This window comes from Diaphorobacter sp. LR2014-1 (assembly GCF_002916785.1).
In the GTDB taxonomy this organism is placed as follows: domain Bacteria; phylum Pseudomonadota; class Gammaproteobacteria; order Burkholderiales; family Burkholderiaceae_C; genus Diaphorobacter; species Diaphorobacter nitroreducens.
The window spans coordinates 111,086-155,799 of record NZ_MTBE01000007.1 but is presented as its reverse complement, the minus strand read 5'-3'; the positions used below and the strand labels follow the sequence as shown (position 1 = coordinate 155,799).

The 44,714-nt window shown below is 65.9% G+C and carries 41 protein-coding genes and 2 pseudogenes (1 of these 43 cut by a window edge); 34 read left to right on the top strand and 9 right to left on the bottom strand.

Annotated features, from left to right (window positions below):
• The 16 genes and pseudogenes from BV908_RS22625 to BV908_RS08410 all read left to right on the top strand — a co-directional run.
• On the top strand, positions 1 to 306 hold a 306-nt coding region (locus BV908_RS22625), incomplete at its 5' end, for a hypothetical protein (protein WP_210434001.1).
• A 2-nt stretch (positions 307 to 308) separates the two neighbouring features.
• A pseudogene (gene pilM, locus BV908_RS08485) lies at positions 309 to 815 on the top strand (type IV pilus assembly protein PilM); the annotation flags it as partial.
• Complete coding sequence (locus tag BV908_RS08480) at positions 812 to 1,423, top strand: PilN domain-containing protein (protein WP_103737822.1); 612 nt, start codon at positions 812 to 814, stop codon at positions 1,421 to 1,423. The pseudogene pilM and the gene BV908_RS08480, both read left to right, overlap by 4 nt.
• 1 nt (position 1,424) lies before the next feature.
• Entirely contained in the window at positions 1,425 to 2,099 is a 675-nt protein-coding gene (locus BV908_RS08475) for a type 4a pilus biogenesis protein PilO (protein ID WP_011804183.1), read from the top strand.
• The gene (locus tag BV908_RS08470) at positions 2,096 to 2,647 is read left to right on the top strand and encodes a pilus assembly protein PilP (RefSeq protein ID WP_011804184.1); all 552 of its coding nucleotides are present in this window, start codon (positions 2,096 to 2,098) and stop codon (positions 2,645 to 2,647) included. Before BV908_RS08475 ends, BV908_RS08470 begins: the two co-directional genes overlap by 4 nt.
• 35 nt (positions 2,648 to 2,682) lie before the next feature.
• Entirely contained in the window at positions 2,683 to 4,734 is a 2,052-nt protein-coding gene (locus BV908_RS08465) for a type IV pilus secretin PilQ (protein ID WP_246867476.1), read from the top strand.
• A gap of 72 nt (positions 4,735 to 4,806) precedes the next feature.
• Positions 4,807 to 5,910, top strand: coding sequence for a 3-dehydroquinate synthase (gene aroB / locus BV908_RS08460; protein ID WP_011804186.1), 1,104 nt, complete (start codon positions 4,807 to 4,809; stop codon positions 5,908 to 5,910).
• 60 nt (positions 5,911 to 5,970) lie between these two features.
• A complete protein-coding gene (locus BV908_RS08455) occupies positions 5,971 to 7,140 on the top strand; it encodes a deoxyguanosinetriphosphate triphosphohydrolase (RefSeq protein WP_088888600.1) in 1,170 nt (389 codons plus the stop codon).
• An 88-nt stretch (positions 7,141 to 7,228) separates the two neighbouring features.
• A complete protein-coding gene (locus tag BV908_RS08450; RefSeq protein WP_196996094.1) occupies positions 7,229 to 7,846 on the top strand; it encodes a DUF1415 domain-containing protein in 618 nt (205 codons plus the stop codon).
• Complete coding sequence (locus BV908_RS08445) at positions 7,843 to 8,772, top strand: SAM-dependent methyltransferase (protein ID WP_012655703.1); 930 nt, start codon at positions 7,843 to 7,845, stop codon at positions 8,770 to 8,772. The genes BV908_RS08450 and BV908_RS08445 overlap by 4 nt, the downstream gene beginning before the upstream one ends.
• An 82-nt stretch (positions 8,773 to 8,854) precedes the next feature.
• A complete protein-coding gene (locus tag BV908_RS08440; protein WP_012655704.1) occupies positions 8,855 to 9,556 on the top strand; it encodes a transposase in 702 nt (233 codons plus the stop codon).
• A gap of 180 nt (positions 9,557 to 9,736) precedes the next feature.
• Positions 9,737 to 14,470 carry a glutamate synthase-related protein gene (locus BV908_RS08435; RefSeq protein ID WP_103737819.1) on the top strand — a complete coding sequence of 1,578 codons (4,734 nt, stop codon included), beginning with the start codon at positions 9,737 to 9,739 and terminating at the stop codon, positions 14,468 to 14,470.
• A gap of 63 nt (positions 14,471 to 14,533) precedes the next feature.
• Entirely contained in the window at positions 14,534 to 16,012 is a 1,479-nt protein-coding gene (locus BV908_RS08430) for a glutamate synthase subunit beta (RefSeq protein ID WP_103737818.1), read from the top strand.
• A gap of 317 nt (positions 16,013 to 16,329) precedes the next feature.
• Positions 16,330 to 17,130: an amino acid ABC transporter substrate-binding protein gene (locus BV908_RS08425; protein ID WP_041835888.1), complete on the top strand. Its 801-nt coding sequence runs from the start codon at positions 16,330 to 16,332 to the stop codon at positions 17,128 to 17,130.
• Between the two features lie 177 nt (positions 17,131 to 17,307).
• Positions 17,308 to 17,961, top strand: a complete 654-nt coding sequence (locus tag BV908_RS08415; RefSeq protein WP_103737816.1) for an amino acid ABC transporter permease — start codon at positions 17,308 to 17,310, stop codon at positions 17,959 to 17,961.
• Positions 17,942 to 18,724: an amino acid ABC transporter ATP-binding protein gene (locus tag BV908_RS08410; RefSeq protein WP_103737815.1), complete on the top strand. Its 783-nt coding sequence runs from the start codon at positions 17,942 to 17,944 to the stop codon at positions 18,722 to 18,724. Before BV908_RS08415 ends, BV908_RS08410 begins: the two co-directional genes overlap by 20 nt.
• Positions 18,725 to 18,915: 191 nt before the next feature.
• Here the strand turns inward: BV908_RS08410 and speE are convergent, their stop codons facing one another.
• Entirely contained in the window at positions 18,916 to 19,878 is a 963-nt protein-coding gene (gene speE, locus BV908_RS08405; protein WP_103737814.1) for a polyamine aminopropyltransferase, read from the bottom strand.
• The gene (speD, locus tag BV908_RS08400) at positions 19,878 to 20,288 is read right to left on the bottom strand and encodes an adenosylmethionine decarboxylase (RefSeq protein WP_103737813.1); all 411 of its coding nucleotides are present in this window, start codon (positions 20,286 to 20,288) and stop codon (positions 19,878 to 19,880) included. Before speD ends, speE begins: the two co-directional genes overlap by 1 nt.
• A 363-nt stretch (positions 20,289 to 20,651) precedes the next feature.
• On the opposite strand from speD, the gene BV908_RS08395 reads away from it, so the two are divergent.
• From BV908_RS08395 to hisA, 18 genes and pseudogenes are all read left to right on the top strand, one after another.
• Entirely contained in the window at positions 20,652 to 21,512 is an 861-nt protein-coding gene (locus BV908_RS08395; RefSeq protein ID WP_011804198.1) for an ABC transporter ATP-binding protein, read from the top strand.
• The gene (mlaE, locus tag BV908_RS08390; protein WP_011804199.1) at positions 21,509 to 22,291 is read left to right on the top strand and encodes a lipid asymmetry maintenance ABC transporter permease subunit MlaE; all 783 of its coding nucleotides are present in this window, start codon (positions 21,509 to 21,511) and stop codon (positions 22,289 to 22,291) included. The genes BV908_RS08395 and mlaE overlap by 4 nt, the downstream gene beginning before the upstream one ends.
• Positions 22,292 to 22,325: 34 nt before the next feature.
• Positions 22,326 to 22,811 (top strand): outer membrane lipid asymmetry maintenance protein MlaD, encoded by a 486-nt coding sequence (mlaD, locus tag BV908_RS08385; protein WP_011804200.1) that lies wholly within the window; start codon positions 22,326 to 22,328, stop codon positions 22,809 to 22,811.
• Positions 22,808 to 23,560: a VacJ family lipoprotein gene (locus tag BV908_RS08380; RefSeq protein ID WP_011804201.1), complete on the top strand. Its 753-nt coding sequence runs from the start codon at positions 22,808 to 22,810 to the stop codon at positions 23,558 to 23,560. The genes mlaD and BV908_RS08380 overlap by 4 nt, the downstream gene beginning before the upstream one ends.
• 178 nt (positions 23,561 to 23,738) lie before the next feature.
• Positions 23,739 to 24,386: an ABC transporter substrate-binding protein gene (locus BV908_RS08375; RefSeq protein ID WP_011804202.1), complete on the top strand. Its 648-nt coding sequence runs from the start codon at positions 23,739 to 23,741 to the stop codon at positions 24,384 to 24,386.
• Positions 24,387 to 24,404: 18 nt separating this feature from the next.
• Positions 24,405 to 24,686 (top strand): annotated as a pseudogene (locus tag BV908_RS08370) (STAS domain-containing protein); the annotation flags it as partial.
• A gap of 97 nt (positions 24,687 to 24,783) precedes the next feature.
• Positions 24,784 to 25,701, top strand: a complete 918-nt coding sequence (locus tag BV908_RS08365; RefSeq protein ID WP_103737812.1) for an ABC transporter ATP-binding protein — start codon at positions 24,784 to 24,786, stop codon at positions 25,699 to 25,701.
• Entirely contained in the window at positions 25,698 to 26,453 is a 756-nt protein-coding gene (locus BV908_RS08360; RefSeq protein WP_011804205.1) for an ABC transporter permease, read from the top strand. Before BV908_RS08365 ends, BV908_RS08360 begins: the two co-directional genes overlap by 4 nt.
• 1 nt (position 26,454) lies before the next feature.
• Positions 26,455 to 26,703, top strand: coding sequence for a BolA family protein (locus BV908_RS08355; protein ID WP_103737811.1), 249 nt, complete (start codon positions 26,455 to 26,457; stop codon positions 26,701 to 26,703).
• A gap of 221 nt (positions 26,704 to 26,924) precedes the next feature.
• Positions 26,925 to 28,247: a UDP-N-acetylglucosamine 1-carboxyvinyltransferase gene (gene murA, locus BV908_RS08350; protein ID WP_103737810.1), complete on the top strand. Its 1,323-nt coding sequence runs from the start codon at positions 26,925 to 26,927 to the stop codon at positions 28,245 to 28,247.
• Positions 28,244 to 28,894 (top strand): ATP phosphoribosyltransferase, encoded by a 651-nt coding sequence (hisG, locus tag BV908_RS08345; protein ID WP_103737809.1) that lies wholly within the window; start codon positions 28,244 to 28,246, stop codon positions 28,892 to 28,894. Before murA ends, hisG begins: the two co-directional genes overlap by 4 nt.
• A gap of 4 nt (positions 28,895 to 28,898) precedes the next feature.
• The gene (gene hisD, locus BV908_RS08340; RefSeq protein ID WP_013517767.1) at positions 28,899 to 30,215 is read left to right on the top strand and encodes a histidinol dehydrogenase; all 1,317 of its coding nucleotides are present in this window, start codon (positions 28,899 to 28,901) and stop codon (positions 30,213 to 30,215) included.
• A 119-nt stretch (positions 30,216 to 30,334) separates the two neighbouring features.
• Complete coding sequence (locus tag BV908_RS08335; RefSeq protein ID WP_013517768.1) at positions 30,335 to 30,613, top strand: DUF6364 family protein; 279 nt, start codon at positions 30,335 to 30,337, stop codon at positions 30,611 to 30,613.
• On the top strand, positions 30,610 to 31,062 hold the full coding sequence (locus BV908_RS08330; RefSeq protein ID WP_013517769.1) for a PIN domain-containing protein: 453 nt from the start codon (positions 30,610 to 30,612) through the stop codon (positions 31,060 to 31,062). The genes BV908_RS08335 and BV908_RS08330 overlap by 4 nt, the downstream gene beginning before the upstream one ends.
• Positions 31,063 to 31,079: 17 nt before the next feature.
• Entirely contained in the window at positions 31,080 to 32,198 is a 1,119-nt protein-coding gene (locus BV908_RS08325; protein WP_013721469.1) for an aminotransferase class I/II-fold pyridoxal phosphate-dependent enzyme, read from the top strand.
• Positions 32,195 to 32,827 carry an imidazoleglycerol-phosphate dehydratase HisB gene (gene hisB / locus BV908_RS08320; protein ID WP_013517771.1) on the top strand — a complete coding sequence of 211 codons (633 nt, stop codon included), beginning with the start codon at positions 32,195 to 32,197 and terminating at the stop codon, positions 32,825 to 32,827. Before BV908_RS08325 ends, hisB begins: the two co-directional genes overlap by 4 nt.
• 50 nt (positions 32,828 to 32,877) lie before the next feature.
• Entirely contained in the window at positions 32,878 to 33,546 is a 669-nt protein-coding gene (hisH, locus tag BV908_RS08315) for an imidazole glycerol phosphate synthase subunit HisH (RefSeq protein WP_013517772.1), read from the top strand.
• Positions 33,547 to 33,598: 52 nt separating this feature from the next.
• A complete protein-coding gene (hisA, locus tag BV908_RS08310) occupies positions 33,599 to 34,342 on the top strand; it encodes a 1-(5-phosphoribosyl)-5-[(5-phosphoribosylamino)methylideneamino]imidazole-4-carboxamide isomerase (protein ID WP_103737808.1) in 744 nt (247 codons plus the stop codon).
• Between the two features lie 6 nt (positions 34,343 to 34,348).
• On the opposite strand, the gene BV908_RS08305 is transcribed toward hisA, so the two are convergent.
• The 7 genes from BV908_RS08305 to BV908_RS08275 all read right to left on the bottom strand — a co-directional run.
• Positions 34,349 to 35,260, bottom strand: a complete 912-nt coding sequence (locus tag BV908_RS08305; protein ID WP_246867475.1) for a spherulation-specific family 4 protein — start codon at positions 35,258 to 35,260, stop codon at positions 34,349 to 34,351.
• A gap of 353 nt (positions 35,261 to 35,613) precedes the next feature.
• Positions 35,614 to 36,987 carry an exopolysaccharide Pel transporter PelG gene (gene pelG, locus BV908_RS08300; RefSeq protein WP_013517775.1) on the bottom strand — a complete coding sequence of 458 codons (1,374 nt, stop codon included), beginning with the start codon at positions 36,985 to 36,987 and terminating at the stop codon, positions 35,614 to 35,616.
• Positions 36,987 to 38,519, bottom strand: a complete 1,533-nt coding sequence (gene pelF, locus BV908_RS08295; protein WP_011804217.1) for a GT4 family glycosyltransferase PelF — start codon at positions 38,517 to 38,519, stop codon at positions 36,987 to 36,989. The genes pelG and pelF overlap by 1 nt, the downstream gene beginning before the upstream one ends.
• On the bottom strand, positions 38,516 to 39,517 hold the full coding sequence (locus BV908_RS08290) for a membrane protein (RefSeq protein ID WP_011804218.1): 1,002 nt from the start codon (positions 39,515 to 39,517) through the stop codon (positions 38,516 to 38,518). Before BV908_RS08290 ends, pelF begins: the two co-directional genes overlap by 4 nt.
• Positions 39,510 to 40,904 carry a PelD GGDEF domain-containing protein gene (locus BV908_RS08285; RefSeq protein WP_011804219.1) on the bottom strand — a complete coding sequence of 465 codons (1,395 nt, stop codon included), beginning with the start codon at positions 40,902 to 40,904 and terminating at the stop codon, positions 39,510 to 39,512. Before BV908_RS08285 ends, BV908_RS08290 begins: the two co-directional genes overlap by 8 nt.
• Positions 40,905 to 40,911: 7 nt before the next feature.
• On the bottom strand, positions 40,912 to 41,466 hold the full coding sequence (locus BV908_RS08280; protein WP_011804220.1) for a hypothetical protein: 555 nt from the start codon (positions 41,464 to 41,466) through the stop codon (positions 40,912 to 40,914).
• 21 nt (positions 41,467 to 41,487) lie between these two features.
• On the bottom strand, positions 41,488 to 44,714 hold the 3' portion of the coding sequence (locus BV908_RS08275; RefSeq protein ID WP_246867474.1) for a tetratricopeptide repeat protein. It continues 664 nt past the right edge of the window; 3,227 of the gene's 3,891 nt are visible here — the last part of the coding sequence; its start codon lies beyond the right edge, outside the window; its stop codon occupies positions 41,488 to 41,490.

The window sequence follows — 44,714 nt, the reverse complement described above, 5'->3', positions numbered from 1 at the left end:
CTGGTAGAAATCTTTCGAACCTACTTCAATTATTGCGAGGTCGGCGAAGACGGGAAGACTCCCGCCATGCGGCTCGGATTGGCGAAGGGACCAATTACGGCGGAGGACATCATCTATTACCAACCGCCTTTGCCACCGCGCCGGAGGGCACCGCCCAAACCTGCAGAGCCCAAGCCGCTGCCGCCAGGCGTCTGGCCGGCTGAACTGTTCGACGTCCGAAAAGAAGAACCCCTCCTCACCTTGCGGCGGGAGGGGTCTGAAACGAACCGAGCTGCTGGCTTAGCAACTCCTAGCGAGAACGGCTAGCCAATCGGGGCGTCGATGCGGTCGTTGCCCTCTTTGAGGTGGGGGCAATGACGACGAGCATGCAGGTCATTCGGAATGACGATGTCTTGTATGAACGCGACCAAGCCTTTGGTGGTGCGCAGTTGACCCAGTTGATCGTGCGTCAGTATGGGTTTTCACAAGAAGAAGCAGAGGGCAAGAAGCGCAATGGCGACTTGCCTGAAGACTATCAATCTGCTGTCCTGCGCCCCTTCGTGGACAGTCTCTCTCAGGAAATCAGCCGCGCGCTGCAGTTCTTCTTTACGAGCACCCCATACAACCGCGTGGATCACATCATGCTCGCAGGCGGATCTGCCCCTCTGCCTGGCTTGACGGAATCCGTCATTCAGAACACTGGGTTTGCGTGCAGCGTCATCAACCCCTTTGATGGCATGGAAGTGGGTGGGGGTGTCCGCCTCAAAAAGATGGTGCGCGAGGCGCCGTCCTACTTGACCTCCTGTGGGCTGGCAATGCGGAGGTTCCTGCAGTGATTCTTATCAACCTACTCCCGCATCGGGAGGCTGCTCGTAAACGCAGGCGGGAGGCGTTTCAAGCCGTCATGCTCGCTTCTGCATTGGTGGGGCTTGCCATTGCCGCGGCTATTTATTGGTGGTTTCAGATGATGATCACTGACCAGCAAGATCGCAATAATTTTCTACGAAGCGAAATCGGAGTCCTTGAGGGACAAATCAAGGAAATTGCGACTATTGAAGAAGAAATTGCAGCTCTACAAGCGCGGCAGAAAGCAGTAGAGGACTTGCAATCTGATCGAAATTTGCCTGTGCACCTCCTCAATGAATTGGTAGTGCAATTACCTGATGGTGTCTATATCACCAGTTTGAAGCAAATAGATCAAACTGTAACTATGCAGGGTATGGCTCAGTCTAATGAGCGCGTCTCTGAAATGCTGCGCAATCTTGCCAACAATACCCCATGGTTTTCGAAGCCTGAATTGGTGGAAATCGTCGCAGCAAATGTTGCCTTAACTCCAAAGGACCAGCGTCGGGTTGCCTCTTTTAATCTGCGTTTCCGGCTGGTGCGAAGCGCCGAAGCGCAGAAGGCGATGGAGGCCGCCAGTGCCGTGGCTGCGAGGAAGTAACATGGCAAAAAAGAATAAGCCAAAACTTGATTTCGCAAAGCTGCAGGGTGATCTGCAACGGCAGTTTCACAACTTAGATCCTAAAGATCCTTCTTTATGGCCAGTGTTGCCCCGTGCATTGCTTTGTGCACTCATCGCTGCGGGCGTCGCCACCTTTCTTTGGTTCTTTAAGTTGACTGAGTATGAGCAAGAACTGACGGCCGAGCGGAATACTGAGCAGACGCTTCGGGAGGATTACCAGAAAAAACTGGTTAAGGCGGTCAGTCTGGAAGCGTTAAAAAAACAACGAGAACAGATTCAGCAGTATGTGATTCAATTGGAAAAGCAACTGCCTAGCAAGGCGGAAATGTCTGCTCTGCTCTCTGATATCAACCAGGCGGGGCTTGGGCGGAGTCTGCAATTTGAATTGTTTAGGCCCGGGCAAATAGTGGTCAAGGACTATTACGCTGAGCTGCCTATTGCTATTCGCGTGGCAGGGAAGTACCACGACATGGGTGCTTTTGCCTCAGATGTGGCCAACTTATCCCGCATTGTTACTTTGAACAATTTGGCAATTACTCCTATTTCAAAGGATGCAGCCGGCAATTTGACGCTTGAGGCGACAGCAAGAACGTTCCGTTATCTGGATCCTGAGGAAATACAGGCGCAGAAGGCGGCTAAGGGGGGTAAGAAATGAAGCGGATTACTGCCCTGATTGCCTTGAGTGCTGTCTTTGCGCTGGCGGGATGCGGACCCAGCGGGGAAGAAGAGCTTCGTCAGTGGATGTCGGAATTGCGCGCAACAACCAAGCCGCGTATTACCCCGCTGAAAGAGCCTAAGCAATTCTTTCCTCAAGATTATGTTTCGGATAGTGGTATTGATCCGTTCAATTCAATGAAACTGACATTGGCTTTGCGGCGGGACTCGGCGGAATCAGCGGCTAATGCTTCCCTGATTGCCCCGGAGATGGCAAGGCGGAAGGAGCCGTTGGAGGCATATCCGCTCGATGCAATCCGGATGGTGGGGAGCATGAATAAGGCAGGTATACCTACCGCATTGATCAGTGTCGATAAGTTGCTGTATCAAGTCCGGGCGGGTAACTATCTAGGACAAAACTACGGGAAAATCGTCGGTATTACCGAGACCAATATGCGCCTGCGAGAGATTGTCCAAGATCCGACGGGCGATTGGGTAGAGCGTATGACAACACTGGATCTGCAAGAGGGGAATGAGGTGAAGAAATGATTCAAGAGAAGCTTCGTTTACACGCGTACTGGCGGATGTTGGGAGCCGCAGTTGTGGCTGCGCTGACGGTGTCTGTGGCGCAAGCTCGCGGATCTATTGATTCCATCTCTGTTTTTTTGCAAGGTGGTGCCGAAGTTCTGCGGATTGAATTTTCTGAGCCGCAAGCAGAATTGCCCACTGGGTTTTCTATCCAAAACCCTGCGCGCATTGCACTGGACTTTCCTGGAGTGAGCAATGGGACCGGGCGCTCATCAATAGATATCAATCAGGGGAATATCAAGTCTGCCAACATTGTGCAAGCAGGAGCGCGGGCACGTGTAGTTTTGAATCTCAAGCAGCCCACTTCTTACCGCGCAGAGTTGCAAGGCAAGACAGTCCTGGTGCTGTTGGATGCTGCGTCCTCGGCTGTAAAGATGCCTCCTCCTCAGGTGACGACATTCGCAGAAAGTCAAAATATTGACAATTTGCCGCTGAAGGATCTTGATTTTCGACGTGGAGCAGATGGGGCCGGTCGTATTGTTGTTGGGTTGCCTAACAATCAGGTGGGCGTCGATTTGCAGCAGCAGGGTAAGGGGCTGATTGTTGATTTCCTGCGTTCATCATTGCCCGAAGGCCTGCGCCGCAAATTGGACGTTTCTGACTTCGGTACACCCGTGCAAACCATTACTGCATCACAACAGGGTGAGCGTGTGCGTCTGACAATTGACCCTGTTGGTGAATGGGAGCATAGCGCTTATCAAAGTGATAATCAGTTTGTAGTCGAGGTGCGGCCGAAGAAGGTTGATTTGACTAAATTGACACAAGGTCCTGCATATTCTGGAGAGAAACTCTCTCTGAATTTTCAAAATATTGAAGTTCGTTCGTTGCTGCAAGTGATTGCGGATTTTACTAATTTCAATATTGTCACATCGGACACTGTTACTGGTGCTTTGACCTTGCGGCTGAAGGATGTTCCCTGGGATCAGGCTCTCCAGATCATCATGGACGCAAAGGGGCTTGGTATGCGCAAGTCTGGCACGGTACTGTGGATCGCGCCCAAAGACGAAATAGACGAGCGCACGAAGAAGGATTACGAAGCCGCTTTGGCGATTCAGAAACTGGAGCCTTTGCGAACCCAGGCTTTCCAATTGAATTATGCAAAAGCCGCCGACATGGTCACCCAACTGACCATGAGCAGTCAGGGTGGATCGTCCACGAGCGGTTACTCCAATCGATTCCTGTCGGATCGCGGGAGTGCAATCTCGGAGCCGCGCACCAATCAGCTATTTGTTACGGATACTTCGGCCAAACTTGAAGAAGTTCGCCAGTTGTTGGCGACGCTTGATGTACCGGTGCGGCAGGTGATGATCGAGGCGCGTATCGTGGAAGCGCGGGATACGTTTGGTCGTTCCTTGGGGGTGCGACTGGGAGGAGGGTCGCGCACGGGCGGAAGTGCAGTTGGCGGTACCTACGATAATGTGGCCGGCCCCACCGGGGGGAGTGGCATGTCACCGTTCGTTAGCCTGCCTGCATCTTTATCAGGGGTCTCCACTGTTGGATCATTCGCATTGTCGATCTTCAATTCCAACGCCAGTCGCTTCCTCTCTCTGGAGTTATCTGCGATGGAAGCGGATGGACAGGGCAAGATCGTTTCCAGTCCGCGTTTAATTACGGCTGATCAGACCAAGGCGCTTATCGAACAGGGGACGGAATATCCTTATTCGGTTACCGCTCCGAACGGTGCGACAACCATCGCCTTCAAGAAAGCCGTATTGAAACTGGAAGTGACGCCTCAGATCACCCCTGAGGGCAACATCATTCTTGATCTGGACGTCAACAAGGACAGTCGAGGAGAGACCACCACGCAGGGGGTGGCCATCGATACTAAGCACATCAAGACCCAAGTGTTGATCGAGAACGGCGGCACCGTCGTGATCGGGGGTATTTTTGAGATGGAAGAGACCAACCAAGAGAACAAAATACCTGTCTTGGGTGACGTTCCCGTGGTCGGGAATCTATTCAAAAATAGAACGAAGGAGTCCACCAAGCGGGAGATGCTGGTGTTTATTACTCCGAAGGTCATCACAGATCGCGGGCCGGTACGCTGAGGCACGTGTTCAGTTGGTTCGACAGGGGGTGGTTCACCCCCCTGTTTTTATTGGGTAGATGGAGTGGCATGTATGGCAAAGATGGCTACGGTACAGATCGAACTAGGGGATCGGGGCTACGCCATCTATATCGGCAACGGTCTGCTGGAGAATGCAGGCACCTACAAGGGCTTGCCCGCAGCGTACGCCGCGCTCATTGTCAGCAATACCTCGGTTGCACCGTTGTATGCGCAGAGATTGCGGAATGCCCTGCGGATGCAATATGCGCAGCTGCACGAAGTTGTCTTGCCAGATGGCGAATCACACAAGGATTGGCATACGCTGAATCTGATCTTTGACGGTCTGCTGAAGCACGGCTGCGACCGTAGGACGGTTTTATTCGCGCTGGGCGGCGGCGTCATCGGTGACATGACCGGTTTCGCTGCGGCGTGCTATATGCGCGGCGTGCCCTTCGTGCAAGTGCCCACCACATTGCTGGCGCAAGTGGATTCGTCGGTGGGCGGCAAGACTGCCATCAACCATCCGCTGGGTAAGAACATGATCGGCGCGTTCTATCAGCCTCAGTTGGTGGTATGTGATCTGGACACGTTGGACACTTTGCCAGCGCGCGAGTTGGCGGCGGGCCTGGCCGAGGTGATCAAGTACGGGCCAATCGCAGACATGGAGTTGTTTGCCTGGCTCGAGGCCCACATGGACGCGCTCGTCGCGCGGGAGCGCGGCGCGCTGGCCCATGTGGTCAAGCGCAGCTGCGAGATCAAGGCGGCGGTGGTAGGCGCGGATGAACGCGAAGCCGGGCTGCGTGCCATTTTGAATTTCGGCCATACCTTTGGCCATGCCATCGAGGCGGGCATGGGCTACGGCGTGTGGCTGCATGGCGAAGGGGTTGCCGCAGGCATGGTGATGGCCGCGCATCTATCGCAGCGGCTGGGTTTGGTGGACGGCTCTTTCGTTGAACGCCTGACGCGCCTGATCGAGCGCGCCGGTCTGCCCACACGGGGGCCGGTGCTTGACGCGCAGGACAATGCGGGGCGCTATCTGGAACTCATGCGCGTGGACAAGAAGGCAGAAGGCGGTGAGATCCGCTTCGTGCTGATCGACGGACCCGGCAAAGCCATCATGCGCGCCGCGCCGGATGCGCTGGTGCGCGAAGTCATCGACCAGTGCTGCGCATCCTAATGTTTACTATAAAAATAGTAGCTGATTGCGCTTTTCTGGTGGGCGTTATGGGGCTGTTTGGTGCTTGAGACGCATTTGGCGTCGTATGCCTGTCATTCGGCGTGCACTCAAGGCAGGCGCCATCCCGAGGCGCCGGCGCCTACGCGTACGGAATACCAGCGGGACCGCGACCGCATCGTGCATTCCACCGCGTTCCGGCGGCTGGTCTACAAGACCCAGGTATTCCTCAACCATGAGGGCGATCTGTTCCGTACGCGGCTCACGCATTCACTGGAGGTTGCGCAGTTGGGGCGCTCCATCGCGCGGTCGCTGAGGCTGAACGAGGACCTTGTCGAGGCCATTTGCCTGGCGCACGACCTGGGACATACGCCCTTCGGCCATGCAGGGCAGGATGCGCTCAACGAGTGCATGGCGGACCATGGAGGCTTCGAGCACAACCTGCAGAGCCTGCGTGTGGTGGACACGCTGGAAGACCGCTACCCCGCCTACGATGGCATCAACCTGACCTACGAGACGCGCGAGGGCATCCTCAAGCACTGCTCGCGGCGCAACGCCGAGCAATTGGAGGCGCGCGAACCCGGCGGTGTGGGGCGGCGTTTCCTCCTCGGCCAGCAGCCGAGCCTGGAGGCGCAGCTGTGCAACCTGGCCGATGAGATTGCCTACAACGCCCATGACATCGATGATGGTGTGCGCTCGGGCCTGATTACGCTGGAGCAGTTGCGCGACGTACCGCTGTTCGACCGCTACCGCGCGCAAGCGCAGAACGACTACCCGCATCTCGCGCAGTCCGAAGGGCGGCGCCGATTGCTGAGCGAGGCCATCCGTCGCATGCTCAGCGAGCAGGTGTACGACGTGATCGATGCCACGCGCGCAGCGCTGGCAGAACATGCGCCCGCTGACGTGGAAGCGGTGCGCCGGCTGCCGGCCCTGGTCGGCTTCTCGCAGGCCATGCGCGCGCAGTCGCAGGTGCTCAAGCGGTTCCTGTTCCAGTCGCTGTACCGCCATCCCCAGGTCATGCAGACCACGGACCGTGCCCGTCAGGTGGTGCGCGACCTGTTCGCCATCTACCAGGCGGACCCGCGGCAAATGCCACCGGCGCAGGCCGGCTGGGCGTTGGATGGCGACGATGCACGCCGTGCGCGCACGGTGGCGGATTTCATCGCAGGCATGACCGACCGGTTCGCCGCCCGAGAGCACGAACGCTTGACCGGTCAGCGCTTGCTGGCCTGACGCGCCAGCCCCGGTCCGCCTGTGCGGCAGGGCAGAGACATACAATGCGAGCCCTCTTCAGACCACGCCCGCCATGACCACCAGCCCTATGCCCGACCAGCCCCGCGAGGATGCAGCCGCCTGCGATGACAACGTGGTGGTGGCGGACATGGTGCGCTGGCTCGAGCGTGCCGTCATCGGACTCAACCTGTGCCCGTTCGCCAAAAGCGTGCATGTGAAGGACCAGATCCACTACGTGGTGAGCCATGCCACGGATGCGCGTGAACTGTTGCAAGACCTGGCTGCCGAGTTGGAGGCGCTGGCCGAAGCCTCTCCCGAAAAGCGGGACACCACGCTGCTCATCGCGCCGCTGGCCATGCCGGACTTTCTGGATTTCAACGACTTCCTGGAGTTGGCCGACGAGCTCGTCGAATCCATGGACCTGGCGGGCATCCTGCAGGTTGCGTCGTTCCACCCGCACTTCCAGTTCGAGGGCACCCTCGCTGACGATGTGACCAACTGCACCAACCGCGCGCCTTATCCCACGCTGCATTTGCTGCGCGAGGAAAGCATCGACCGCGCGGTGGAAGTGTTTCCCGAGGCGCAAGAGATCTTCGAGCGCAACATTGAACTGCTGGAGCGCCTGGGCGCGGCCGGATGGGCCGATCTGGACGTGGGGCCCCACTGGCCAGAGGGCGCGGCTGCGAAGGGTGCTCCGCAAGTATGAGCCGCTCCACCACCACCGGGCAACCGCACCGCAGTGCGCGTGCCAAGTCGGGCACGCAGCAGACGGGCGCCGCCGACGCTGCGGTGCTGGCCGAACTGCGGCCAGGCCAATCCGTGGAGTTGCTCAAGGAACTGCACATCCTCACGCGCGAGGGACGGCTCAACCAGGACTCGCGCCGCAAGCTCAAGCAGGTCTATCACCTCTACCAGTTCATCGAGCCACTGCTCGCCGAGCTGTCCGCCGATGGCCACGCGCCACTGCTGGCCGACCATGGCGCGGGCAAGTCCTACCTGGGTTTCATTCTCTACGACCTGTTCTTCAAGCAGCTCGGACGTGGCGAGATTTACGGTATCGAGTGGCGCGCGGAATTGGTGCAGCGTTCACGTGAATTGGCGCAGCGCTTGGGGTTCGCACGCATGCACTTCCTGGACATGGCGGTGGCGGATGCCGCGGGCGCGGCAGAGCTGCCCGAGCGCTTTGACATCGTGACTGCGCTGCATGCCTGCGACACGGCGACTGATGATGCGATTGCCTTCGGCCTGCGCAAGCAGGCGCGTGCCATGGTGCTGGTGCCTTGTTGCCAAGCCGAGGTGGCGGCCTGCCTGCGCGGCACCAAGGCGCTGAGCCTGTCGCGCACGCCGCTGGCCGAGTTGTGGCGCCACCCGATCCACACGCGCGAGATGGGCAGCCAGATCACCAATGTGTTGCGGTGCCTGCATCTGGAAGCCAGCGGCTACCAGGTCACGGTGACGGAGTTGGTGGGCTGGGAGCACAGCATGAAGAACGAGCTGATCCTGGCGCGCTACACCGGCCAAAAGAAGCGCAGCGCGCGTGAGCGGCTGGCGGCCATACTCGAAGAGTTCGGGTTGGCGCAAGCCCTGGGGTCGCGCTTCGGTCTGGATGACGCCGGGTCGGTGGCGGTATGAGCAATTTAAGCCTCTAGCGCCCGCCAATAAAGCGCTAGAAGCTATAGATTTAAGAGCAATTGAACGGTCCCAAGACGGTTTCATGGCCCGCCTTCCCCGCCTCGCCCTCGCTGGCTACCCGCACCACATCATCCAGCGCGGCAACAACCGCCAGCCGATTTTCCTGGATGCCGCGGACCGGGAGCTCATGTGGTCGTTGCTGGTCGAGCATGCGCGGCAGCAGCAGGTGGCGGTGCACGCCTATGTGCTCATGGACAACCATTTCCACCTGCTGGCCACGCCGCAGGAGGGCAAATCGCTGCCTCTGATGATGCAAGCCGTGGGGCGCAGCTATGTGCGGCGCTTCAACCAGCGCCATGGGCGTTCGGGCACGCTATGGGAAGGGCGCTACCGCAGCGCCGTATTGCAGGCCGAGCGCTATCTGCTGCCCTGCATGGCATATCTGGATCTCAACCCCGTGCGCGCGGGCCTGTGCGCCGCGGCGGCGGACTTCCGGTGGTCCAGCCACGGCCACTACATTGGCCTGCGCAGTGATCGTCTCATCACGCCGCATGCCCTCTACTGGGCCTTGGGCAACACCCCCTTTGCCCGCGACGCGGCCTATGCCGCACTCGTGCAGGCGGGGATTTCCGCCAGCGAACAGGCGGCACTGACGCAGTCGGGCCTGAACGGCTGGGCCCTGGGGGATGACGGGTTTGTGCAGGCTCTGCAACAGCTGACCCCGCGTCGGCTCACCCGAGCACGCGCGGGGCGCCCCGCTTCCGTGGTTCCACCCAAACCGTAATTGGCCTGCACTTTCGTTGTAATAGATGGATTTTCTGCTACTAAATTAATGTGTCCCTAATAAAAATGCACCAATAACGTGCACCAACTTTTCGGTATCTGACCCCAATTAAAGTGCTTGCGCCGCCATGTTGCGTTGCACTACGCTTGCGTTCCCTGCGAATCTTTGAGGAAGCGCGCCATGACCAAGGCTGCCGAAATCCAGCATCTGCAACAGCACGGCCTGTATGCATCCAGCAATGAACACGACGCCTGTGGCCTGGGCTTCGTGGCCCATATCAAGGGCGTGAAGCGGCACGACATCGTGACCGGCGCGCTCAAAATTCTGGAGAACCTGGACCACCGCGGCGCCGTGGGGGCCGACAAGCTCATGGGCGACGGCGCGGGCATCCTGATCCAGATTCCCGACCAGCTCTACCGCGAGGAAATGGCGCGTCAGGGCGTGGAGTTGCCCCCCGCCGGTGAATACGGCGTGGGCATGGTCTTCCTGCCCAAGGAACACGCCTCGCGCCTGGCGTGCGAGCAGGAGATGGAGCGCGCCATCAAGGCCGAGGGCCAGGTGCTGCTGGGCTGGCGCGATGTGCCGGTGAACCGCGACATGCCGATGTCGCCCACCGTGCGCGAGAAGGAGCCCATCCTGCGCCAGGTGTTCATCGGCCGGGGCACCGACGTGATCGTGCAGGACGCGCTGGAGCGCAAGCTGTACGTCATCCGCAAGACCGCCAGCGCCGCCATCCAGGCCCTGGGGCTCAAGCACAGCAAAGAGTACTACGTGCCCAGCATGAGCAGCCGCACCGTGGTCTACAAGGGCCTGCTGCTGGCCGATCAGGTGGGCGTGTACTACAAGGACCTGGCCGACGAGCGCTGCGTCTCCGCCATCGGCCTGGTGCACCAGCGCTTTTCCACCAACACCTTCCCCGAGTGGCCGCTGGCCCACCCCTATCGCTATGTGGCGCACAACGGCGAGATCAACACCGTGCGCGGCAACTACAACTGGATGCTGGCGCGCGAAGGCGTGATGGCCTCGCCCGTGCTGGGCGAAGACCTGAAGAAGCTGTACCCCATCAGCTTTGCCGGCCAGTCCGACACCGCCACCTTCGACAACTGCCTGGAACTGCTGACCATGGCCGGCTATCCCATCAGCCAGGCCGTGATGATGATGATCCCCGAGCCCTGGGAGCAGCACGAGTCCATGGACGAGCGCCGCCGCGCCTTCTACGAGTACCACGCCGCGATGATGGAGCCCTGGGACGGCCCGGCCTCCATCGTCTTCACCGACGGCCGCCAGATCGGCGCCACGCTGGACCGCAACGGCCTGCGCCCCTCGCGCTACGTGGTGACCGACGACGATCTGGTGATCCTGGCCTCCGAAGCCGGCGTGCTGCCCGTGCCGGACGGCAAGATCGTGCGCAAATGGCGCCTGCAGCCGGGCAAGATGTTGCTGATCGACCTGGAGCAGGGCCGCCTGATCGAGGACGACGAGCTCAAGGCCAACATCGTCAACACCAAGCCCTACAAGCAGTGGATCGAGAATCTGCGCATCAAGCTCGATGACGTGAAGGTGGGCGAATCGGCCGTGCATCCGGCCGCGTCCGCGCTGCCGCTGCTGGACCGCCAGCAGGCGTTTGGTTTCACGCAGGAGGACATCAAGTTCCTGCTGGCGCCCATGGCCAAGAACGGCGAGGAGGGCGTGGGCTCCATGGGCAACGACAGTCCGCTCGCCGTGCTGTCGGACAAGAACAAGCCGCTGTACAACTACTTCCGCCAGATGTTCGCGCAGGTGACCAACCCGCCGATCGACCCGATCCGCGAGGCCATCGTTATGTCGCTGGTCAGCTTCGTGGGTCCCAAGCCCAACCTGCTGGACATCAACCAGGTCAATCCCCCGATGCGTCTGGAACTGCAGCAGCCGATCCTCGACTTCGAGGGCATGGCCAAGCTGCGCCAGATCGAGCAGCACACGCACGGCAAGTTCAAGAGCGCCACCATCGACATCACCTACCCGCTGGCCTGGGGCAAGCAGGGCGTGGAGGCCAAGCTGGCCTCGCTGTGCGCGCAGGCCGTCGATGAGATCAAGGGCGGCGCCAACATCCTCATCATCAGCGACCGCAACCTGAGCGCTACACAGGTGGCGATCCCTGCGCTGCTGGCGCTGTCGGCCATCCACCAGCACCTGGTGCGCGAGGGCCTGCGCACCACGGCCGGCCTGGTGGTCGAAACGGGCACCGCGCGTGAAGTGCACCACTTCGCCGTGCTCGCGGGCTATGGCGCCGAGGCCGTGCATCCCTACTTGGCGCTGGAAACGCTGCAGGACATGCACAAGGACCTGTCGGGCGACCTGTCTGCCGATAAGGCCATCTACAACTACATCAAGGCGGTGGGCAAGGGCCTGTCCAAGATCATGTCCAAGATGGGCGTGTCCACCTACATGAGCTACTGCGGCGCGCAGCTGTTTGAAGCCGTGGGCCTGAACAGCGACACGGTGCAGAAGTACTTCACGGGCACGGCCAGCCGCGTGGAAGGCATCGGCGTGTTCGAGATCGCCGAGGAAGCCATCCGCACCCACCTGGCCGCGTTCAGCGACGACCCGGTGCTGGAGACCATGCTGGATGCCGGCGGCGAATACGCCTGGCGTGCCCGTGGCGAGGAGCACATGTGGACGCCCGACGCCATCGCCAAGCTGCAGCATTCCACGCGTTCGGGCAGCTTCAACACATACAAGGAATACGCGCAGATCGTCAACGACCAGAGCAAGCGCCACATGACGCTGCGCGGCCTGTTCGAGTTCAAGTTCGATCCTGCCAAGGCCATTCCCGTGGAAGAGGTCGAACCCGCGTCCGAAATCGTCAAGCGCTTCGCCACCGGTGCCATGTCGCTGGGCTCCATCTCCACCGAGGCGCATGCCACGCTGGCCGTTGCCATGAACCGCATTGGCGGCAAGAGCAACACTGGCGAGGGCGGCGAGGACCCCAAGCGCTACCGCAACGAGCTCAAGGGCATTCCGATCCAGCAGGGCGAGACGCTGTCGTCCATCATCGGCAGCGACAAGGTGCAGGCCGACATCCCTCTGCTGGATGGCGACTCGCTGCGCTCCAAGATCAAGCAGGTGGCATCGGGCCGCTTCGGCGTGACGGCGGAGTACCTGGCCTCGTCCGACCAGATCCAGATCAAGATGGCCCAGGGCGCCAAGCCTGGCGAGGGCGGTCAGCTGCCCGGCGGCAAGGTATCTGACTACATCGGCCAACTGCGCCACAGCGTGCCGGGCGTGGGCCTCATCAGCCCGCCGCCGCACCACGACATCTACTCCATCGAAGACCTGGCGCAGCTCATCCACGACCTGAAGAACGTGGCGCCGCATGCCGACATCTCGGTCAAGCTGGTGTCCGAAGTCGGCGTGGGCACCATCGCGGCCGGCGTGGCCAAGTGCAAGAGCGACCACGTGGTGATCGCCGGGCACGACGGCGGCACGGGCGCCTCGCCCTGGTCGTCCATCAAGCATGCCGGCTCGCCCTGGGAAATCGGCCTGGCCGAGACCCAGCAGACCCTGGTGCTCAACCGCCTGCGCGGCCGCATCCGCGTGCAGGCCGACGGCCAGATGAAGACGGGCCGCGATGTCGTCATCGGCGCGCTGCTGGGTGCCGACGAGTTCGGCTTTGCGACCGCTCCGCTGGTGGTCGAAGGCTGCATCATGATGCGCAAGTGCCACCTCAACACCTGCCCCGTGGGCGTGGCCACGCAGGACCCGGTGCTGCGCAAGAAGTTCACCGGCAAGCCCGAGCACGTGGTGAACTACTTCTTCTTCGTCGCCGAGGAAGTGCGCCAGATCATGGCCCAGCTGGGCATCCGCAAGTTCGACGAGCTGATCGGCCGCACGGACCTGCTCGACACCCGTAAGGGCATCGCGCACTGGAAGGCTCAGGGTCTCGACTTCTCGCGCCTGTTCGCCCAGCCGCAAGTGCCTGCCGATGTGCCGCGCTACCACGTGGAAACGCAGGACCACAAGCTGGACAAGGCGCTGGATGTGAAGCTCATCGAGCGCTGCCGCCCCGCCATCGAGCGCGGCGAGAGCGTGCGCATCATGGAGGTGGCCAAGAACGTCAACCGCTCGGTGGGCGCCATGCTGTCGGGCGCGGTGACCAAGGTGCATCCCGAAGGGCTGCCGGACGACACCGTGCGCATCCACTTCGAGGGCACGGGTGGGCAGTCGTTCGGCGCGTTCCTGTGCAAGGGCATCACGCTGAACCTGACCGGCGAGGCCAACGACTACACGGGCAAGGGCCTGTCGGGCGGCCGCGTGATCGTGCGCCCGAGCCATGAGTTCCGCGGTGAGGCCGTGGGCAACACCATCGTCGGCAACACCGTGATGTTCGGCGCCACCAGCGGCGAGGCGTTCTTCGCCGGCGTGGCGGGCGAGCGCTTCGCGGTGCGCCTGTCGGGCGCCACTGCGGTGGTCGAGGGCGTGGGCGACCACGGCTGCGAGTACATGACGGGCGGCACGGTGGTCGTGCTCGGCAAGACGGGCCGCAATTTCGCCGCTGGCATGAGCGGCGGCGTGGCCTACGTGTATGACGAGGACGGACGCTTCGACTCGCGTTGCAACCTGTCGATGGTGACGCTCGAGCGCATCCTGCCCTCGGGCGAGCAGGCGGCCACGGTCAGTCCAGCGACTTGGCACAACGGCCAGACCGATGAGGCCCAGCTCAAGAAGCTGCTGGAGGACCACAGCCGTTGGACCGGCAGCCAGCGTGCGCGGGAGATCCTGGACAACTGGGCCGCGTCGCGCAGCAAATTCGTCAAGGTCTTCCCGACCGAGTACAAGCGTGCCCTGTCGGAAATCTATGAAAGAAAAGTGCTGGAAGAGCAGGCTACACCTGCGGTCGCAGCTCCTAAAACGGAAGCGGTAGCCGCCAAGTAACCCGCGCGGGCGGGGCCTGGGGCCCCGCTGCGGCAGCATGCACAAAGACAGGACACCACGATCATGGGCAAGACCACAGGTTTCATGGAATACGAGCGCATCGAGGAGGGCTACAAGCCCGTTGGCGAGCGCCTCAAGCACTACAAGGAATTCGTCATCGGCCTGGATGACGCGCAGGCCAAGCTGCAGGGCGCCCGCTGCATGGATTGCGGCACGCCGTTCTGCAACAACGGCTGCCCGGTGAACAACATCATCCCGGACTTCAACGACCTCGTTTACCACCAGGACTGGAAGAGCGCCATCACGGTGCTGCACAGCACCAACAACTTCCCCGAGTTCACCGGCCGCATCTGCCCCGCACCCTGCGAGGCCGCCTGCACGCTGAACATCAACGACGACGCGGTGGGCATCAAGAGCATCGAGCACGCCATCATCGACCGCGCCTGGGAGCACGGCTGGGTGCAGCCGCAGCCGGCTGCCCGCAAGACGGGCAAGAAAGTGGCCGTGGTGGGCGCCGGCCCGGCGGGCCTGGCGGCCGCGCAGCAACTGGCGCGCGCCGGGCATGACGTCACGCTGTTCGAGAAGAACGACCGCGTGGGCGGCCTGCTGCGCTACGGCATCCCCGACTTCAAGCTGGACAAGGCGCACATCGACCGCCGCGTGGAGCAACTGGTGGCCGAGGGCGTGACGATCCGTACCGGCGTCTTCATCGGCGCGGCCAAGGACGGTCTGGGCAAAGGCAGCAAGGTCACCAACTGGTCCAAGGAAACCATCACGCCCGAGCAGCTGCGCAAGGACTTCGACGCCGTGCTGCTGACGGGTGGCGCCGAGCAGTCACGCGACCTGCCCGTGCCGGGGCGCGAACTGGACGGCATTCACTTCGCGATGGAGTTCCTGCCGCAGCAGAACAAGGTCAACGCGGGCGACAAGCTCAAGGGCCAGATCCGCGCGGACGGCAAGCACGTCATCGTCATCGGCGGCGGTGACACGGGCAGCGACTGTGTGGGCACCAGCAACCGCCATGGCGCGGCCAGCGTCACGCAGTTCGAGCTGATGCCCATGCCGCCAAGCCAAGAGAACAAGCCCCTGGTGTGGCCCTACTGGCCGTACAAGCTGCGCACCAGCTCCAGCCACGAGGAGGGCTGCGAGCGCGCGTTCGCCATCGCCACCAAGGAGTTCATCGGCGACGGCAAGAAGGTCACGGGCCTCAAGACCGTGCAGGTGGAGTTCAAGGATGGCAAGTTCATCGAGGTCCCCGGCACCGAGAAGGAATACCAGGCCGACCTGGTGCTGCTGGCCATGGGTTTCGTGAGCCCGGTGGCTGCCGTGCTGGACGCCTTCGGGGTGGACAAGGATGCGCGGGGCAATGCCCAGGCCACGACGGACTTCACCGGCGGCTATGCAACCAGCGCGCCCAAGGTGTTCGCCGCCGGCGACATGCGCCGCGGCCAGTCGCTGGTGGTCTGGGCCATCCGCGAAGGCCGCCAGGCCGCGCGTGCGGTGGATGAATTCCTGATGGGGGAAAGCAGTCTGCCGCGCTGAGGCGGGAATCCCTCGCCATTGGGCAATTACAGAAGGCGGTCGCAGCCGCAGTCTGCTTACCCGTCGACCCGCACAACGGCGCCCTGGGCGCCGTTGTGCTTTTTTTTTTGATAGCTGCTCGCGCTTGCTGGACGGGCGCTGCGGCAGTTATTGGCATCAAATCCCCCGTTCCAGCGCTGCCAGTGGGCGCAGTCTCCGCATCGGTGGGACAATTCAGGGTTTGCCCGGCCATGGGCTTGTTGCGCGACCTTCCTGGTCGGATGGCGTGCCCGGGCCGTTTGTTCGTTCCGACTGTTCTTTTCAAGAATCGCTACACCATGAAGAAGTTTGCCGCCGTTGCCCTGCTGACCCTGGGCGCCGTGCTGGTGGGTTGCTCCAAGCAGGAACCCGCCGCCCCCGCAGCCGCGCCTGCACCCGCCCCGGCCGCCGTCACGAAGATCGTCGTGGGCCTGGACGACAACTTCCCGCCCATGGGCTTCCGCGACGAGAAGAACGAGCTGGTGGGCTTTGACATCGACATGGCCAAGGAAGCCGCCAAGCGCCTGGGTGTGGAGGTGGAGTTCAAGCCCATCGACTGGAGCGCCAAGGAAGCCGAGCTGTCCGGCAAGCGTGTGGATGCGCTGTGGAACGGCCTGACCATCACCGAGGAGCGCAAGCAGAACATCCTGTTCACCGCGCCCTACATGGAGAACCACCAGATCATCGTGGTGCCCGCAGGCTCCGCCATCAAGGCCAAGGCCGATCTGGCCGGCAAGGTCGTCGGTGCGCAGGAAGGCTCCAGCGCCGTGGACGCCATCAAGAAGGAAGAGGCTGTCTTCAAGTCGTTCAAGGAACTCAAGACCTTCGGCGACAACGTGACCGCCCTGATGGATCTGACCACCGGCCGCCTGGAAGCCGTGGTGGTGGACGAGGTGGTGGGCCGCTACTACGTGGCCAAGAAGCCTGACCAGTACGCCGTGCTGGACGACAACTTCGGCACCGAAGAGTACGGCGTGGGCGTGCGCAAGGACGACACCGAACTGCACGGCAAGCTGGACAAGGCGCTGGCCGACATGAAGCAGGACGGCAGCGCCGCCAAGATTGCCGAGCAGTGGTTCGGCAAGAACATCATCAAGTAATAGCGAACAACCCCCTGTGTCGCTTCGCTCCTTCCCCCTTCTCTCGAATTGCTGCGCAATTCGGGAAGGGGGACGACGCCAGCGCGGCGGGGCGGCCCTTGCGCGGCGTCCGCTGGCCTGGGGCGCGCCAGTTTCGACGGTTGCGTGCTGTGCAAGGCACTGAATTCTCGTGACCCCATGGACTACCTACTCTCCCTCCTGGGGCCGCTGGCGCAGGGCGCCACCGTCACCCTGAAGCTGTTCTTCATCACGCTGGTGCTGGCCGTGCCGCTGGGCCTGGCGCTGGCGCTCATGCGGCTGTCGCGCTGGAAGGCCCTGTCGGGCGCGGTGAACGGCTACATCTGGCTCATGCGCGGCACGCCGCTCATGCTGCAGATGCTGTTCATCTACTTCGCGCTGCCCTTCGTGCCGGTGATCGGCGTGCGCCTGCCGGACTTCCCCGCCGCCGTGGCGGCCTTCGCACTGAACTACGCGGCCTATTTCGCCGAGATCTTCCGCGCCGGCATCCAGTCGGTGGACCGTGGCCAGTACGAGGCCGCTAAGGTGCTGGGCATGAGCTACGGCCAGGCCATGCGCCGCATCGTGCTGCCGCAGATGGTGCGCAGCATCCTGCCGCCCATGAGCAATGAGACCATCACCCTGGTCAAGGACACGTCCCTCATCTACGTGCTGGCGCTGAACGATCTGCTGCGCGCCGCGCGCGGCATCGTGCAGCGCGACTTCACGACCACGCCCTTCATCGTCGCCGCCGCCTTCTATCTCGTCATGACCCTGGTGCTCACCTGGGGCTTCCAGCGCCTGGAGAAACGCTATGCCAAGTTTGACCAGTGACGCCACGCAGATGATCGAGGCGCGCGACGTGCGCAAGGCCTTCGGCCATGTGCAGGTGTTGCGCGGCGTGTCGCTGTCGGTGCACCGTGGCGAGGTGGTGGCGGTGATTGGTCCCTCGGGCTCCGGCAAGAGCACCTTTCTGCGCTGCCTGAACCACCTGGAAACCATCGACAGCGGCCACATCGCCATCGAAGGCGAAACCCTGGCCACGACCGACGCGCAGGGGCGCTGCGCCTACGTGCCCGATGCCGAGGTGCGCCGCATCGGCGCCAAGACCGGCATGGTGTTCCAGCATTTCAACCTGTTCCCGCACCTCACGGTGCTGGAGAACCTCATCGAGGCGCCCATGGTGGTGCAGGGCCTGGCGCGCGACGCGGCCATCGCCCGCGCCGAGGCGCTGCTGGACAAGGTGGGCCTGGCGCAGAAGCGGGACAACTATCCCTCGCGCCTGTCGGGCGGCCAGAAGCAACGCGTGGCGATCGCGCGTGCGCTGTGCATGGAGCCCGACATCATGCTGTTCGACGAGCCCACCTCAGCGCTGGACCCCGAACTCACGGGCGAGGTGCTGCGCACCATGCGCGAGCTGGCCGAGGAGCGCATGACCATGCTGGTCGTCACGCACGAGATGGGTTTTGCGCGCGAGGTGGCGAATACCGTGGCCTTCATGGACCAGGGTGAACTCATCGCGGCGCGTCCGGCCGGGGAGTTCTTTGCCGATCCCGGGCATGAGCGGGCGCGGGCGTTCTTGCAGCACATGCTTTGAAGGTCTAGCGCCGAATTGGGCTCTAGCGGTTATGGGATAAGCGCTGGAAGCTATGCTTTTGGTAGCTAATGGGGTTCTGTGTCACTGGCGGGGACGGCCTCGGCCAGCGACATCCAATTCTGCGCAGGGGCTTAAAAAAGATAGCTGCCAGCGCTCGCCCAGCAAGCGCTAGGCGGCGATTGGGCTAGACATTACGCGGCAGCGGACACCACCACCTCCGGCAACTCCGCCGGGTCCCGCACCTCTTCCAGCACATCCCCGCTGTGCAGCGGCAGCGCAGGCCGATCCAGCAGCGCACGCACGAAGTTCGGCTGCGCCAGCAGCGCATGGTGCACGGCCCCGTTGTACAGCTGCAGATCGCCCAGGCCGCGCGCGGCGATGCGTGCGTCCACCTCGTCGGCGCTGAGCCGGGCGGGTTCGGTGCTGTCCGATGCCATGCCCATGCACCACAACGTGCCGTACAGCGGCACGTACTGCAGGTAGGGCCGGAAGATGGGAAACACCGCGCGCACCGAGGCGGCGATGCGCCCCAGGCTCTCGGGCAGGTGCACGGGCGAGCCCAGGTGCAGCGACAGCACGCCGCCCGGGTTCAGCGCGCGGCGGCAGGCGGCGTAGAACTCCACGGTGTACAGCTCCACGGCAGGGCCGAAGGGGTCGGTCAGGTCCAGGACGATCTGGTCGAAGCGCTCCTCGGTCTGGCCGATGAAGGCGCGCGCGTCGCCCAGGCGCACCTCCAGGCGCGGGTCGTCAAAGGCGCCACGGTGGATCTGGCCCAGCCAATCGCGGGCCATGGCAATCACCTCGCCATCCAGCTCGGCCAGCACCACCTGCTCGATGCCGGGCAGCTTCAGCAACTCCTCGGCGGCGCCGCCGTCCCCCCCGCCCACGACCAGCGCACGGCGCACGCCGGGGTGGGCGATGGCCGGCAGGTGCACCATCGGCTCGTGGTAGAAGAATTCGTCGCGCTCGCTGGTCATGAAGCAGCCGTCGATGCGCATCACGCGGCCGAACTGCGGGTTGTCGAAGACCTCGATGTGCTGCCAGGCCGACTGGCGTTCGGCCAGCAGGCGGCGGTCGCTGAGGTAAAAGCCGAAGTCGGCGTTCAGGCGCTCGGCCACGTAGCGCGTGGCCTGCGCGGTGGGGGCGCCGCTCATCAGGCGCGGTCGACGCGGTGCAGGTGCGGATCGGCCGGGTTGAAGGCGGCCTGCAGGTCGTCGAAGAGCTTCTGCGCCTTGGGGCGGTTGTTCTCGGTGTAGTTGCACACGTACACGTCCAGCGTGACGTAGCCCGCCTCGGGCCAGGTGTGGATGGACAGGTGCGACTCGGCCAACACCACCACGCCGGTGACGCCGCCGCCTTCGCCAAAGCTGTGGAACAGGCTGCCCACGGTGGTCAGCCCGGCGGCGGCCACGCGCTCCCTGCAGAACGATTCCAGGTGCGCGGCGTCCAACATCAGGCGGCTGTCGCAGAGACAGCCATACAGGTCGCCGATCAGGTGCAGGCCCGTGGCCTGGCGCTGGGGGACAGGAGCCGGGATGGGAACGACGGACTGGAGATTCTTCATTATCTGGAGCCTTTTCTCTTTCTGCGGGGGTGGCAGGAAACGGCGCCGCGGTCGGACGCCGTCCGCCGGGTACCGACCAGCACGCTGCCGGGAGGCAGACGCGCAACGGAAGAAAAGGGAATGTCGCAGGCACATTGCCGCGCCTTCGTTCCGTTGTGCGTCGATGACGCCCATGCAGCAACGCTGACAAGCAATCCGCCCGGAGGGTCGGGCGGGACATTTCTTAAGATCCGGCAAGTATAGCCAAACGTCATATGCAAACCACAGGTTTTAATGAGAGGCGCAGCCGAGCAGAGGGGTTTCCCCTATGATGCCGGGTTAGCCTCACGCTCTGTCGTAGAGCTGGGCGTATCTGCATACACCATGTCCTCCCCACCCTCATCGCCGGGCGACGCCCTCGTGGAACTGCGCAACGTCACCTTCGGGTACGGCGAGCGGGTGATCCTGCGCGACCTGTCGCTGGTCGTGCCGCGTGGCAAGGTCACGGCGCTGATGGGTGCTTCGGGCGGGGGCAAGACGACGGTGCTGCGCCTCATTGGCGGCCAGCAGCGCGCCCAGCAGGGCGAGGTGCTGGTGGGCGGCCAGGACGTAGGGCGCATGGATACCGCACAGTTGTATGCCGCGCGCCGACGCATGGGCATGCTGTTCCAATTCGGCGCATTGTTCACCGACATGAGCGTGTACGAGAACGTGGCCTTTCCGCTGCGCGAGCACACCGATCTGCCCGAGGACCTGATCCGCGACATCGTGCTCATGAAGCTGCATGCCGTGGGCTTGCGGGGAGCGCGGGACTTGATGCCCAGCCAGATCTCCGGCGGCATGGCGCGGCGGGTTGCCCTGGCACGGGCCATTGCCCTGGACCCCGAGCTCATCATGTACGACGAGCCGTTCGCCGGGCTTGACCCGATCTCGCTGGGTACTGCGGCGCAACTCATCCGCCAACTCAACGATGCCATGGGGCTGACCACCATCGTCGTCTCGCACGATCTGGAAGAGACCTTCCGCCTGGCGGACCACGTCATCATCCTGGGGCCCGGCACGGTGGCCGCCCAGGGCACGCCCGAAGAGGTGCGCGCCAGCACGGATCCGCTGGTGCACCAGTTCGTGCACGCGCTGCCTACCGGGCCGGTGCCGTTCCACTACCCCGGCCCCAGCGTGGCCGACGATTTCGGCCCCTTGCGCTCGCCCAGCGTGGACGCCCACGCCAGCGGAGGTACCCCATGAGCTGGTGGCGTCCCACGCACGTAGGCTACGCCGTGCGCACGAAGCTGGCCGATGTGGGCATGGGCGCGCGCCTGTTCGCGCGGCTGCTGGGGCTGTTCGGCGACGTGATGCGCCGCCCTGGCCTGGTGCGTGACCAGGTGCACTTCCTGGGCAACTATTCGCTGTCCATCATCGCCATGTCGGGCCTGTTTGTGGGCTTCGTGCTTGCGCTGCAGGGCTACAACGTGCTGCAGCTCTATGGTTCGGCCAACTCACTGGGCCTGGTGGTCACGTTGGGCCTGGTGCGCGAGCTGGGGCCGGTGGTCACGGCGCTGCTGTTTGCCGGACGCGCGGGCACGTCGCTCACGGCCGAGATCGGTTTGATGCGCGCCGGCGAACAGCTGTCGGCCATGGAAATGATGGCCGTGGACCCGGTGCGCCGCATCCTGGCGCCGCGCTTTTGGGGCGGCGTGATCGCCATGCCGCTGCTGGCACTGGTGTTCAACGCGGTGGGTGTGATCGGTGGCTGGCTGGTCGGCGTGGTGCTCATCGGCGTGGACGGCGGGGCGTTCTGGGGCCAGATGCAAAGCGGTGTCGACGTCTGGAAGGACGTGGGCAACGGCATCGTCAAGAGCCTCGCGTTCGGCGTGGCCGTCACCTTCATCGCGGTGCTGCAGGGCTTCGTGGCCAAGCCGACGCCGGAAGGCGTCTCGCGCGCTACCACGCGCACGGTGGTGATGGCGTCGCTGTCCGTGCTGGGGCTGGACTTCGTCCTCACCGCCTTGATGTTCAGTATCTGACGGCGACCATGCGTCTGTCTTGAGGAAATTCACCATGCAGCATTCCAAAAACGATTTCTGGGTGGGGCTGTTCGTCCTGCTGGGCGGCGCGGCGCTGGTCTTCCTGGCCCTGCAGTCGGCCAACCTGTTGAACCTGAACTTCCGCTCGGGCTATACCGTGACGGCGCGTTTCGACAACATCGGCGGGCTCAAGCCCAAGGCCGCGGTGCGCAGCGCCGGCGTGGTGGTGGGGCGCGTGCAGTCCATTGGCTTCGACGTCACGACCTACCAGGCGCGCGTGACACTGGAGCTGGAAAAGCGCTATGTGTTCCCCAAGGACAGTTCGCTCAAGATCCTGACCAGCGGCCTGTTGGGCGACCAGTACATCGGCATCGAGCCGGGTGCCGACGAGAACAACCTGGCCGAGGGCGACATGGTGACCGCCACCCAATCCGCGGTAGTGCTGGAAAACCTGATCGGCCAGTTCCTGTATGGCAAGGCCGAAGAAGGTGCTTCGTCCAATGGAGGTACCAAGAAATGACAAATCAACCTCGCTTCACGGGCTGGACTGCCCGCTGGGCGGCGCTGTTGCTCGGCGCGGCCCTCATGAGCGGCTGCGCCACGGGCCCCAACGCCAACCCCGCAGATCCGTTCGAACCCTTCAACCGCGGCGTGCATTCGTTCAACGACAGTGTGGACAAGGCGGTGCTCAAACCCGTCGCCACCGTTTACCGCGACGTGACGCCGCAGCCGGTGCGTACGGGCGTGAGCAACTTCTTTGGCAACCTGGGCGATGCCTGGTCGTTCGTCAACAACCTGCTGCAGTTCCGCGGGCTGGAGGCTTACGAGAGCCTCGTGCGCTTCACCACCAACACCTTCTTCGGGCTGGGCGGCGTACTGGACATTGCCAGCGAGGCAGGCATCGAGCGGCACAAGCAGGACTTTGGCCTGACGCTGGGCCGCTGGGGCGTGCCCACGGGGCCGTATCTCGTGCTGCCGCTGCTGGGGCCGTCCACCGTGCGCGACACGGCCGCTTTGCCGGTAGACAGTTGGGGCAACCCGCTGGGCCAGCTCGACCCGGTGGAGGTCCGCAATTCCCTGTACGGCCTGCGCCTTGTCGATAAGCGCGCTAGCTTGCTGCGCGCGGGCTCGGTGCTGGATACGGCGGCCCTGGACCCCTACAGCTTCACGCGCGACGTGTACCTCAAGGTGCGTAGTGGCGTGTCAGGCGCACGCGACGAGGGCGCCTATGAGGAAAACGGGGGCAAGCTGCCTGACGACGAGTACTGAAAACCCGCAAAGGCCGGCCTGACAAGCACTCGGGCCCCTGGCTGACAGGCGCGGTTGCAGTTGCTTGCATCCCTGCACGGGGGCGACGCATGTGCAGCGCGGGGCGCCCTCCACAATCTACCCAACGAAACCAGACATGGCAGCGCACGGCGTGGCGCTGCACGCAAGGAGCCTCACCATGATGAACCGCCGTACCCTGATCCATGCCGCCGCCGCGATGGCGGTGGCCACGTGGGTGGCCGTGCCCCAGGCCGCGCTGGCGGCCGACGAGGCGCCGGATGCCCTCGTCAAGCGCCTCTCGGTCGATGTGCTGGAGACGCTGCGCAAAGACAAATCCATCAAGGCCGGCGACGTGGACAGCATCATGGCGCTGGTGGACAAGACCATCATGCCCCACGTGAACTTCCGCCGCATGACGGCAGCGTCCGTCGGGCCGGGCTGGCGCAAGGCTACGCCGGAGCAGCAGGCGCGCCTGCAGGACGAGTTCAAGACACTGCTGGTGCGCACTTACGCGGGCGCGCTCAGCCAGGTCACGGACCAGAGCATCGTTGTGAAGCCGCTGCGCGCAGCCGCCGAAGACAAGGACGTGCTCGTGCGCACCGAAATCCGCGGCCGGGGCGACCCGATACAACTGGACTACCGTCTGGAGAAGACGCCGGGCGAGGGTGCGGGCTGGAAAATCTACAACCTCAACGTTATGGGTGTGTGGCTGGTGGAAACCTACCGCAGCCAGTTCGCGCAGGAGATCAACGCCAAGGGCGTGGATGGCCTGATCGAGGCGCTGGTGGCGCGCAACAAGGCCAACGCCGCCTCCAGCGCCAAGTAACCAGAACAGAAAGAACCGAAAGGCCTGTGCATGCTGGTGCTGCCCGCTGAACTCACCCACCGCCACGCTGGCGCCACCCTGCGCATGCTGCTGCAAGGGCTCAAGGCCCAGGACGAATCGCTGGTGGTGGTGGATGCCGGTGCGCTGACGGCCTTCGACTCCTCCGCACTCGCGGTGCTGCTGGAGTGCCGCCGCGCAGCGGTGTTCGAGAACCGCGGTTTCGTGGTCAAGGCCCTGCCGCCGGCGCTGTCCAGCCTGGCGGGGCTGTACGGGGTGCAGGAACTGCTGCCCGCCCTGTAGCGGCGGCCTGCGGGGCTGCCCGCACCTGCGGGTTGCCTGCCGGCCAAACCCCTGCGGACACGCGCGCAAGAGCCCCCCTTTAGAATGCCGCTCTTCCATGCCCGCCGTCTCCTTCCAATCCATCTCCAAGAGCTTTTCCACTCCCCGAGGGCCTTTCCAGGCGCTGCAGGATGTCAGTCTGGACATCGAGGAGGGCGAGTTCTTCGGCCTGCTGGGCCCCAACGGCGCCGGCAAGACCACGCTGATCAGCATCCTCGCCGGGCTGGCGCGCGCCACCAGCGGGCGCGTCAGCGTGCTGGGCCATGACGTGCAAACCCAGTTTGCCGACGCGCGCAGGCTGCTGGGCGTGGTGCCTCAGGAACTGGTGTTCGACCCGTTCTTCAACGTGCGCGAGACGCTGCGCATCCAGTCCGGCTACTTCGGTGTGAAGAACAACGATGCCTGGATCGATGAGCTGCTGGAGAACCTGGGGCTGGCCGACAAGGCCACGGCCAACATGCGCCAGCTCTCGGGCGGCATGAAGCGCCGCGTGCTCGTGGCCCAGGCGCTGGTGCACAAACCGCCCATCATCGTGCTGGACGAGCCTACGGCCGGTGTGGACGTGGAACTGCGCCAGACGCTGTGGCAGTTTGTGGCGCGCCTCAACAAGCAGGGCCACACGGTGCTGCTGACCACCCATTACCTTGAAGAGGCCGAGGCGCTGTGCACGCGGCTGGCCATGCTCAAGCGCGGGCGCGTCGTGGCCTTGGCGCGCACGTCCGAGCTGCTGCAGGCGGCCTCCACCAACGTCCTGCGGTTCAAGACCGACGATACGCTGCCGGCCGACCTGGCAGCGCTGGCGCGCGTGACCGGCCGCGTGGCCCAGTTGCCCGCGCAGGACGCGCAGGAGATCGAGCAGTTGCTGGCCCGGCTGCGCGCCGCCGGCGTGCGCGTGGAGGATGTGGAGATCCGCAAGGCCGACCTGGAGGATGTGTTCCTCAACGTCATGGCGGCCGAGCAGGAGGAGCACGCATGATCGGCTGGCAGACCCTGTTCTACAAGGAAGTGCTGCGCTTTTGGAAGGTGGGCTTCCAGACCGTGGCGGCGCCGGTGCTCACGGCGGTGCTGTACCTGCTGATCTTCGGCCATGTGCTCGAAGACCATGTCAAGGTCTATGACCGGCTGAGCTACACCGCCTTCCTGGTGCCCGGCCTGGTGATGATGAGCGTGCTGCAGAACGCCTTTGCCAACAGCTCGTCCAGCCTGATCCAGAGCAAGATCATGGGCAGTCTTGTGTTCGTGCTGCTCACGCCGTTGTCGCACCGTGCCTGGTTCGCGGCCTACGTGGGCTCGTCCATGGTGCGCGGCCTGGTGGTGGGCCTGGGTGTGTTCATCGTCACGCTGGCGTTCGCCACGCCGCAGTTCGCCGCGCCGTTGTGGATTCTTGCGTTCGCGCTGCTGGGCGCGGCGCTGCTGGCCACGCTGGGGGTCATCGCGGGACTGTGGGCCGACAAGTTCGACCAGATGGCGGCATTCCAGAACTTCATCATCGTGCCCATGACCTTCCTGTCGGGCGTGTTCTATTCGGTGCAATCGCTGCCGCCGTTCTGGCAGGGCGCAAGCCACCTGAACCCGTTCTTCTACATGATCGACGGCTTCCGCTACGGCTTCTTCGGCGTGAGCGACGTCTCCCCCTGGCTCAGCCTGGGCGTCGTCAGCCTGGCATGGGCGCTGGTCAGCTTGTTGGCGCTGCACCTGCTGCGCACGGGCTACAAAATCAGGAACTGACATGACTGCAGACCAACTCAAGGACATCATCAGCGCGGGCATGGTCTGCGACCACATCACGCTGGAGGGCGACGGCCGCCACTGGTACGCCACCATCGTGTCGTCCGAGTTCGAGGGCAAGCGCCCCATCCAGCGCCACCAGCGTGTCTACGCGACACTGGGCGCACGCATGCAGTCGGACGAGGTGCATGCGTTGTCCATGAAGACCTTTACCCCCGCCGAGTGGGCGCAGGCCCAGGCGGGCGACTGATACGGCCCCGTCCTTCGCAAGATGGCCGTGCGGCCGGGACCGTGCCCCGGCGCGGGGGCGGCACGGGCGTCATGCCCCGGTCCTCGCCGGTGGATGGGCGCATACACCGTCGCGCGGCGTTCCCCCAAAGAATTCGCGCGCTATTATTTTAATAGCTGCTACCGCTTGATGGATAAGCGCTGGAGCCATTTTTGGCAATCAATGCAGCAACCGGCAAACCCATGGACAAACTCCTGATTCGCGGTGGCCGCCCCCTGGTGGGCGAGGTGCCGATTTCCGGCGCCAAGAACGCCGCGCTGCCCGAGCTGTGCGCCGCGCTGCTCACGGCCGACCCGGTCACCCTGCACAACGTGCCGCGCCTGCAGGACGTAGCCACCATGCTGCGGCTCATCCGGAACATGGGCGTGCAGGTGGACCGCATCGCTAACCCCGACTGCTCCGTGGCCGATGCGGCCGGCATAGTGCGCCTGGACGCGGGCGGCCTGTCCACGCCCGAGGCGCCCTACGATCTGGTCAAGACCATGCGCGCCTCGGTACTGGCGCTGGGGCCGCTGCTGGCGCGCTTCGGCGAGGCCACGGTGTCGCTGCCGGGCGGCTGCGCCATCGGATCGCGCCCGGTGGACCAGCACATCAAGGGGCTGCAGGCCATGGGCGCGCAGATCGTGGTCGAGCACGGCTACATGATCGCCAGGCTGCCGCAGGGGTGGACGCGACTCAAGGGGGCGCGCATCACCACCGACATGGTCACGGTGACCGGCACCGAGAATCTGCTCATGGCCGCCACGCTGGCTGAGGGGGAGACCGTGCTGGAGAACGCCGCGCAGGAACCCGAGGTGGCGGACCTGGCCGAGATGCTCATCAAGATGGGCGCGCGTATCGAGGGCCATGGCACCAGCCGCATCCGCATCCAGGGTGTCGAGCGGCTGCACGGCTGCGAGCACGCCGTCGTGGCCGACCGCATCGAGGCCGGCACCTTCCTGTGCGCCGTGGCCGCCACGGGCGGCGACGCGCTGCTGCGCCACGGGCGTGCCGACCACCTGGACGCCGTGATCGACAAACTGCGCGACGCGGGCGTGCAGGTGGCACCGGAAGAGGGTGGCATCCGCGTGCGCAGCCCTGGCGCGGCGCAGCTCAAGGCGCAGGGCTTTCGCACCACTGAGTACCCGGGCTTTCCCACCGACATGCAGGCGCAGTTCATGGCGCTGAACGTGGTGGCCCAGGGCACCGCCACGGTGGCCGAGACGATCTTCGAGAACCGTTTCATGCACGTCAACGAGCTGCTGCGCCTTGGCGCGAAAATCCAGACCACGGATGGCCGCGTAGCGGTGATCGAGGGGCTGGGTGGCGCGGCGCCTGCGGGCGCGCGGCTGTCGGGCGCCACCGTCATGGCCACCGACCTGCGCGCCTCGGCCAGCCTGGTGATCGCCGGCCTGGTGGCCGACGGGGAAACGCTGGTGGACCGCATCTACCATCTGGACCGCGGCTACGACTGCATGGAAGCCAAACTGCGCGGCCTGGGGGCCGACATCGAGAGAATTCAATGACGCAGCAGATCACACTCGCCCTGTCCAAGGGCCGCATCTTCGAAGAAACCCTGCCTCTGCTGGCCGCTGCCGGCATCGAGGTGCTGGAAGACCCGGAGAAGTCGCGCAAGCTCATCCTGCCCACCAGCCGCCCCGAGGTGCGCGTGGTGCTGGTGCGTGCCACCGACGTGCCGACCTACGTGCAATACGGCGGCGCCGATCTGGGTGTGGCCGGCAAGGACTCGCTCATCGAGCACGGCGGCCAGGGGCTGTTCCGTCCGCTGGATCTGAAGATTGCCAAGTGCCGCGTGAGCGTGGCCGTGCGCGCCGATTTCGACTACCGCGAGGCCGTCACCCAGGGCTCGCGCCTGAAGGTGGCCACCAAATACACCAGCATCGCGCGCGATTTCTTCGCCAGCAAGGGCGTGCACGTGGACCTCATCAAGCTCTACGGCAGCATGGAACTGGCGCCGCTCACCGGCCTGGCCGATGCCATCGTGGACTTGGTCTCCACTGGCAACACGCTCAAGGCCAACAACCTGGTGGAGGTCGAGCAGATCATGGACATCAGTTCGCACCTGGTGGTGAACCAGGCGGCGCTGAAATTGAAGCAGGCGCCGCTCAAGCGCATCATCGACGCGTTCGCTTCCGCCGTTCCCCAGGGTTGATACTATGCAATTCGTAGCTGCTCCCGCCCGCCTGTCAACCGTTTCAGACGCTTTCGAGGCTGATTTCGCGGCCCGCCTGCACTGGTCGGCCGACCAGGACGCAGCCATCGAGGAACGCGTGGCCGCCATCCTGGCCGACGTGCAGCAGCGCGGCGACGCGGCCGTGCTCGACTACACCCGGCGCTTCGACGGCCTGCAGGCCGACGGCGTGGCCGCGCTGGAACTCACGCAGGCCGAACTCAAGGCCGCCTACGACGGCCTGCCCGATGCGCAGCGCCAGGCCTTGAGCGCCGCCGCCGCGCGCGTGCGCAGCTACCACGAGGCGCAGAAGAAAGCCTGCGGCGAGAGCTGGAGCTACCGCGACGAGGACGGCACCCTGCTGGGCCAGAAGGTCACGCCGCTCGACCGCGTGGGCATCTACGTGCCCGGCGGCAAGGCGGCCTACCCGAGCAGCGTGCTCATGAACGCCATCCCCGCCCACGTGGCCGGCGTGCCCGAGATCATCATGGTCGTGCCCACGCCCAGGGGCGAGAAGAACCCGCTGGTGCTGGCCGCCGCCTGCGTGGCCGGCGTCACGCGCGCCTTCACCATCGGCGGCGCGCAGGCCGTGGCCGCGCTGGCCCACGGCACGGCCACCATCCCGAAGGTGGACAAGATCACCGGCCCCGGCAACGCCTACGTGGCCAGCGCCAAGAAGCGCGTGTTCGGCCAGGTGGGCATCGACATGATCGCGGGCCCGAGCGAAATCCTGGTGCTGGCCGACGGCAGCACGCCGCCCGACTGGGTGGCCATGGACCTGTTCTCGCAGGCCGAGCACGACGAGCTCGCCCAGTCCATCCTGCTGTGCCCCGACGCCGCCTACATCGACGCAGTGCAGCGCGAGATCGACCGCCTGCTGCCCCAGATGCCGCGCGCCGAAATCATCGCCAGGAGCCTCACGGGCCGCGGCGCGCTGATCCACACGCGCAGCATGGAAGAGGCCTGCGAAATCTCCAACCGCATCGCGCCCGAGCACCTGGAAGTCTCCAGCCGCGACCCGCACAAGTGGGAGCCGCTGCTCAGGCACGCGGGTGCCATCTTCCTGGGCGCCTATACCAGCGAAAGCCTGGGCGACTACTGCGCCGGCCCCAACCACGTGCTGCCCACGAGCGGCACGGCGCGCTTCTCGTCGCCCCTGGGCGTGTACGACTTCCAGAAGCGCAGCAGCCTCATCGAGGTCAGCGAGCAGGGCGCCCAGGCGCTGGGCCGCATCGCCAGCGTGCTGGCGCACGGGGAAGGCCTGCAGGGGCATGCGCGCGCGGCGGAGATGCGGCTGAAGTAGGGGGGCTTCCCCGCAGCAACGCAAGGGCCATCCCGCGGGATGGCTTTTTTGTGCCCGCGCAAAGGCCGCGCAATCGACACGAATTTCGTGTTACACGAATTTCGTGTACCATCGGCGCCGTGAAGAACCTCACCATCACCGTCGAAGACAGCGTGCTCGAATGGGCGCGCGTGGAGGCAGCCCGGCGCGGCACCAGCGTCTCGCGCATGGTGGGCGACTTCATGGCCGAGATGATGCAGCGCGAGGACGCCTACGAGCGCGCCTATCTCGCCTGGCGCACGGACGAGCGCGGCTGGCAGGGGCCGGCCGCGGCTGATGCTCCTGAAATGCAAGCGCGCAGCGCAAGTCTGAAGCGCACTGGAGGCCAAAAACGTCCAAGGAACGGAGCCGCCGCATGAGCGCCATGGGGACGGTGTTCGTCGACACCTCCGTGCTGATCGCGGCGGAGGACGTGGCCGGCGGCGACCTCTACCGCGCCACGCTGGACTGGCTGGACGCGCTGTGGCGCATGCGCACGGGCCGCACCGGCAACCAGGCGCTCGTGGAGTTCTACGACCAGGTGACTACCGCGGCCACGCCCATGCCGCAGGGCGACGCGCGCGCCGCCATCCGCCGCTACCAGACCTGGGCGCCCTGGAAGACCGACGCCGCCACGCTGGAGACCGCCTGGGCCGTGCAGGCGCGCCACCAGCTTAACTTCGGCGACTGCCTGGCCGTGGCCTGTGCCCAGCACAGCGGCTGCAGCCACATGCTGAGCCTGCACCTGCCCCATGGCGCGGAATTCGGCGGCGTGACCGTGCTGCACCCGCTGCGGCAGCCGGCCCCCGCGCCGCAAGAAGGCGCCTGAGAAGGAAGAGAAGACCCATGACCGATGCCACCCCCCAATCCCTGGCCTTGCAGCGCATCCGGGCCGACGTGCGCGCCATGCACGCCTATGCAGTGCATGACGCCACCGGCTACCTGAAGATGGACGCAATGGAGAACCCCTTCGGCCTGCCGCCCGCGCTGCAGGCCGCGCTGGGCCAGCGCCTGGGGCAGCTCGCGCTCAACCGCTATCCGGGCACGCGCCAGAACGACCTGAAAGCCGCGCTGGCCGCCCATGCGCTCGCGCCCGAGGGCAGCGCGCTCATCCTGGGCAACGGCTCGGACGAGCTCATCGGCCTGGTGCAGCTGGCCTGCGCGCGCCGCGACGCCAGCGGCCCGGCCAAGGTGCTGGCGCCCGCGCCGGGCTTCGTGATGTACGCCATGTGCGCGCAGCAGCACGGCCTGCAGTACGTGGGCGTGGATCTGGACGGCGAGTTCCAGCTTCGCGAGCAGGCCATGCTGGATGCGATCGCCGAGCACCGCCCGGCCCTGACCTTCCTGGCCTATCCCAACAACCCCACGGCCACGCTGTGGGACGAGGCAGTGGTGCAGCGCATCGCCGATGCCGTGGCCGAAGTGGGCGGCATCGTGGTCATGGACGAGGCCTACCAGCCCTTCGCCAGCCGCAGCTGGATCGATCGCATGCGCGCCGAGCCCGCGCGCAACGGCCACGTGCTGCTGATGCGCACGCTCAGCAAGTTCGGCCTGGCCGGCGTGCGCCTGGGCTACATGATCGGCCCGGCCGCGCTGGTGCACGAGATCGACAAGCTGCGCCCGCCCTACAACGTGAGCGTGCTCAATTGCGAGGCGGCGCTGTTCGCGCTGGAGCACGCCGGCGTGTTCGCCGCCCAGGCGGCCGAGCTGCGCGCCGCGCGCACCGACCTGCTGGCCGCGCTGCGCGCCATGCCGGGCGTCGAGAAGGTGTGGGACAGCCAGGCCAACATGGTGCTGGTGCGCGTGGCGGATTCCGCCAGGGCGTACGAGGGCATGAAGGCGTGCAAGATCCTCGTCAAGAACGTTTCTACAATGCACCCATCGCTGGCCAACTGCCTGCGTCTGACGGTGGGCAGCCATGCCGACAACGCCCAGATGCTCGCGGCGCTCCAGGCATCCCTATGACTTCCTCCGCACTCGTCACTTCCTCCCCGGACCCCTGCGCCGACCGCACGGCCGAGGTCAGCCGCAACACCGCCGAGACGCGCATCAGCGTGCGCGTGAACCTCGACGGCACGGGCCAGGCCAGCCTGCACACGGGCATAGGCTTCTTCGACCACATGCTCGACCAGATCGCGCGCCACGGCCTGATCGACCTGGACGTGCGCTGCGACGGCGACCTGCACATCGACGGCCACCACACCGTGGAGGACGTGGGCATCACGCTGGGCCAGGCCTTCGCGCGCGCCGTGGGCGACAAGAAGGGCATACGCCGCTACGGCCATGCCTACGTGCCGCTCGACGAGGCGCTCTCGCGCGTGGTGGTCGATTTCTCGGGCCGCCCGGGTCTGCACCTGCACATCCCGTTCACGGCGGCCAGCATCGGCGGCTTCGACACGCAGCTCACCTACGAGTTCTTCCAGGGCTTCGTGAACCACGCGGGCGTGACGCTGCACATCGACAACCTCAAGGGCATCAACGCGCACCACCAGTGCGAAACAGTGTTCAAGGCCTTCGCGCGCGCGCTGCGCGCGGCGCTGGAACGCGACCCGCGCGCGGCGGGCGTGATCCCGTCCACCAAGGGGTCCCTGTAGATTTCAAGCCAAAAAGGCCTGTAACGCTTACCAGACAAGCGCAAGCAGCTATGAATAGTGAAGTAAAAACCGTCGTCGTCGTGGACTACGGCATGGGCAACCTGCGCTCCGTTTCGCAGGCCGTGCAGGCCGCGGCCGAGGGCAGCGGCTGGCGCGTGGCCGTCAGCGCCAGCCCCGAGCAGGTGCGCGCCGCCCAGCGCGTGGTGCTGCCGGGCCAGGGCGCCATGCCCGACTGCATGCGCGAGCTGCGCGAGTCCGGCCTGCTCGAACCCGTGCTGGAGGCCGCGGCCTCCAAGCCGCTGTTCGGCGTGTGCGTGGGCATGCAGATGCTGCTGGACCACAGCGCCGAGGGCGACACTCCCGGCCTGGGCCTGATTCCCGGCGAGGTGCTCAAGTTCGACCTGGCCGGCCGCACTCAGCCCGACGGCAGCCGCTACAAGGTGCCGCAGATGGGCTGGAACCGCGTGCGCCAGATACGCCATGCGGGCATCGTCCACCCGGTCTGGGCGGGCGTGCCCGACGACAGCTACTTCTACTTCGTGCACAGCTTCTACGCGCGTCCGGCCGACCCGGCGCACGTGGCGGGCGAGGCCGACTACGGCGTGCCCTTTGCCGCGGCCATCGCACGCGATAATATTTTCGCCACCCAGTTCCACCCGGAGAAGAGCGCCGAGCACGGGCTGGCGCTCTATCGCAACTTCCTGCACTGGAATCCCTGATTCTTCAACCCGGCTGGGCTGCTCGCCGCGCCCGATTCCTCTGACCACCATCATGTTGCTCATCCCCGCCATCGACCTCAAGGACGGCCATTGCGTTCGCCTCAAGCAAGGTGACATGGACCAATCGACCACCTTCGGCGAAGACCCCGCCGCCATGGCGCGCAAATGGGTCGATGCCGGCGCGCGTCGCCTGCACCTCGTGGACCTGAACGGTGCCTTCGCGGGCCAGCCCAAGAACAAGGCGGCCATCAAGGCCATCCTGGCCGAGGTGGGCTCGGACATCCCGGTGCAGCTAGGCGGCGGCATCCGCGACCTGGACACCATCGAGCGCTACATCGACGCGGGCCTGGAGTACGTCATCATCGGCACGGCGGCGGTGAAGAACCCGGGCTTCCTCAAGGACGCCTGCAGCGCCTTCGGCGGCCACATCATCGTGGGCCTCGATGCCAAGGACGGCAAGGTCGCCACCGACGGCTGGAGCAAGCTCACCGGCCACGAGGTGGTGGACCTGGCCAGGAAGTTCGAGGACTGGGGCGTCGAGTCCATCATCTACACCGACATCGGCCGCGACGGCATGCTCTCGGGCATCAACGTCGAGGCCACCGTGAAGCTCGCGCAGGCCCTCACCATCCCCGTGATCGCCTCGGGCGGCCTGGCCGGCATCGCGGACATCGAGAAGCTCTGCGAAGTCGAAAACGAAGGCGTGGAAGGCGTCATCTGCGGGCGCGCCATCTACTCGGGCGACCTGGACTTCGCCGCGGCCCAGGCGCGCGCCGACGAGCTGGCCGGCGCGTAGGAAAGCTCAGCAGCCGGGCAGGGCGCGGCCCTTGTTGATGGCGTCCGCCGTGCCCAGCATCTGCTCCCAATAGGCCGGAAGCGTGGCCCAGGGGTTGCCCGTGTTCGTGGGGTAGTCATAGTGCCGGTCCGTGGCGTAGACCAGGCCGGTGTTGCGCTGAGGCGTGTTGGCGGACCGCAGCACCTCCTGCATGGCGCCGCAATTCGCCGCGTCATGCACCAGCGCCGCCTGCGCGCCGTTGGCCAGGTTGTAGACCCACTTGTTTGCGGGCTGGGGGGTGACGCTGCGGTAATCGACGGCCTGGCCCTCGAAGCTCACAAGGGCATCGACCACGCTGGCGGAATCGGCGACCGGGTAGGTGCCAGGGTTGCCCACCACGCGCAACCGGGAGTCCAGGCCCTTGATGTACTGGTAGATCTCGCGGTAGAAGCCCAGCTGCTTGCTGGTCGCGTCCATCTCGTCGAGAAAGAAGCCATCGACCTGCGTGCCGTAGATCTTGCGGTAGTTGTCGATGTTGCGCTGGATGTCGGCGACCGAACGCGCTCCTGTGCCATAGCGGGTGTAGACGTAGCCCAGCACCTTTCCGCCGTTTTGCCGGAAGGCGGTGATGGCCGCCGTGAACAGGGGGTCTTCCTTCGTGAAGATGCCGTTGCTCGGGTTCAGGATGGCCGTGATGGGCACCGCCGGAAAACTCTGCGCGCCGCTGGCCAGCTTTTCCCAATCCGAACCGGGGCCCGCGCTGAAGTACGCCGGGACCAGCAGTTCCAGCGGCTGGGGCTGCGGGCGGATGTACAGCGTGCGCGTGGCGGCGCCGGCCTTGTCCTGCGTTGCCGCCGCGAGGGCCTGCAACTGCATCTCGCCGGCTTGCGCGGCGGTCAGGCTGGAGGTGGCCACCCCGCCGCGGGTCTGCGGCTGCACGGGCGCGAAGCTGGCGCTGGCCGGGCCGCTCAGGGTGATGGCCGTGCCGTCGGGGTGCCGCCGCGCCGGCGATCTTGACGCTCAGCTGCAGTTGCACGGGAGTGTTGACGGTATGCACGTTGTCGGCTTCGGCGGGGGCGGTGAAGGCCACCTCGGCGCTGGATGCGGCGGGCGAAGAGCCGGAGTCGCTTCCCTGGCCCGATCCACCGCCGCAGCCGGTCAAGGCCGCGGCCAGGGTCAGCAGGGATGCGGCAAGGGAATGAGAGGGGCGCGAACGGAGATGCATGGGGTCTGGGAAGTACTTGCGGGACTGCAGCTGCGATTGTGCCCACAGCGCCGGTTCCCGAATCGCTCTATTGCAGCATGAAAGTCTGGTACTCCAGCCGATGCAGGCGCCGCGACAGCAGCAGCAGGCCTGCGGCCAGGGTCAGCAGGGTGGCCAGGGCGAAGCCGTAGCCATACAGGGCGGCGCCGAACGCCAGGGTCAGGCCCGTGAGCGCCACGTTGAGCAGCACGAACATGGCGCACAGCAGCAGCACGGTGCGCCGCTGGTCCAGGTAGAAGAACACGTTGAGCACGGCCATCAGGCCCACCTGCAGGCCGGCGCCGACCACCTGCACGTGCAGCAGCGGCAGGTACAGGCGCGAGATGCCCAGGGTGTCGAGCAGCCAGGGGCCGGCCACGAAGGTCACGAGCACGGCCAGGGTCTGGATCTTGGCGATCTCGCCCAGGCCCTGCTGGATGGCGTAGACCATCTCATCGCGCATGGCCTCTATGTATTCGAGCGAGCCGCCGCCGCGCACCGCGTCGTAGAACTTGTCGTAGTACTCGACGAAGTCGGTCTCTATGCGCACCAGGAACACCGCCATGCCGGGGATGATGGACAGGTAGGACAGGAACACCGGCAGGTCGTAGATCAGCGAGGCGCGCAGGTGGCCGATGATGGGCTGCGAGGTGGGCGGGAAGAACCAGAACATGAACTTGTCCGCCCAGATGCCCAGGTTGTAGAGGAGGCCCACCGCCACCAGCGACGGGTAGAGCTTGTCGGGCTGCAGGAAGTCAAAGGAGATCAGCTGCCGCGCGGGATGGAACTCCTTGACCACCAGCAGCCACATGCCCGCCAGCAGCACGAAGTGGCCGAGCACGAAGGCGCCCAGCAGCCCCTCCAGGCCCCAGGGGCGCAGCAGCAGGGCGCTGGCCACGATCAGCCCGTAGGCCAGGCCGAACAGGCCGACGATGGCCTTGTAGCGCTTCATGCCCGACAGCAGCACCGTGAGCACCCATACGCCGCTCATCAGCATGAAGCCCGCCAGCATGAGCAGCCGGTAGGCCAGGCCCAGGCCCGGCAGCACGATGAACAGCGCCAGCGTGGCCAGAACCCCAGCCCCCAGCAGCACGATCACCATCAGGCCGTGCAGGTTGGGCATGACCAGGTGCTTGTGCTTCTCGAACAGGCGGTCGGAGATGAAGCGGGTGAACGCGAGCTGCACCAGGCTGGTGTAGATCAGACTGCTGGCCACCAGGTAGGTGACCGAGGTCTGGAACTGCGTCACCAGGGTGGCCGGCACGACCACGCTGGCGCTGAAGATGCCGACGAGCAGGATGCCGACGATGGACAGCACCCAGGGCCCCGAGCCGATCACGCCCGCGTAGGCGTAGGCCTGCACCAGGCTCAGCAGGGTGTTCTTGCGCAGCATGTGGCGCAGTTCGAATCCAATGCCGGCCATCAGGCTGCTCCCGGGGTGCGTGCCAGGGCGTGTTCGTAGACCTGGCGGTAGCGGTCGAACATCAGGGTGTCGGTGTAGTAGCGCTCCACGCGGGCGATGGCCGCGCGGCTGGCGGCCTGCCAGGCGGCGGTGTCACCCAGCAGCTGCAGGGCGGCATCGGCCAACTGCTGCGGCTCGGCGATCGGCACCACCGCGCCAGAAGGCCCGAGCGCGCGGTCTTCCTCGTCGAGCCCTTCGAGGAGCTGGCGGCACGAGCCCACGTCGGTGGAAACGGCAGGCACGCCGGCCGCGTAGCCTTCGAGCAGCACCAGGGGCAGGGCTTCGCTGATGGAGGACAGCACCACCAGGCCGATGCGCGGCATCAGGTCCTCCACGCGCTGCATGCCGAGGAAGCGCACATGCTCCTGCAGGCCCAGGCTGCGCACCAGGTTACTGCATTCCTCGGCATAGGCCGGGTCTTCCTCGGCGGGGCCGGCGATCCAGCCCTGGGCGTCGGGGCGCTGGTTGACCACGCGGCGCATGGCGCGGATGAAGGTCTTGATGTCCTTGATGGGCACCACGCGCCCTATCAGGCACAGCACCGGCGGCGGCTCAAGCGGCCGCTGCGCGCGCAGCGGGGCGAAGCGTTCGAGCTTTATGCCGTTGGGGATGTTGGCGGTGCGCTCGGGCGCGGCGCCGTCCTGCACCTGGCGCAGCCGGTTGGCCTCGTACAGGGCCAGGATGGGATCGGCATGCGCGTAGCAGTAGCGCCCCAGCCACTCGAAGAAGTGGATCCACATCTGGCGGAAGTACGACAGCTCGGTCGGGTCGCGCTGGAAGATGTTGCGGTTGTCGCGTATCCACTCGCTCTTGAACAGGTCGATCTTGCGTTCCTTGGTGTAGATGCCGTGCTCCGACAGGATGAGCGGCACCCCGCGCGTCTGCGCCAGCAGCGCGCCCAGGAAGCCCGCGTAGCCGGTGGAGGCGCAGTGCACCGCGCGCACGGGGATCAGCTGCCGCGCCACGCGCGCCAGCAGCCACAGCGGCTGCAGCATGAGGCGCACGGTCCAGAAGAAATCGACGAACGAGGGGTCGGCGCAATGTGCGCGGTAGATGCCGCAGATGATGTCCCAGGCGCGCTTGCTGTAGAGGAAATCCCCGAGCTGCACGGATCCGCCGGGCATCATCTGCTGCGCCACTTCGCGGAATGCCTCCATGGCTCGGGGAGCCGCCGGGCCCTGGTCGAAGGCGTCCAGCAGGCGCTGCACCAGCGCCTGGCCCTGCGCGTCGCCCCTGCGCGCGGCCGGCTGCGGGTGCCAGTGGGCCTGCTCGTGCAGGAAATGCTCCTCGAAATGCACCACGTTGTCGGGCAGCGGGTACTTGAAGCCGCCGTAGTCCTCGCGCCGGCTGCCCAGGAAGACGATGGCGAAGCGGTACTCGGGGTAGGCGCGGATGATCTGGTTGATCCAGCTCGACACTCCGCCGCTCACGTAGGGGAACGTGCCCTCCAGCATCAGGGCGATGTCGGCCGACTGTGCCTTGGGGTGGTTCATGGCCGCTGGCTCCAGTAGTCGATTACGGGGCGCAGGCGCGGCAGCGCTCCCCATTGCCTGAGCTCGCGCATCAGCGCCTGCGCCTGCGCGTGGTCGCGCCGCTCGAAGGCCAGCTGCGCCAGGTAGGGCAGCACCCGGGTCGCGGGCAGGCCCAGGGCGCGGGCTTTGTCGTAGGCGTGTTCCGCTTCCTGGGTGCGGCCCAGCGCATGCAGCAGGCGCCCGCGGCGCAGGTGCATGGCGGCGTTGCCTTCCTGCCGCTGCAGCACCAACTGGCAGTAGCGCAGGGATTCCTGGATGGCGTGCGCGTGTAGGTCGCCCTGCACCAGCGCCTGGTACACCAGCTCCCAGTACAGGTCGGACAGGCGGTGCGCGCTTTGCAGCTGCTGGCTGCTGTCCGGGAGCGCGGCCTGCAGGGCGTCGAGCTCGCTGTCGATGGCGCGGTTGATGCGTTTCTCCAGGTTGTCGAGCATGCCGTAGGCCAGTAGGCGCAGGTCTTCGCTCGCGTCGCCGAGCACGCTGCGCAGGAGCGGCGAGGCCGTGCGCCCCGAGGCGTATTGCAGCGCGGCCATGGCGCGCATGCGCGCCTGTACCGGCACCTGGGCGTTGGTCAGGAACGAGTGCAGGCCGGCGTGGCGGAACTGGCTCTGCCGGCGCTGGTGCTGGTCGAATTCGGGCAGCTGCACCGCATCGAAGTCTTCCGGGAGCGACCTGCGGCGGTACAGGCGCAGGATGACGAAGGCCGCTATCACGCCCAGGAACCCCGCCACGGGCACGGCGTAGCTGCAGGCCGTCATGAGCAGCAGGGTGGCCCAGCGCGGCTTGGACAGGCGCGGCGGCAGCAGCGGCAGCAGCGACAGCGACAGCAGCACGCTGGCCGCGGCGTGCAACAGCAGATAGCTGGCCAGGGCCGCGTCCGAGCGCTCGGCCAGCAGCCATGCGCCGCTCCAGGCGCTGACCTCCAGCCCCAGTGCCGACAGGCCTAGCTTGAGGTTAAGCATGGGCGATGGCGTGCAGGCGCTGCACGGTGCGCACGGGCTGCGCGCTGTCGGGCTGCACCACGTGCGGGAAGATGCCGGCCTGGGCCAGCGATTGCTGGCTCTTGTGCTGCATCCAGCCCTCCAGGCGGTGGATGTAGCCCTCGGCCGTGGTGGCGTTGCCCAGCGGCATGAGCACGGCCAGCACCTGGCGTCCGGGCGCCTCGATCCGCCAGACCTCGTCGAGCTCGCGCTTGAGGCGCTCGATCTGCGGGGGCAGGTCCTGCTCCAGCGCGCGTTGCTGGAGCTCCAGGGCCACGACGATGCTGGGCACCTGGGTGCTTCTGTGGATGTGGGCCAGGCGCTGGAGCTCGAAGGCGAAGAGCGGCGGGCAGTCCGGGAACTGCTGCACGATGGGCTGGGCCAGCTGGCTCATGGACAGGCCGTCGGTGTAGTAGCCCAGCAGCAGCTGTATGGTCTGCAGGCTTTCCTCCTGCAGGGCGAAGAAGGGCATGTCCTGTACCACCAGCAGGCCGTACATGTCGCCCGCCAGATCGAGCAGCGGCGCAGCGACCAGGTAGCGCGTGTCCTGCTGCGCCGTCACGGCCTGGCTCACGTGGCACAGCTGGCCCGTTTGCAGGGCCTGGCGCACCAGCGGGTCGTCGGCGTGCAGTCCGTCGTAGGCGCCTATGCTGGCGCTGGGCCGGGCGGCGGCGTGCCCGTCGGACACCGCGTGCATGGCCGCGCACTCCAGCTGACAGTACTGCGACAGCAGCCGCAGCAGCGCCTGCGGGGCGAGGGCGTCGCCGCCGTCCTCGCTCCCGGCGTGGCGCAGCGCCGCGAGCGCGTCGCGCATGGACATGGGGCGGGCGATGAGTTCCTGCTCCAGGCGGTCGTGCGACAGGCGCAGCAGGTAATGCTGGCGCACCAGGTGCTCCAGGCGCTGGTCCAGGTACAGCTGCAGGGTCTCGGCGCGGCGCGTGCGCGCCTGCCAGAGGCTGGAGAACTCGCCCACCAGCATCACCAGGATCAAGCCCCCCAGGAAGTACAGCTGGGGGAAGTTGCCCCAGTGCCCCGCGTTGAGCCCCAGCCAGCAGGCCAGCAGCACGCTGGCGCCGCCCAGGCCCGCCATGGGGCCGTAGCGCAGGGCCAGCACCACGGGCGCCAGCCAGGGCCATGGGAATGTGGCCTGGATCTGCAGCGGGTCCTGTGGCGCCCAGGCCAGGCCCAGTGCGACGGCCAGCAGGGGCAGCAGCAGGGTCTCGCCCACGGTGACGGCGGGATGGGTGGCCGCGATGGCCAGCCTGCCCAGCAGATGCCTGGGCAGGCCCGTGCCTGGGAGCGCCCGCGGACGGGCGTTTTCACCGGCCGTCTGGCGGCGTGCGCCGGGGCTGTCGGAGGGTGTTGGCATGCGGCGTTCAGCGGCTGCCGGCCAGGCCGGATTGCAACAGCTTGCGGATCAGCTTCTGCGCCACCGCCGACAGCGCCTCGCGGCTCCAGCCGCTCTGGCCGCCCGAGCCGCTCCACAGGGTGTCGCCCGTGGCCACGTCCAGAATCTGCAGGGTGACGCCTGCGGCGGGCTCACCGTCCACGCCCACCTTGTAGCGCCACTCCTCCACGCTGCCCGCGAGGGCGTAGCGGATCTTCTGCTCGCGCGCCCAGGCCAGCGCGTCTTCGGAGCGCTGCGCGTCGCCGGCGCCGAACAGCGCTTCCTGCTGCGTGGTGGCGGGAGTGCGGCGCACCTGGCCCACGCCCTGCGCGCTCAGCAGCGCCTGGGCGATGGCCTCGGCGCGCTGGCCCGCCAGCGGGGTCTCGGTGTGGTTGGCGAAGGGCAGCACCACCCAGCTCGCCTGGCGGGCCAGCTGCGGCGGGTGGCTCTGGTCCAGGGTGGAGCAGGCGCTGAGAAGGGCGATCGCGCCCGTGGCCAGCAGCAGTCCCAGCTGGCGTGCACGAGAGGGGCGGCGGTGGAGCATGAAGGGTTCTCCTCGATGGTCTTAAAAATGAAGCCGGTACGACAGTTCCAGCACGCGCGTGAGTCCCAGGGACTGCACGCCTGACTTGCCCAGGCCGAAGCTCAGGCGCAAATGGTCCGGGCCCAGCACGCTGCCGGCCAGCCCCAGGCGCAGGTCGTAGCCCGCGCCCAGCAGGCTGTGCCGGGTGAGGCTTACGCTCGCGAAGGGCCGCAGCGCGCGCGTGTGGTCCTGCTCGAAGCGCATGTTGGTGGACAGCCGCACGCCGTAGAACTGGAAGCTCTCGGGCAGGAAGTAGTCCAGGCCCAGGCTCGTGACGCCCGCGGGCGCGAAGCGCTGCAGGAAGTCCTGGCCCTGCTGGCCCAGGAAGAAGGGGTGGCGGCGCTCGAAGCGGTGGGTGGACCAGAAGGCGCCCCATTCCCACGTGGGCGCGTCCTGGCGGTAGGCGTGCGAGTATTCGATCGCGGTGTGGCGCCCGCGGCCCACCTCGGCGCCCGTCTGCAGGCGGTACTGCTCGCTCCACTGCGACAGCAGCAGGCTGTCCTGGCGCGTGGCCTGGTAGCGCAGGTGAGCGGCCACGCGCGTCTTCATGCCGCCCAGGCGCAGCGCCAGGCTTTCCTCGCTGGGCAGGTGCCAGCCCAGTTCGCCGCGCAGGGACAGGCGGTTGTCCAGGCGCTGCTCGTGCTCGATGGACAGGGGCGTGGTGTCCGCGTACCCCCGGCGGCTGGCCACGCGCAGCCGGGTCTCGCCGTCGGCATGGCCCCAGCGCAGCAGCGCGCCCGCGATGTCCTCGCCGGGTGCGTCGCGCAGCTGGTCGGGCGCCGTGACGCGGCGCTGGATGCGGCTCGCGTCCAGGTCCAGCGACAGGCGCGGGCTGATGGCCAGGTGCAGCCGGGCCTCGGCCTGATCTTCGTCGATGGCGCCCAGGTCGCTGTGCCGCGAGAGCATGCCGGCGTGGTCGCTGAAGGCCAGCAGGTTGTCCGTGAGCTGCAGGTGCAGCGGGTTGTCGTCGGGCTGGCTTTCCTGCGTCTCGAAGGCGGCGCTCTGCGCCAGGCGGATGTCGCCCACCGCGGCAGCGGTATTGACGCGGTCGTAGCGCGGCAGGCGCTCGTCGAATTCCTGCAGCAGCTGGCCCGCGGCGGCCTTGTCGTCCTCGGCCAGGGCCACGGTGATCTCGGCCCACAGCGGGCGATTGGTGCGCAGGCTGCGGCTGCGCGCGTACTGGTGCCACAGGAAGCCGCGTTCGGCCGTGTATTCGCCGGCGTCCTGCAGCCAACCTATGGCGGTTTCGGCCGCGGCGTTGGAGTAGCCGCCCTGGGCATCGCGATCCAGGCGCAGTAGCTCGCGCAGCACCTCCTGTGCAGGGTCGCCGGGCCTTTGCAGCAGGATCAGGCGCGCGCGGGCGACGCGCTGCGTGGCCTCCAGCCCTTCCTCGGTGAGCCAGCGCTGGCGCGCCTGCGCGGGAGTCAGGCGCCGGCCGTTCCGCCCCTCCTGCCATTGTTGCGACAGCAGGTGGCGGCGCAGGCGCCAGGCGCGATCCGCCTCCTGGTTCTGCTCCAGGGCATCGGCGTAGTTCATGAGCCAGAGGAAGTCGCCTTCGCGTTCGGCCACATGGGGGCTGAGGTAGCGGTGCAGCGCCACCTGGGGCAGCGACAAGGCCTGGTAGGCGGCCGCCAGCGCCTCATGCAGGTCCTCGTCCGCGCTCCAGGCCTGTTCGTGCGCGGCCAGCAGCCGGCGGATCGAGGCCGCGTCGTTGCTGTCGATGAGCAGCCACAGCAGTGCCTGGCGCATGTCGGAGGACGCCGGATCGATGGCCAGCCCCTCTTCGTAGTACTGCCGCGCCTCTGCGAACCGCCCGGCGTTGTGGTGGTAGCCGCCCACCAGGCGCAGGAATTGCCCCGAGCGGCGCATTCGGGCCAGGGAATGGCGCGCGGCGTCGGGGGTGGGGTCGAGCTGATCCAGGGCGTGCGCGAATTCGTTCCACTGGTTGCGGCTGGAGTACAGGGTCAGGGCCTCGATCAGGTGGCGCGGCTCATCGTGCTGCTGCCAGGCCAGCAGTGCCACCTTGGCGGCCTCCAGGGGCTGGTCCTGCTGCAGCAGGCCGATGAGTGCGTCGTAGTCCGCGACGTCGGCATGTTGCGCGTCCACCAGTTTGCGGTAGGCGGCAATGGCGAGCTGGTCGCGCGCCCGGCTCCTGGCCAGGTCGCCCGTGAAGCGCCACAGCTCGGCGGCCGCTTCAGCGGACGCAGGAGGGTGGTCCTGCACGGCCTGCAGCCATTGCAGGCCCAGTTCGGGCTGGCGGTGCTGCAGGGCCAGCACGGCGGCATGCATGGCGCGCTCGGGGGTGATCTGTGCAGGGTCGGCCAGCAGTTGCCGCCAGGTCTGCAGGGCCAGATCGGGCTGGCCTGCGCGTTCGGCCAGCTGCGCCAGCAGCTCCAGCGCCTCGGGGTCCTGCGCGTGCTGGCGCAGGTAGTCGATGGCGGGCTGGGGTTCACCCAGGCGTTCCTGCGCATCGACCAGGGCGCGCATCAGGCGTGGGTCGCCGGAGCGGCTGCGCAGCTGGTGGCGCAGCGCCTGCACCAGCGCTGCATCGTCGAACTGGCCCGGCGCCAGCCGCAACACGGCCTGCCAGGCGGCGTCCTGGTTCGTCTGGCGCGCCAGGACGAGCCAGTTCTCCAGCGCGATGCCGGGGCGCTGCGTCCACTCAGACACCTGTGCCAGGCGCTCGCGCCATCGCATGTCGGCGGGGTTCTGGCGCACCGCGGCGTTGGCGATGGTCCAGGCGTCCTCGAGCTTGCGGTTTTCCAGGAACACCTCGTAGCCCAGGGTGTAGGTCTTGTCGTCGAAGGGCAGGGCGGGCGAAGGCCGGGCGGAGGCCTTGTCCGCCACCTGCTGCGCGAGGCGCAGGGCCGGATGCACGAGCAGGTCGGCGCCATCGTCGAACACCGGCCCCGCCAGCGCGGCAGGCGGCTGCGGGCGCCAGGCGACGGGCCGCAGCGCGAAGTCCTGCTCGGCGCTGGCCCATTGGGTGGCCTGCCGTTCGAGCGCCATGCGCAGCAGGCGGCGCACGTAGTGCTCGGCCACGTCGGGGCGGCCTGCGGCGCGTGCCAGCTGCGTGAGCATGAACAGGGTCTGCGGGTCGTCGGCCAGGGGGCCCAGCTCGCGCTCGGCCAGCTCCAGGGCGGCCGCGGTCTGGTTGCCCGACCGCAGTGCGGCAATGGCCGCGCCGTAGTACGCCTTGGCCTGGGCTG

Excerpts from the sequence above, each read along its gene's own strand:
- aroB (WP_011804186.1), top strand. The coding sequence starts at position 4,807 with ATGGCAAAGATGGCTACGGTACAGATCGAACTAGGGGATCGGGGCTAC.
- BV908_RS08355 (WP_103737811.1), top strand. The coding sequence starts at position 26,455 with ATGACTGCAGACCAACTCAAGGACATCATCAGCGCGGGCATGGTCTGC.
- BV908_RS08415 (WP_103737816.1), top strand. The coding sequence starts at position 17,308 with ATGGACTACCTACTCTCCCTCCTGGGGCCGCTGGCGCAGGGCGCCACC.
- mlaD (WP_011804200.1), top strand. The coding sequence starts at position 22,326 with ATGCAGCATTCCAAAAACGATTTCTGGGTGGGGCTGTTCGTCCTGCTG.
- BV908_RS08375 (WP_011804202.1), top strand. The coding sequence starts at position 23,739 with ATGATGAACCGCCGTACCCTGATCCATGCCGCCGCCGCGATGGCGGTG.
- BV908_RS08430 (WP_103737818.1), top strand. The coding sequence starts at position 14,534 with ATGGGCAAGACCACAGGTTTCATGGAATACGAGCGCATCGAGGAGGGC.
- BV908_RS08395 (WP_011804198.1), top strand. The coding sequence starts at position 20,652 with ATGTCCTCCCCACCCTCATCGCCGGGCGACGCCCTCGTGGAACTGCGC.
- pelF (WP_011804217.1), bottom strand. The coding sequence starts at position 38,519 with ATGAACCACCCCAAGGCACAGTCGGCCGACATCGCCCTGATGCTGGAG.
- BV908_RS08380 (WP_011804201.1), top strand. The coding sequence starts at position 22,808 with ATGACAAATCAACCTCGCTTCACGGGCTGGACTGCCCGCTGGGCGGCG.
- BV908_RS08330 (WP_013517769.1), top strand. The coding sequence starts at position 30,610 with ATGAGCGCCATGGGGACGGTGTTCGTCGACACCTCCGTGCTGATCGCG.
- murA (WP_103737810.1), top strand. The coding sequence starts at position 26,925 with ATGGACAAACTCCTGATTCGCGGTGGCCGCCCCCTGGTGGGCGAGGTG.
- mlaE (WP_011804199.1), top strand. The coding sequence starts at position 21,509 with ATGAGCTGGTGGCGTCCCACGCACGTAGGCTACGCCGTGCGCACGAAG.
- BV908_RS08325 (WP_013721469.1), top strand. The coding sequence starts at position 31,080 with ATGACCGATGCCACCCCCCAATCCCTGGCCTTGCAGCGCATCCGGGCC.
- hisB (WP_013517771.1), top strand. The coding sequence starts at position 32,195 with ATGACTTCCTCCGCACTCGTCACTTCCTCCCCGGACCCCTGCGCCGAC.
- BV908_RS08470 (WP_011804184.1), top strand. The coding sequence starts at position 2,096 with ATGAAGCGGATTACTGCCCTGATTGCCTTGAGTGCTGTCTTTGCGCTG.
- hisA (WP_103737808.1), top strand. The coding sequence starts at position 33,599 with ATGTTGCTCATCCCCGCCATCGACCTCAAGGACGGCCATTGCGTTCGC.
- BV908_RS08435 (WP_103737819.1), top strand. The coding sequence starts at position 9,737 with ATGACCAAGGCTGCCGAAATCCAGCATCTGCAACAGCACGGCCTGTAT.
- BV908_RS08425 (WP_041835888.1), top strand. The coding sequence starts at position 16,330 with ATGAAGAAGTTTGCCGCCGTTGCCCTGCTGACCCTGGGCGCCGTGCTG.
- hisH (WP_013517772.1), top strand. The coding sequence starts at position 32,878 with ATGAATAGTGAAGTAAAAACCGTCGTCGTCGTGGACTACGGCATGGGC.
- speD (WP_103737813.1), bottom strand. The coding sequence starts at position 20,288 with ATGAAGAATCTCCAGTCCGTCGTTCCCATCCCGGCTCCTGTCCCCCAG.
- BV908_RS08290 (WP_011804218.1), bottom strand. The coding sequence starts at position 39,517 with ATGCTTAACCTCAAGCTAGGCCTGTCGGCACTGGGGCTGGAGGTCAGC.
- BV908_RS08445 (WP_012655703.1), top strand. The coding sequence starts at position 7,843 with ATGAGCCGCTCCACCACCACCGGGCAACCGCACCGCAGTGCGCGTGCC.
- pelG (WP_013517775.1), bottom strand. The coding sequence starts at position 36,987 with ATGGCCGGCATTGGATTCGAACTGCGCCACATGCTGCGCAAGAACACC.
- BV908_RS08280 (WP_011804220.1), bottom strand. The coding sequence starts at position 41,466 with ATGCTCCACCGCCGCCCCTCTCGTGCACGCCAGCTGGGACTGCTGCTG.
- BV908_RS08450 (WP_196996094.1), top strand. The coding sequence starts at position 7,229 with ATGCCCGACCAGCCCCGCGAGGATGCAGCCGCCTGCGATGACAACGTG.
- BV908_RS08360 (WP_011804205.1), top strand. The coding sequence starts at position 25,698 with ATGATCGGCTGGCAGACCCTGTTCTACAAGGAAGTGCTGCGCTTTTGG.
- BV908_RS08465 (WP_246867476.1), top strand. The coding sequence starts at position 2,683 with ATGTTGGGAGCCGCAGTTGTGGCTGCGCTGACGGTGTCTGTGGCGCAA.
- BV908_RS08285 (WP_011804219.1), bottom strand. The coding sequence starts at position 40,904 with ATGCCAACACCCTCCGACAGCCCCGGCGCACGCCGCCAGACGGCCGGT.
- BV908_RS08440 (WP_012655704.1), top strand. The coding sequence starts at position 8,855 with ATGGCCCGCCTTCCCCGCCTCGCCCTCGCTGGCTACCCGCACCACATC.
- hisD (WP_013517767.1), top strand. The coding sequence starts at position 28,899 with ATGCAATTCGTAGCTGCTCCCGCCCGCCTGTCAACCGTTTCAGACGCT.
- hisG (WP_103737809.1), top strand. The coding sequence starts at position 28,244 with ATGACGCAGCAGATCACACTCGCCCTGTCCAAGGGCCGCATCTTCGAA.
- speE (WP_103737814.1), bottom strand. The coding sequence starts at position 19,878 with ATGAGCGGCGCCCCCACCGCGCAGGCCACGCGCTACGTGGCCGAGCGC.
- BV908_RS08410 (WP_103737815.1), top strand. The coding sequence starts at position 17,942 with ATGCCAAGTTTGACCAGTGACGCCACGCAGATGATCGAGGCGCGCGAC.
- BV908_RS08365 (WP_103737812.1), top strand. The coding sequence starts at position 24,784 with ATGCCCGCCGTCTCCTTCCAATCCATCTCCAAGAGCTTTTCCACTCCC.
- BV908_RS08475 (WP_011804183.1), top strand. The coding sequence starts at position 1,425 with ATGGCAAAAAAGAATAAGCCAAAACTTGATTTCGCAAAGCTGCAGGGT.